The organism is Sporosarcina sp. P26b (genome assembly GCF_002743245.1).
Taxonomy (GTDB): Bacteria; Bacillota; Bacilli; order Bacillales_A; family Planococcaceae; genus Sporosarcina; species Sporosarcina ureae_C.
The window spans coordinates 1-57671 of record NZ_PDYW01000009.1 but is presented as its reverse complement, the minus strand read 5'-3'; the positions used below and the strand labels follow the sequence as shown (position 1 = coordinate 57671).

General features: G+C 37.6%; 43 protein-coding genes and 1 pseudogene (1 of these 44 running past the window's edge). 42 read left to right on the top strand and 2 right to left on the bottom strand.

All coding sequences use genetic code 11. From position 1 onward, the window contains the following. The 20 genes from CSV69_RS17035 to CSV69_RS10180 form a co-directional block, all read left to right on the top strand. On the top strand, nucleotides 1–329 hold the 3' end of the coding sequence (locus CSV69_RS17035; protein ID WP_099693363.1) for an HlyD family secretion protein. Its footprint begins 1567 nt before the window's first position; only the last 329 of its 1896 coding nucleotides appear in the window; the start codon falls outside the window, past its left edge; the stop codon is at nucleotides 327–329. An 829-nt stretch (nucleotides 330–1158) separates the two neighbouring features. After that, nucleotides 1159–2085, top strand: a complete 927-nt coding sequence (locus CSV69_RS10270) for a nuclease-related domain-containing protein (RefSeq protein ID WP_158232651.1) — start codon at nucleotides 1159–1161, stop codon at nucleotides 2083–2085. A gap of 453 nt (nucleotides 2086–2538) precedes the next feature. Further along, nucleotides 2539–3804 (top strand): CAP and S-layer homology domain-containing protein, encoded by a 1266-nt coding sequence (locus tag CSV69_RS10265; protein ID WP_099693361.1) that lies wholly within the window; start codon nucleotides 2539–2541, stop codon nucleotides 3802–3804. An 89-nt stretch (nucleotides 3805–3893) separates the two neighbouring features. After that, nucleotides 3894–5069: a S41 family peptidase gene (locus CSV69_RS10260; RefSeq protein WP_085428183.1), complete on the top strand. Its 1176-nt coding sequence runs from the start codon at nucleotides 3894–3896 to the stop codon at nucleotides 5067–5069. Between the two features lie 616 nt (nucleotides 5070–5685). After that, nucleotides 5686–6978, top strand: coding sequence for a nucleotide sugar dehydrogenase (locus CSV69_RS10255; protein ID WP_099693360.1), 1293 nt, complete (start codon nucleotides 5686–5688; stop codon nucleotides 6976–6978). After that, nucleotides 6975–7685: a WecB/TagA/CpsF family glycosyltransferase gene (locus CSV69_RS10250; RefSeq protein ID WP_099693359.1), complete on the top strand. Its 711-nt coding sequence runs from the start codon at nucleotides 6975–6977 to the stop codon at nucleotides 7683–7685. Before CSV69_RS10255 ends, CSV69_RS10250 begins: the two co-directional genes overlap by 4 nt. A 580-nt stretch (nucleotides 7686–8265) precedes the next feature. Continuing rightward, nucleotides 8266–11568 (top strand): S-layer homology domain-containing protein, encoded by a 3303-nt coding sequence (locus CSV69_RS10245; protein ID WP_099693358.1) that lies wholly within the window; start codon nucleotides 8266–8268, stop codon nucleotides 11566–11568. Nucleotides 11569–11664: 96 nt separating this feature from the next. Next, nucleotides 11665–13974, top strand: a complete 2310-nt coding sequence (locus CSV69_RS10240) for a hypothetical protein (RefSeq protein WP_099693357.1) — start codon at nucleotides 11665–11667, stop codon at nucleotides 13972–13974. A 635-nt stretch (nucleotides 13975–14609) separates the two neighbouring features. Beyond that, nucleotides 14610–15080, top strand: a complete 471-nt coding sequence (locus CSV69_RS10235; protein ID WP_369823952.1) for a JAB domain-containing protein — start codon at nucleotides 14610–14612, stop codon at nucleotides 15078–15080. Further along, nucleotides 15080–15400 (top strand): hypothetical protein, encoded by a 321-nt coding sequence (locus CSV69_RS10230; protein WP_099693355.1) that lies wholly within the window; start codon nucleotides 15080–15082, stop codon nucleotides 15398–15400. Before CSV69_RS10235 ends, CSV69_RS10230 begins: the two co-directional genes overlap by 1 nt. A gap of 311 nt (nucleotides 15401–15711) precedes the next feature. Next, entirely contained in the window at nucleotides 15712–16587 is an 876-nt protein-coding gene (locus CSV69_RS10225) for a tyrosine-type recombinase/integrase (protein WP_099693354.1), read from the top strand. 35 nt (nucleotides 16588–16622) lie between these two features. Continuing rightward, on the top strand, nucleotides 16623–16925 hold the full coding sequence (locus CSV69_RS10220) for a DUF960 family protein (RefSeq protein ID WP_158232650.1): 303 nt from the start codon (nucleotides 16623–16625) through the stop codon (nucleotides 16923–16925). Nucleotides 16926–17431: 506 nt separating this feature from the next. Beyond that, nucleotides 17432–17860, top strand: a complete 429-nt coding sequence (locus CSV69_RS10215) for a ribbon-helix-helix domain-containing protein (protein ID WP_099693352.1) — start codon at nucleotides 17432–17434, stop codon at nucleotides 17858–17860. Nucleotides 17861–17955: 95 nt separating this feature from the next. Further along, nucleotides 17956–19203 carry a hypothetical protein gene (locus CSV69_RS10210; RefSeq protein ID WP_099693351.1) on the top strand — a complete coding sequence of 416 codons (1248 nt, stop codon included), beginning with the start codon at nucleotides 17956–17958 and terminating at the stop codon, nucleotides 19201–19203. A 156-nt stretch (nucleotides 19204–19359) separates the two neighbouring features. Continuing rightward, nucleotides 19360–19689 (top strand): hypothetical protein, encoded by a 330-nt coding sequence (locus CSV69_RS10205; protein WP_099693350.1) that lies wholly within the window; start codon nucleotides 19360–19362, stop codon nucleotides 19687–19689. 92 nt (nucleotides 19690–19781) lie between these two features. Then, entirely contained in the window at nucleotides 19782–21620 is a 1839-nt protein-coding gene (locus tag CSV69_RS10200) for a DUF927 domain-containing protein (protein ID WP_099693349.1), read from the top strand. Between the two features lie 92 nt (nucleotides 21621–21712). After that, complete coding sequence (locus CSV69_RS10195; RefSeq protein ID WP_158232649.1) at nucleotides 21713–22588, top strand: tyrosine-type recombinase/integrase; 876 nt, start codon at nucleotides 21713–21715, stop codon at nucleotides 22586–22588. Nucleotides 22589–22620: 32 nt separating this feature from the next. Then, on the top strand, nucleotides 22621–23196 hold the full coding sequence (locus tag CSV69_RS10190) for a hypothetical protein (RefSeq protein ID WP_099693347.1): 576 nt from the start codon (nucleotides 22621–22623) through the stop codon (nucleotides 23194–23196). Between the two features lie 1216 nt (nucleotides 23197–24412). Then, entirely contained in the window at nucleotides 24413–26392 is a 1980-nt protein-coding gene (locus tag CSV69_RS10185; RefSeq protein WP_099693346.1) for a hypothetical protein, read from the top strand. 370 nt (nucleotides 26393–26762) lie between these two features. Next, nucleotides 26763–30023: a hypothetical protein gene (locus CSV69_RS10180; RefSeq protein WP_099693345.1), complete on the top strand. Its 3261-nt coding sequence runs from the start codon at nucleotides 26763–26765 to the stop codon at nucleotides 30021–30023. Nucleotides 30024–30322: 299 nt separating this feature from the next. On the opposite strand, the gene CSV69_RS10175 is transcribed toward CSV69_RS10180, so the two are convergent. Further along, a complete protein-coding gene (locus tag CSV69_RS10175) occupies nucleotides 30323–32095 on the bottom strand; it encodes a hypothetical protein (RefSeq protein ID WP_099693344.1) in 1773 nt (590 codons plus the stop codon). 466 nt (nucleotides 32096–32561) lie between these two features. On the opposite strand from CSV69_RS10175, the gene CSV69_RS10170 reads away from it, so the two are divergent. The 4 genes from CSV69_RS10170 (at nucleotide 32562) to CSV69_RS10155 (ending at nucleotide 36448) form a co-directional block, all read left to right on the top strand. Continuing rightward, a complete protein-coding gene (locus CSV69_RS10170) occupies nucleotides 32562–32930 on the top strand; it encodes a hypothetical protein (RefSeq protein WP_099693343.1) in 369 nt (122 codons plus the stop codon). A gap of 317 nt (nucleotides 32931–33247) precedes the next feature. Further along, complete coding sequence (locus tag CSV69_RS10165) at nucleotides 33248–34117, top strand: hypothetical protein (RefSeq protein WP_233192363.1); 870 nt, start codon at nucleotides 33248–33250, stop codon at nucleotides 34115–34117. Between the two features lie 132 nt (nucleotides 34118–34249). Further along, nucleotides 34250–35440: an S-layer homology domain-containing protein gene (locus CSV69_RS10160; RefSeq protein ID WP_158232648.1), complete on the top strand. Its 1191-nt coding sequence runs from the start codon at nucleotides 34250–34252 to the stop codon at nucleotides 35438–35440. A 153-nt stretch (nucleotides 35441–35593) separates the two neighbouring features. Next, a complete protein-coding gene (locus CSV69_RS10155; protein WP_099693340.1) occupies nucleotides 35594–36448 on the top strand; it encodes a hypothetical protein in 855 nt (284 codons plus the stop codon). Between the two features lie 32 nt (nucleotides 36449–36480). Here CSV69_RS10155 and CSV69_RS10150 read toward each other — a convergent pair whose 3' ends face one another. Further along, the gene (locus CSV69_RS10150; RefSeq protein ID WP_099693339.1) at nucleotides 36481–36966 is read right to left on the bottom strand and encodes a VanZ family protein; all 486 of its coding nucleotides are present in this window, start codon (nucleotides 36964–36966) and stop codon (nucleotides 36481–36483) included. A 120-nt stretch (nucleotides 36967–37086) separates the two neighbouring features. Between CSV69_RS10150 and CSV69_RS10145 the strand changes: the two genes are divergently transcribed. The 18 genes and pseudogenes from CSV69_RS10145 (at nucleotide 37087) to CSV69_RS10060 (ending at nucleotide 57115) form a co-directional block, all read left to right on the top strand. Next, entirely contained in the window at nucleotides 37087–37833 is a 747-nt protein-coding gene (locus CSV69_RS10145; protein ID WP_099693338.1) for a YveK family protein, read from the top strand. Next, nucleotides 37826–38530 (top strand): CpsD/CapB family tyrosine-protein kinase, encoded by a 705-nt coding sequence (locus tag CSV69_RS10140; protein WP_099693376.1) that lies wholly within the window; start codon nucleotides 37826–37828, stop codon nucleotides 38528–38530. Before CSV69_RS10145 ends, CSV69_RS10140 begins: the two co-directional genes overlap by 8 nt. A 57-nt stretch (nucleotides 38531–38587) precedes the next feature. Continuing rightward, nucleotides 38588–39355: a tyrosine-protein phosphatase gene (locus CSV69_RS10135; RefSeq protein ID WP_099693337.1), complete on the top strand. Its 768-nt coding sequence runs from the start codon at nucleotides 38588–38590 to the stop codon at nucleotides 39353–39355. Between the two features lie 81 nt (nucleotides 39356–39436). Beyond that, nucleotides 39437–41269 carry a polysaccharide biosynthesis protein gene (locus CSV69_RS10130; protein WP_099693336.1) on the top strand — a complete coding sequence of 611 codons (1833 nt, stop codon included), beginning with the start codon at nucleotides 39437–39439 and terminating at the stop codon, nucleotides 41267–41269. A 27-nt stretch (nucleotides 41270–41296) separates the two neighbouring features. After that, nucleotides 41297–42640, top strand: a complete 1344-nt coding sequence (locus CSV69_RS10125) for a glucose-6-phosphate isomerase (RefSeq protein WP_099693335.1) — start codon at nucleotides 41297–41299, stop codon at nucleotides 42638–42640. Nucleotides 42641–42676: 36 nt separating this feature from the next. Further along, on the top strand, nucleotides 42677–44410 hold the full coding sequence (locus CSV69_RS10120; RefSeq protein ID WP_099693334.1) for a phospho-sugar mutase: 1734 nt from the start codon (nucleotides 42677–42679) through the stop codon (nucleotides 44408–44410). An 11-nt stretch (nucleotides 44411–44421) separates the two neighbouring features. Beyond that, nucleotides 44422–45297 carry a UTP--glucose-1-phosphate uridylyltransferase GalU gene (galU, locus tag CSV69_RS10115; protein WP_099693333.1) on the top strand — a complete coding sequence of 292 codons (876 nt, stop codon included), beginning with the start codon at nucleotides 44422–44424 and terminating at the stop codon, nucleotides 45295–45297. Nucleotides 45298–45613: 316 nt separating this feature from the next. Further along, on the top strand, nucleotides 45614–46255 hold the full coding sequence (locus tag CSV69_RS10110; protein ID WP_099693332.1) for a sugar transferase: 642 nt from the start codon (nucleotides 45614–45616) through the stop codon (nucleotides 46253–46255). Nucleotides 46256–46258: 3 nt separating this feature from the next. After that, the gene (locus CSV69_RS10105; RefSeq protein WP_099693331.1) at nucleotides 46259–47143 is read left to right on the top strand and encodes an SDR family oxidoreductase; all 885 of its coding nucleotides are present in this window, start codon (nucleotides 46259–46261) and stop codon (nucleotides 47141–47143) included. Nucleotides 47144–47156: 13 nt separating this feature from the next. Then, nucleotides 47157–48251: a glycosyltransferase family 4 protein gene (locus tag CSV69_RS10100; RefSeq protein ID WP_099693330.1), complete on the top strand. Its 1095-nt coding sequence runs from the start codon at nucleotides 47157–47159 to the stop codon at nucleotides 48249–48251. An 18-nt stretch (nucleotides 48252–48269) separates the two neighbouring features. Continuing rightward, nucleotides 48270–49163 carry an ATP-grasp fold amidoligase family protein gene (locus CSV69_RS10095; RefSeq protein ID WP_099693329.1) on the top strand — a complete coding sequence of 298 codons (894 nt, stop codon included), beginning with the start codon at nucleotides 48270–48272 and terminating at the stop codon, nucleotides 49161–49163. Nucleotides 49164–49175: 12 nt separating this feature from the next. Further along, the gene (locus CSV69_RS10090) at nucleotides 49176–50360 is read left to right on the top strand and encodes a glycosyltransferase family 4 protein (protein ID WP_099693328.1); all 1185 of its coding nucleotides are present in this window, start codon (nucleotides 49176–49178) and stop codon (nucleotides 50358–50360) included. A gap of 8 nt (nucleotides 50361–50368) precedes the next feature. Continuing rightward, entirely contained in the window at nucleotides 50369–51685 is a 1317-nt protein-coding gene (locus CSV69_RS10085; RefSeq protein ID WP_099693327.1) for an O-antigen polymerase, read from the top strand. 62 nt (nucleotides 51686–51747) lie between these two features. After that, on the top strand, nucleotides 51748–52239 hold the full coding sequence (locus tag CSV69_RS10080) for an acyltransferase (RefSeq protein WP_158232647.1): 492 nt from the start codon (nucleotides 51748–51750) through the stop codon (nucleotides 52237–52239). Between the two features lie 52 nt (nucleotides 52240–52291). Next, nucleotides 52292–53512 carry an oligosaccharide flippase family protein gene (locus CSV69_RS10075; protein WP_099693325.1) on the top strand — a complete coding sequence of 407 codons (1221 nt, stop codon included), beginning with the start codon at nucleotides 52292–52294 and terminating at the stop codon, nucleotides 53510–53512. A gap of 42 nt (nucleotides 53513–53554) precedes the next feature. After that, nucleotides 53555–54850: pseudogene (locus CSV69_RS10070) on the top strand (nucleotide sugar dehydrogenase). Then, nucleotides 54831–55862 carry a GDP-mannose 4,6-dehydratase gene (locus CSV69_RS10065; protein ID WP_099693324.1) on the top strand — a complete coding sequence of 344 codons (1032 nt, stop codon included), beginning with the start codon at nucleotides 54831–54833 and terminating at the stop codon, nucleotides 55860–55862. Before CSV69_RS10070 ends, CSV69_RS10065 begins: the two are co-directional and overlap by 20 nt. Before the next feature lie 86 nt (nucleotides 55863–55948). Beyond that, nucleotides 55949–57115, top strand: coding sequence for a nucleotide sugar dehydrogenase (locus CSV69_RS10060; RefSeq protein WP_099693323.1), 1167 nt, complete (start codon nucleotides 55949–55951; stop codon nucleotides 57113–57115). The last annotated feature ends 556 nt before the right edge of the window (nucleotides 57116–57671 follow it).

Sequence of the window (57671 nt, the reverse complement as noted above, 5' to 3'; positions counted from 1 at the left end):
CGTTCATTCAAACGAATGAAGCCAATCAAGCAGTTAGTATTAAAACGAACTGGTTGACAGATAAATACCAAAATGCAGCGAAGGCATGGACGCTAGATAGTAATGGACGAGCAGTTCAGAACGTAGTCGAAGCACCATTTACTTCTCTTGATCGCTCTGTTCTGACAATGGGCATCGAACCTGGAATGGTTGCACTGCATAGCGATGATTTGGATAGTAGTCTTGAAAATCAATCAGTCTTCCATCCACTTCCGCTTTATTTACCGGAATGGCAGCAGTGGAAAACGACTCCTTGGCAAAACTATGTACGTTATTTAATTAAACGATGAAAAAACTGCCCTTAGTTGGGCAGTTTTTTTGTTTTTTGTGGGGGAGTTGGGTGGGGGCGTCGGGCGTCGCGCGTCGCGCTCATAGAAGTGCGTTGAGTGCTCTATGCAGACTGTTATTCGCTCTATGCCGAGTTTTAAGTGCTCTATCCAGCCGCGTGAGCGCTCTATCTGGGTGGCTGAGTGATCTATTCGGCCGTTTGACCGCTCATAGCGTAACTGTTCGCTGGCGGGGTGAAGTGAAAGTGGGTCGCGCTCATAGAAGTGCGTTGAGTGCTCTATGTCGGCCTTTATTCGCTCTATGCAGTGGTTTAAGTGATCTATCCAGCCGCGTGAACGCTCTATCTGGGTGGCTGAGTGATCTATTCAGCCGTTTGACCGCTCATAGCGTAACTGTTCGCTGGCGGAGTGAAGTGAAAGTGGGTCGCGCTCATAGAAGTGCGTTGAGTGCTCTATGCAAGCCGTTATCTGCTCTATGTCGGGATTAAAGTGATCTATCTGGCCACGCGAGCGCTCTATTCAGGTGGCTGAGTGATCTATTCGGCCGTTTGACCGCTCATAGCATCACAGAAAACATACGACTAAAGTAATGTTTTTAACAAAAATTCTCCCAAACACCAAGAAATAGACAACGGAAACTCATTTTCCCTCGTCAAATCGCCCCAAAAACCCAATTTCCCTCCCAAAAAGCCACCCGAAATTCAATTTCATCCATAACCTTCCAACTCCATGCATCTCTTGCTACAATAAATACATAAACCAAAGGAGGTGAAACCACATAATCTACAAAGCACGTACCATCCCAAAGTTAATCATCGGTCAACAGGCTCTATTGAAACGCCTGCCGGTTGATCACGAGAAGTACGAGAAAATTCGCAACGATTTCTACAACGGTAAAGCAGGCTTTGGCGGCGAAAGGGAATTCGACTACCAGCTACGCGATTTTATCCCGCCGTATCCACATGCAATTCTCCACGACGTATTCCTGAAACACGAACATGCTTACTTCCAAATCGATTCTATCCTCATTACGCCGAGTGCTATCGTGTTGTTTGAAATCAAGAACATGGCCGGCAAGCTGCATATTAAACAAAATCCTACCCAGTTTATTCGTGAATCAGTTGGCGGTGAACGCACCGTTTTGCGAAGTCCGATTGAAGAAATGGAGCGCAAGAAACACTATCTCACTAGCTGGCTGCAAGCGCGTAACCTCGAAATTCCGCTCATTGACTACATCGTCTTCGCCTACCAAAATGAACTCACCATAGAAAACACATCATCCCACCGTCTGGTATTCTCCTATGAAATTCCGAATCGTCTTCGAAATATGGAAATGAAAGAGGAATTATTGACCGCGGACCAGATCAAGAGATTGGCAAATGAACTCATGAAAGCACATCGCCAGTACGATCCGTTCCCGCTGATTGAAAAGTATGGGCTTTCTATTAAAGACCTGGCAACCGGCGTCGCGTGCACAAATTGCCAGCAACTAACGATGTTGTGGCGGACCAGAAGTTGGCAATGTCGTGCGTGCGGCCATCGTGATCGCCATGCTCATCATGCGACGCTAGCGGAGTGGTACTGTATTAGCGGCGGCCAACTCACCAATAGGCAATTCCGCCATTTTGCAAATATCTCCTCAAGACACATAGCCAAGCGGATGCTTGCGAACTCCTATACAGAAATGTCTGGAATCAAGCGGCACGCCACATATCAGCTCTCCCCACAACTTCTTAAAATCCGTGAATTGTCTCTTTAAATACCTAAAAACCAGCGCGTATATTACCCAACCGCTGGTTTTTCATGATAATTGGATTATATGAATGCTCAATGAAACCGCCTAACCGATCATACTTATAGTGTGGCCGCTCTATCAGAGTCTGTGAGTGATCATAGAAGTTACGCGACCGCTCTATGGGGCGCGTAATCCGATCATAGAAGCCAAGTAACCACTCATAGCCGGAGATGGAGCGTAGGACGGGGCGTGGTAAGGTGACTTGCTCAATGTTCGTGTCTGAGTGCTCTATTAGCGTCTCTGGCCGCTCTATCGCACGGCCTAAGTGCTCATAGAACTACTACCACCGCTCATAGGCCATTACGCTACTAACACCATAAACCTATAAAGAATCATAAAACTCTAGCAAATTCTACAAAATTCCTACCAAAACACCAGTGAAATACCGTATACTTTTAACAAAAGGGGGACGTTTATATGAATCTATTAAGTAACAAAAAGTTATTCTTAAGTACTATAGCTATGACAGTTGCTGTATCTGCGACAGGAGTGGCTACGCCGACACCGGTGGAGGCGGCTAAACCCGTTAAATTCAAAGATGTGCCAGAGAAACATTATGCTTACGATGCCGTCACCTATATGGCTGCCAATGAAATTATCAAAGGGTATGCCGACAATACATATCGCCTGAACAAACCTGTCACGCGTGCCCAGGCGGCCAAAATGATCGCGGTTTCTATTGGGGCGAAGCCGAGCCATGCGTATAAGATTGACTTTAAGGATGTCACCGAAGACAACGGGTCATATGACCATATCCGTGCATTGACACAACGAGGACTATTTAAGAACGCGGAAAAGTTCAATCCGAATAAACCGTTGACTCGCGGACAAATGGCGAAGCTGCTAGTTCTTGGCTATCATATCGTCACTGACGACAATGACTTCATTATCTTTGATGATGTCAAAAAGAGCAGTGGCGCATATGAATATATTATTACGATTGCCGAGCTCAATATTACGACGACGCGACCGGGTGGGAAATTTAATCCGAATGAGCCGGTCACGCGTGGCCAAATGGCAGCATTCCTCTATAGAACGATGCAATTCGACGAAAACCGTAAAAATGGTCTGATTACGTATGACAATCAAAAGAAAGGCTATGTCGATCAGAACAAAAATCTGATCAAGCCGAATCCTGATAATCAAAAGCCAGCACCAGAGAAACCAAAACCAGTGCCACCAAAGCCTAAGCCGGAACCGCCTAAACCTGTTCCGCCAAAACCGACACCAGTACCACCAGCACCAAAACCAGAGCCGCCGAAGCCTAAACCAGAACCACCTAAGCCGGCACCTGAACAACCATCACTTGCGGCGCAGTCGATTATAGCGGTCAACATGAAACGGACGAATGCTGATGTTAAAGCGTTGTTGGCAGATCCTGCGCTCAACCGAATAGCTAGCGCAAGGGCAGAGGATTTGGTGAAGCTTGGGGAATTGTCACATATTACGCCGACATATGGTACGGCAGAAGAGATGCTTAAGAAGTTTGATTATAATTGGTTGGCGTTTGGAGAAAACCTTGGCGAGGGGTATACTGATGCGCTTGTAATCACCAATGACTGGTACAACTCCCCGTCGCATAAAGAAAACTTAATGAGCCCGATATTTACGCATATTGGCGCAGGCACGGCTCAAGATAAAAGTGGTAAAATCTATTGGGTCACACTATATTCGAAAAAATAATATAGTTAGCCGCTTAACTGCCGGGGTTTGGGGTATAGTGAAAAGATACATACTTTTACCAAGCCTGACCGAATAAAGGAGGAAGCGCAATGAAACAAACTCTATTTGCACTAGTAGCTGTTTTTGCTTGGCTCTATGTAACACCAGCTACAGAAGCCGCGACTCTCGACGAAGTAAAGGAAATTGTCGAATTGTACTATTACGGCGAACAGCCAACTAATCTTCATAAAGCAAGAAACGTCACAGAAGTCGTTCGACAGCTTGACGAATACTCGGTCTATATGACGCCTGCTGAATATACTGATTATCTCAATCAATACGCAAGCGCCAAAGCACCTGCGCAAGTCGCGGCTGTGGCGGCACCGTACAATCTAGATAACGTCCAGTCGCATATGATGTATGGCAACGTCGGTTATCTAAAGATCAAAACGTTCTCTGCGCATCTGCTCGACGACGTCAACAACCACTGGAGTCAATTAAAAAGCCAAGGCGCTGAGAAACTCGTTCTGGATTTGCGCTTTAACGGTGGCGGTTATGTCGAAAGTGCAGAACAATTACTCGGCTTCTTCCCGAAAGTGAAAGAAGCATACCAATTGCAAACGCGCGAGGGCACACAGGTAGGGAAAGTTATTCCTGCAAAGAATAAATTCCCTGCAGACACATACGTACTCGTTAACCGCTACTCGGCATCAGCATCTGAAATCGTTGCAGTTAGCCTGAAAGATCAAAGCGCTGCGAACGTAGTAGGGGAGACGACAAAAGGCAAAGGTAGCGTCCAATCGTTATTTGAATTAGAAAACGGTGGAGCACTGAAGTTAACAACAGGTCACTACACAGGACCTAAAGGAACACCTGTACAACATAAAGGTGTGAATCCGAACATCAGCATGAAGCCAGGAACAGAACAATCAGGCATGCATAAACGCCTCGTCACTTCTGATCTGATTTCGCAAGGCTACAAGTTCGTCAAAGGGCCAACTGGTGTACCGCAGTCGAAGGTGTTTAATGTAGAGTTTACACAGAAGATGAACTTCGGTCCGGCGAAAGATTTCAACAAGATGGAACTTGTGAAGTTCGGAAGCGTCTCTATACAAACGACTAAAAAAGCTAGCAATGATAAAACGATGACGATCCAGCCGGCGAAACCAATGGCGCTTGGAGCGGAGTATATGCTCATCGTCCACCCGGGTATCAAAGGGGTTAACGGGTTGAATGTTGTGAATGGAACGTATACGCCTTATACCGTTCAGGTGCGAGCTAAATAAATTGGTGATGAGGAAGAGAAGTTGGTATACTGGATAGATGGAGTGAGGGGGAAGGCAACGTGGATCGACGCTGCAGGCGGACGCTTTCCCATGGGCTCGGCTTGAGCCGCTTCCTACGCTTCGCTCCGTCCAGGGTCTCAAGGCTTTCGCTGATCCATCGGGAGTCCCCGCCTTCCGCTTACGATCCACTGGGTATTCTTTTGGATTTTGAGCGGAAGTGCCAAAGCTAAAAGTACTCATTATTACTAAATGTATCTATTAAGGCAAAGGATGAAGAGATTCATCCTTTCTCTTTGAATTCAAATGTGTTGGGTCTTGTGTTCTTGAACTTAAATTTCCAACACAAAGAGAATGTGGTTACTTACTTGTTACCACACTATAGGTAAGACCGGAACGAAAGGCGGCGACTCCCGCGGGATAAGCATGAGTCTTGAGACCCCTGGACAGATGCCTTAATTTCTGTAAAGTACACAGAAATACGGCAAAGCAAACACTTCGCTGTTCGCTTGGCTCAAGCCATGCCCGCAGGAAAGCGTCCGCCTGTAGTGCAGGTCTCAACCCTTCTCCAAAGTATCTAACCACAACCTAAATTAAGAAAGCGAAGGTATCATACACTATGGAAAAGAAATTATGCGTAGTAGGCCTAGGCTATATCGGCCTTCCAACTGCCGTTATGTTCGCGAACAGCGGCTTGCAAGTACACGGCGTCGACCGTAACGAACGCGTCGTCAACCTGATCAACAACAAACAACTACATATAGAAGAAAACGGCCTGCAAGAGCGTCTGGAACAAGCCGTAGACGCAGGACACTTCAAAGCATCTACTACACCAATAGAAGCAGATGTCTACATCATCGCGGTGCCGTCACCAATCAATCCCGATAACACGGCGAACTTGGAATTCATCCGTGCGGCAACTGCATCGATTGTACCTTTCGTCAAAAAAGGCGCATTAGTTATCTTGGAATCAACAGTCCCACCAAAGACTGTCGAAAACATTATGCTGCCTGAATTACGTAAAACAGATCTCATCATCGGAGAAGAACTATTCGTCTCCCACTCACCTGAGCGCGTAATACCAGGTAAGATCTTCGAAGAACTAGTAAACAACGACCGCATCGTCGGTGGCATCAATGCGAAATCAGCAGAAATGACAAAAGATCTTTACGAAGCATTCGTCAAAGGGACCATCCACCTGACAGACGCAACGACAGCTGAACTTGTGAAAGTAATGGAAAACACATACCGCGACGTCAATATCGCATTTGCGAATGAACTTGCTAAAATCGCAGAAGGTATCGACGTAGATATTTGGGAAGCGATTAAGTTCGCGAACTTCCACCCACGTGTCAATATCCATACACCAGGTCCAGGGGTTGGCGGTCACTGTATAGCAGTCGATCCATGGTTCTTAGTCGAACTGGCACCGGAAAAAGCGGATATTATCAAAAAAGCACGTAATACAAACGACGGCATGCCGATGTACACAGCACAGCGAGCACAGCGTTTACTAAAAGAATACAATGTCGAAAGCGGTAAAGTGGCGGTTCTAGGCTTAGCGTTCAAAGGCAACGTCGACGACATGCGCGAAAGTCCGTCAACGAAAGTAATCGATTCACTGCAAGAGCTAGGCTTAGATGTCGTATCATTCGATCCGCACATCAAAGAATTACAGCATTCGACGCAAGTTGCGACGCTTGAAGAAGCGATCGGTTCGGCTGATCTCCTTCTATTAACTACAGACCATGACCAATTCAAGCAACTCGATCCAGCTATTTTGCAGACAAAACAACCAAGACCGATTATGTTGGATACGAAAAATGCACTCGATGCAGATAAATGGGAAAAAGCAGAATATCGCTTCTTCAAACTCGGAGATGGCAAAAAAGAGGGGCAGCTATACAAATGAAAGAAGAAATACTAGGCGTCTCGGTCAATACGGAAAATTACGACGAACTGATTCCGAAAGTCTTCGAGAATATCGATGAAGGAAAGAAATCACTTATAGTCGCAATCAATCCTGAAAAGCTAATGAAAGCAAAAGAAGACCCTGAGCTTAAAGCATTGCTTAACCGAGCGGAATTCCAAATTCCTGATGGTATTGGTGTAATACTTGCTTCTAAGTTAAAAAAAGGTCAGATTCGTTCACGTGTTACAGGAATCGACATGATGGACCGGGTCGTACAAGAAGCCGCCGTCAGAGGAAAACGCATTTTCCTCTACGGTGCAAAACCTGGAGTGGCGGAAGAAGCTGCAGCTAGATTACAAGTAATGCATCCGAATATCAAAATCGCTGGTGTTCAACACGGTTATGAAAAAGATGTACAAGTTGTACTCGATACAATCAACCAAGCGCAGCCTGATATCCTATTCGTCGCGATGGGCTCACCTAAACAAGAGCAATGGATCGAAGAACATCGCAACCAGTTGCATCCAATCTTGTTCCAAGGAGTTGGCGGATCGTTCGACGTATTGGCAGGCAACATCAAAAGAGCACCCGCCGCGTTCCAAAAAGCTGGAGCAGAGTGGTTGTATAGACTATTACTAGAACCTAGCAGAATCAAAAGACAAATGAATCTACCGAAATTTCTAGTAGAAGTTTATCGGAAGAAGTAATTATGAAGTGGGTTGGGGATTAGCGTTCCCCAACTTGAGCTTCAATTCCAAACCACTACCTAACTCCTACATTCTACTTCTCTACTATTCCTAAGCGAAATCTACTGACATCTTCTAAAACAACCAACTAACAAAAGTAAATCAAGAAATTTTATACTATTAAGTTACTATCTTGTAATCTAGTTAACTTAATGATAGAATACGAAGTTGTAAGGATAATTTTCTCTTTAGCATATAGCACAATACGTGCAAAGCGTTACGGTTGGTTGACCGCAAACAAAAAGGCTTGAACAGTTCCCATCTGTTCAAGCCTTTTTGTTTGGCAAAAATATCTTGCATGCCCAAGATACTCTATTTTTGAAATGCTATGGAAATAACTTGTATTTTATAAAACTTTCGATACAATAGTAGATGGGACAAAAATAAATTGTCGCACCGTGCTATTAGACTAGTATATATTCCAAGATTCAATTGACTTTTAGCACATTCTTATCTATACTTTAATGTGTAATGCCTACTACTTTCATACATAGGTAGTAACTGGCAAAAACAAGAGATATTACGAGGAGGAAATTATTTAATGGCTAACCAACCAACGAAATACCGCAAGTTTGTAGTAGGGGCTGCTTCAGCTGCACTAGTAGCATCAGCAGTAGCACCAGTAGCATTCGCGGCAGAATTCACAGATGTAAAAGACAACAACTCACACAAAGCAGCGATCGACGCTCTTTCTGATGCAAAGGTAATCTCAGGATACCCAGACGGCACATTCCAACCTAACAAAACACTTACACGTTCTGACGTTGTAAAGTTGATGGGTAAATGGTTGATCGCAGAAGGGTATGACGTACCTACTGATTACAAAACAAAGCCACGCTTTGCTGACTTGAAGACTACATCTAACGATGAGCTTCTAAAAATGTCTGCACTAGTATTCGACAACGGTGTATTCGTCGGTACTCCAGATGGTAAATTAGACCCGAACGGTGACATCACTCGTGAAAACATGGCAATCGTTCTTGTACGTGCATTCGACCGCGTACATGATATCGATCTTGCTTCTTACGTGAAAGACCAAGATTTCAAGAAAGACGTTACAGACCTAGGCAAAGCGAAAGCTGAAGCTCGTCCTGCAATCGACGTTCTAGACTTCTTCGACATCACAAACCCAGCTGCACCAGAATTCAACCCTAAAAACACAACAACTCGTGGACAGTTCGCTTCATTCCTTTACAAGACTACTCTAGTAGACTTTGATAAAGTCGGTGGCGGAGTTGTAGTACCTGGAGTTGCAACTGTTAAAGGCATTAATGCTACTACAGTTGAAGTAACATTCAAAGATGAAGTGAAAAACATCGACTCTTTGAAATTCTCTATCGATGGTTTGACTGTTTCTAACGCAGCAGTTAAGCAAACTGATAACAAAACTGTTGTATTGACAACTGCTACTCAAAAGGGTGGAGAAAAGTACACAGTTCAGTTGGATGGCAAAGCAATTGGTTCATTCACTGGTATCGAAGCTACAGTTCCAACTTCTATCAAAATCACTAACCAATCAGTACAAGGTAAAACTGGACAACAGGTTATCCTTTCTGCTGACACTGGCGTGAAAAAAGCTGGAATCCCTGTTACTTTCAACGTGAAAGCTAACACAACTGGCACTACTAACAAAGACCAAGTCTTCGAAGTAATGACTAACGAAAACGGAATTGCAACATTCTCTTACACTCAATACTCTGCGGGCCAAGATCAAGTAACAGCTTACCCAACAGGTGCTCCAACAGTACGCAGCATCGGTTATGTATTCTGGGGCGTTGACACAATCCTTGCAGTTGAAGACGTAACTGCTGGATCTACAATCAGCAATGGCGCTAACAAAACTTACAAAGTAGTTTCTAAAGATGCTACAACTGGTAAGCCAGTAGCTAACCAAACATTGAATGTATCTTTCAAAGAGAATATTGAAGTAACACCTGATCAATTGAAAGACGCTACAGTTAACGGAGTAGATGTTGCTCAATTATCAAACGGTACAGTTACAAGAGCTGCACAAATCACTACTGATTCAAAAGGTGAAGCTACATTCACAGTTTCTGGTAAAAATACATCAGTAACTCCTGTAGTATTTGCTGCTTACAATACTGCAACTACTAAAGACTACACTTACGATGCATCTGATCTTCAAGCTACTGCTTCAAAAGTAACATTCTCAGCTAACCAAGCAGAATATACTCTTGAACTAGTTCGTGAAAACGGCGAAGTTGCAGCAACTGGTGCAGCTAACGGCCGCAAATACACGTTGACTGTTAAAAACAAAGACGGCAACATTGCAGTTAACGAAATCGTTAACGTTGCATTCAATGAAGACCTTGACCGTGTGATCTCTACTACTACTGAAGCTAAATTCGTAGAAGTAAACAGCGATGGCACTCAACAGTACTTCACTGGAAGCAAAGCTAAGCAAGTATCTGTTAAAACAGACAGCAAAGGTCAAGCAACATTCGTTATCGGTTCTGATAAGGTGAATGACTATGCAACACCACTTGCTTGGATCGATGTAAACACTCCAAACGCAGTAGAAGGTAACTTCGATCAAGGCGAGCCAAACGTAGTTGGACAAATTTCTTACTTCCAAGCAGCTTACCTAGATGGCGCTGCACTAAAAGTTTACAACGCTGCTGGTAAAGAAACAAAAACATTCAAAGGTAGCGAGACTGCAACGTTTAAAGCAGAGCTAGTTAACCAATCAAATAAAGAAGTTGCAAACACTTCTATCAAAAAAGCATCTTACACTGTATTCAATACAGGCGCTAACGATGTAATTGTTGAAGGCCAAATCGTTTCTCCTAACCGTAGCTATACTGTTACTAAGGAAAAAACATTGGTTGGAAACGCTTGGACTGGTAACACAGACCTTAAAGTAACACCAACTATGGATAAAAACACTTCAGTACGCGTAGTTGCTACTGGAACTGCTATCGATACAGATGGTAAAGACTATGCATTCACTGCGAAAGAAGCTACTGCTTCATTCACGGCTACAAGTGCAGTTTCTGATCTATACACTGGTGAAGTAGTATCTTTCAACTCTGATAAGAAAGAACTTACTTTCAGCGGAAAAGATGCAGTTAAATATGCTGGTGAAAAAGATGTAACTTACGAATATAAAGGTCTTGGTAACACACCAATCGCAACTGCTGATGACTTCATCAAAGAGTTGAAAAAAGGTAAAGTTACTATCACTCGTGAAGTAAAAGGAAGCACAACTTCTTTCTATATCATCGAACAAGATACTACTAAAACTGGTCCAGCTGATACAGCTACAACATCTGCTGCTGACAAAGCTGCTGCTGATGCTGTAACTACTAAAGTTGTTGCACTTCCAGCTGTTGCAGATCTGAAAATCGCTGACAAAGCTAACGTAGAAGCTGCACGTGCTGCATACGCTGCGTTGACTATAGCTCAAAAAGGTCTAGTAACTCCTGCTACAGTAAACGCTCTAGAAGCTGCTGAAGCACAGATTGCAAAACTTGAAGCTGCACTTCCACAAGGGTTCAAATTCACTAAGACTGAATTAACTGGTAACTCAATCGCTACTGGTCTTGGTCTAGGAACATTCAACATTGAAGGAACAGTTGCAACTGAAGATATTGGTAAAGTATCTAAAGTAGTACTAAACTTCACTGATGGTAAAGACAATCCTGCTACACCAAATGTTGACGAGTCGAAAATCTCTGAAACTGTTGATGTAGATGCTACTGGTAAATTTGCTTACAACGATCTTCTTGAAGTCGGCGTATACAAAAAAGTTTCTGCTACTTACACTGTTGATGCAGTAGAACGCACAATTGCTCCTACGACAATCACTCGCGTAAATAACTAATAAGTAACTAAAATTTATAATACGGACTACAAACCTATTGTCTTACAATAGGTTTGTAGTTTAAAGATTAGTAATACAAAATTTGGAGGTATATTAATGAAAAAAGCAACTAAAGTTTCTCTAGTCGCAGCATTGGCAGTATCTGCTCTAACACCAGCAATGGCAATCGGTGCAGAAACAAACCATGCAGCTCCAGGATTTTATAACGTGGACACTGGTACTGTAGTATCAGCTGATGCTTTCGTTTTGCTATCTAACACTGAGAAGGTAAATTTACTTAAAAACTCTAATGTTTATTATGCAGATGGACAAGGTAAAGTAGTTCAAGCAACAAAAATTATTGACTCTAAAACTGATGCTGCACTAGTTGCTGCACTATTCCCTGAAACTGAACTTGAAGCTGATAAGAATGTTAGTTTAACTCCGGAAGGTACTGTTGTGCCTGGACAAACTGCGGAATTGAAAGTTGAATCAGTAAAGGCGATTAACGCTAAGACTGTTGAGGTTAAGTTCACACAACCAGTTAAAGAAGCAACTGTTATTACATCTAAGAAGTTAAATGATACTAATGTTAAATTAAAATCATTAGAAACTCCAGCACAAGGATTCACAGGTGCTAATGCAGCAGCTGAATTAAGTGAAGATGGAAAAACTTTAACAATTACTGCAGATGCTTCAGAAATTTTCGAAGGACGTTACCAAGTTCTAGTAGAAAATGTTGAAACAACTAAATCAGAAAAACTACCAAAGTTTGATGAAATTGTTAATCTTGGTAAAGATACAACTGCACCATCATTAGCTTCAGTAGAGAAAGTTAATGCCTCAACTACTAAAGTAACATATTCTGAAGCAATTAAAAACCTCGGTACTGGAACTACTCCAGGTGCTGGTTTGAGTTACTCATTCAAATTAGCAGATGGCACAGTTGTACCTTCTGCTGACGTAACTGTTACAGTAGTAGATGATAAGACGGTTAATGTTGTAGCTTCAGCTACTAAATATGCAGGTAAAACTATTACGGCAACAGTATTAGGTGCAATGGACTATTCGAATAACCTAATTAATCCAAATCCTTCTACATTCAACTTCCAGATTGGTGCTAAAGATGGTGTTGCACCGACAGTAACTTCAACAAAAGCTATTAGCCCAACTCAAATTGAAGTTAACTTCTCTGAAGAAGTACAAGGATTCAATACAGCAAATGCAGCTGACTTCACTTTATCAGGTGCATCTGGGACAATTGCTGCAGTAACAGCTACTAAAATTGAGCAAGACAATACAGATAAAAAGAAATATATCGTTACACTAAGTGGTTCTGCACTTGAATCAGGTGTAACATCTGCAGCAGCAGACGTTAAAATCGTTAAAACAAATATTACTGACCTTTCTGGTGAGGAATTGGCTGCTGACTACGCTTCTATTGTGACGATTAAAAAAGATACAGTTGCACCTAAGCATGTAGCAACTAAAGTCGTCCAAGAAGGTACAGACCAATGGTTAGTAGTAGAATTCGATGAAAAATTAGATGCAACTGCTACATCTGCAGTGGTTCCTGTTGCATTATCTGCAACATCTTTCAAAGACTTTGTTACTGTATCTGGCAAGTCAGTTACATTTGGTTCATCATTAGCTTTAACTACTGATGAAAAGGGTGTAAAAGTTAAGTTGGCAGATATTCAATTCGACTCTGGTGCATTGTTAGACGGAACTAAATATACATTTGATGTGAATGCAAAAGATGCAGCAGGTAATGTTTCTGATGCAATTAAAGTTGAGTTCACAAGCAATGACAAAGCTGATTCTACAAAACCAAAAGTAGATACAACTTCTGCTTTGACTGGTAAAGAAACAGTAGCTGTTACTTTTGACCGTGAGCTTGATGGTGCGTCAGCAATTAATGTTGCGAACTATAATATCGCTGGTGTAACAATTGAAAAAGCTGTTTTATCTCCACTTTCAGGAGGTAAGCAAATTGTGACATTAACACTTGGTAAGAACGAGCAATCTGGAGCACGTGCAATTACTGTTTCAGGCGTTAAATCAAAATCAGGTGTGGCAATGGATACGTTTAATAGTTCTGTAACTTTGACAGAAAACGTTAAACCAACAGTTACTGCTGCAAAAGTTACTACAACTAAGACAATTGAACTAACATTCTCTGAAAACGTTGTATTGACAGGTGTAGCTAACTTTGATGTATTCATTGGAGATTCAACTACAGCGGAAACAGGTGTTTCTTCAGTTGCTGAAACAACAACTACTAACAAGACTGTTATTACTCTAACTACTGCATTGACAGATGCAGACCTTGCTAAAACTATTACAGTTAAACCTGCATCTGGTGCAGATGTTAAAGATGCATCTGGTAACGTTTTAGATTTCAAGTCAATCGTTGTTACTAAGTAATTTTGACTATAGAAACATTTTCATTATACAATTCAGTCAAACTGAACTGTGGATGAATAAGAAAGCCATCTAATCGAGTAATCGTTTAGATGGCTTTTCTTTTACTTGTACAACCGAGTGGATATATTTCATTCCAAAAGTGAGTAAATCCTGTTTTGACTTGGTACAAACAGAAAAAGATCCTCTTAATTGAGGATCTTTTCTTTAATTTATTATTAACATCCGGTGACAGTCACTCACACGAATCAGACACTACTCTGACAACTGAGTAACACACCAAAGAATACAGCCCTTCAATCGAGAAATCGGTCGAAGGGCTTTTCTGTGCTGGCACTTGCCGTTATTGCAATGAATATTACTGTAAAAAAGAGATCTTTTCAAGTATCGGGTGCCAGTCACTCATACAACTCGGAAACTATTCTGACAACTGAGTAACACACCAAAGAATACAGCCCTTCGATCGAGAAAAATCGGTTGAAGGGTTGTTTCTGTAGCTACTCCCTTTTCAAGCATATATTATAATCTTGAATACAATCATCAAGCCCTAATTCCCATTGCGGAGTTAGGGCTTATTTTAATTGGAGGGATTTAGGATGAAGATGTATGAATCGAATGTTGAGCAGTTAGAATTGTTGATGGTGAAGGAAGATGAAAAGAAGCGTGTACCTGCGAAACGGGTGGACATTGTGTCGTTGCGATTGGTGAAGGAAGCAAGTCTGTTGTACAAGGATCGAGCAATTCGAAGCCCAGAAGATGGCTACAACTTGTTCAAGCAGTTCCTTGGTGAATTAGACAGGGAGTATTTTGTCGTCATGTGTTTGGATGTGAAGAACCAACCGACAGCGATGAATGTTTGTCACATTGGTAGTTTGAATGCCAGCTTAGTTCATCCAAGGGAGATAATGAAGTCCGCAATACTGTCTAATGCGGCTTCGATAATTGTACTTCACAATCATCCCAGCGGGCAGCCTGAACCAAGTCCAGAAGACATTGATGTAACTAAAAGATTAGTGGAAGCAGGGAGTATTATGGGCATCGAATTGTTGGACCATATCGTGATCGGCAGTGATAGCTTTGTATCTTTAAAGGACAAGGGATATTTCTAATGGATGAGCTAACGAGAGAAGTGGAATGGTTCATTGACACGTTGCAACAAAAGTGTGAAGTGGAAGTAACTGTTGATCTAATCGCCACAGAGGCAGTTGAACTAGGACTAGATGAAGTGGAGGATTTCTATGTACCCGACGGACTCCTAGACAATCAGCCTACTTCTCTACTCTATGAAATTATGGTAACAAATGATGAAGAGGAAAACGAATGGGTTGGAGGAATCGCTTTCTATCCAAATTCCCCAGAGTGGTGGTTACAGGTGATCACGAAAAATGGGCATCTTGTTTATCGAAATGTACTTCCCCTTCCCCAATGAAACTCCCGACAATACTAAATCAATTCGATTGAAAACTGACGACAGTTCTTTGTCTAGTGTGTTGATGTAGACGTAAACATTGCCGTAGATAGACTTGTATTCATTTTCGTAGACATCCACTCATGACATTATCTAAATACTGTCGTGAGTGGATGAATGAAAGGGAAAGAGGTGACTTACTCATGTGCTGGAAAATTAGAACGACAATTCTTGTGACGCCTAAACTGACAGATAGAATACTAAACGATCATAGGGCTATGGATGCGGAACTAGGCATTCATGGTCCTTTTTAATTTGAGGAGGAATTAGGCATGAACTACTTAGAAAGCTTTAGCCAATGGTTGTTTGAAGATGGAAAGAGTCTTAAAACCATCGAATCCTACCACAATGATGTGAAACAATTTCAGAAGTACTTACTTGAAGAGGCAGTGGATGAAGAAACACCGTTAAGTCGCTATTCCTTTGTCCGTTACAAGCAGCATTTGCTAGATAGAAATTACAAGGTGTCTACGATTAATAAAAAGGTCAACAACTTGAAAGTATACAATGACTATCTCCAAATGAAAGGAATTGTGGATGGCAACTACATTCAAGTGAGAAAAGATCGTGTGTCAATTGCAAGTGGAAGTGAACAAGTCGTGGAAGCGTTAACCGATGCAGAAGTAGAGCGTGTTCTGGCTTATGTAGAAGACATTGAAAAGGTAAGCATAAGAAATCGTTTAATCGTTCATTTATTACTGTATACCGCTGTCAGGGTATCCGAAGTAGTATCTATTAAGCTGCCGGACATTGATTTCATCCATCATACGCTACTGGTTCGGGGCAAAGGTGGCAAGGTACGAGAGATTGGCATTAGGAATGATTTAATGGCGTTAATTAAAGAATATCAAGATGGTGAAAGACAGGCATCTAAATTTAATGAGAGTCCCTATCTTCTATTGTCGCAACGAAGTAAAAAAATGCACAGAGACGCAGTCCGAGACTTCCTAGAACATCTTTCCAAAGACGTAGATTTAAAGTTGCATCCGCATCTTTTTCGACGAACTTGCGCCACCCTACTTTTAAGAAGAGGCGTGCCAATCGTTACCGTCAGTAAAATACTCGGACACCATTCCGTAGACATGACATCCAAGATGTACATTCAAACTTCCCGTAAAGATAAACAAGATGCCCTGGATCTTTTATAAAGTAGGTTCAGTGAATCAAGAAAGGAATGAGCATTATGTTTTCAGTAGACAAACCAATTTACGTAACCAGAGCCATAGCTGAAGAATTACCAGGAGAACATCAGCTATTCATTTACCAATACTTTTGGAATCAACAGGAGGTGATGACAGATTATCTTCAAGTTTTCAACTTTTATATAGAAGATGGTCATCAATTCGTCATTCAGTCACAAGAACAACCTGAAAGAGAAACGATCATGAAAGTACCATTACAGAAGCAGGAGCCGATTGAACGAACGGTTTGGATGATGGACCAAGGAGAAGATGGGACGATTATCTTGTTTCCAAATGATTACTAAAAAGAAACAACTTCCACAAGGAAATTCTCGCTGTGCCGCTTTTTGTCGGAGGTGAAAGCAAATACCAAGGCAGGAGAAGAAACAGGCTGTACGGCTAAAATCTAGCTTCCTAGGGTCGAAAGTTTCTGGACAACCTAACAAATTTGAAAGGAGGTGAAAAATCATGTGGGAAAAAGTAGTGCTTGTTACTGTCATTGCGGCTGCATCAGCAATCGTTGAAGAAGTTCTGTCAGACAACTAAAGAAGTAAAAGGAAGCCTGTTTTCATTAGGGCTTTCTTTTTTTTGCCTACGAATGGAGTCGTGTTGAATTTACATAGAAAAAGAATCCAGAATGATTTAAGAACTGGTACAATAGGATTATTAATGCACTGATTATTCATGAAAAGAAGTTGTGGGTATACGTTTTAGTAGACATCCTGGTAAACCTAAAAGTCTTCGTAAACAAATATATAGATGAAGATGTTGCCATTTACATCTACAACATTTAAACGAGGAGACGATACGAATGCCAGATAATAATCCAACAATACCAACCATTACAACGAAAAAAGTTACGCAGCCAAATGAACTGAACCAAAGATTGAGAGAGAAAAGTGGAGAAATGGCTGAACGTTCTAGAATGGCAGCGCTTGAGAAAAAGACTGCCACGGATGAAGCTAATCCACCTCAAGTAGTTCAGCAAGAACAGCCTAAGCGCAAAGTTGTAAGACCAAAGAAAGTTCGTCCGGATAGTAAAGTGGTTAGCGAAGGGAATAGTAAACTTGAGAAGAAACTAGGCATTGGTAAACGTAACCGATTTGAAGATGCCAATACACGTGTGACAACTTACATTGACAATGACCAACTGGAGCAACTTCGTAAAATTAAAAAAGAGTACAATGTACCAATGACTGAAGTAATTCATAAAGCACTCGCCGCTTATTTGACGACATAAATTATCCCCCATACTTTCAAATGAGAGTATGGGGTTACAGGCGCTATTTATTAATGAACTAATTAAAGTTATTTACAGTAGGAGGATGGTTAGAATTGGGGAAACACAGAAAGTGGGTAAAGAATAAAGTACAGAATGAGATTCATAGATTTCCATTGTTAAAAGAATATCAAGATTCCATAGAAAACTACATTATTTTTCACCTAGTGGCTTTAGGGGTTCGATATAAAGAAAACGGACAGGCAAGTTTGTCCGAATATATTAGAAAGGAACCGAGAATTGCAGATCCAGAATATTTAAAGGTTAGAAGGCTTTTTTATTCCCTTAATGACAAAACTAAAAAAATGCAAGAAGAACGGAAGAATTTGACTCCAAACTCTGAAAAATGGGAGGTCCAGATACATAATTTTTGGCATGAATTACTACTTTTTATTGGTAATGAAATTGAAGGTGAACAGCTGGAGAAGCAGACAAGGCTAAAAAAGATTATAGGTCAAATATCAAGAAAAAACTACAAAGCTATCAAGTATAATGATTTTACTTTTTATGATGAGTTCCTAAGGGAAAAAATCGAGAATGAATTTGAAACCCATAAGGATGAGTTAGAAGTAGGATTGCATTTATACATGGCACAAAAAGCCGTTAATTTTCACTTTACAAAGCACTTTTGTAAAGTATTGGATGAGTACAATAAAGAAGCAAAGACACCAAAAATTGAACATGCACGGACACTTGATATTTTATTGAAAATCCCTAGCCTTCGAATTATGAAGGAGTACTTGGAGATGGACAGTTTTAATCCAAATGATTATGAAGAAGCTTTTCATTTTCTATGTCAATTCATGATGTTAACGCGAGTTATTATGGATGCATCCTATGATTATTTACGGCTAATGTATGACACCCAAAGGGATTACTATGTAGATAAGATGGAGGAGAAAGGATATTACGTTAACTCTCCTGAGTTAAAGAATAATTATAATAGAAAAAATCTTAAACAACAGAGTGAAATAGCTGATTTCTTTAGTTTCGTTAGGGCTATAGTAAAGGAAGATGATGAAGATGCTTTTTTTCATGAGGTGACTGAATTTAATTATCTGAATGATTTTACACCAAAAGGTAATGAGCCCGATTTTACAGTTAATACATTTAATAAATTGAAGCTTCTAAGAACGCAAAATTTGGAAGAGGTACAATCATTTGATGGAAAAGAAGGTATATTGAAAGAAGAAAAGCTTAACTATATAAATTCAACCCCAAATCTTAATGAGAGCATAGCGGAATTACAACTTATAAATGAGCTCGGGATATTGGGAGTTGAAATACCACGATATCACAAGTAATACTTAACCTTTTAGGGGGTTAAGTATTTTTTTTTGAAAAACAGGGCAAAAAAACGCAAATGGAAAATAAGCGAGTTGTGCTTAAATGTAGTTAGTAACAAACCTTGATTATATTTTTAAAAAAAGAAAATCACAAAGGAAAAGGATGAATGCCAAATGAAAAAGAGTGAAGCTTACGAAAATGCTGTATATATGTTAGAAGATTTCGCAGCGGATTATCAAGTTGAGATTCATCGACTAATTGTGGAATCAAATTATAATGAGTCAGAACTGAACACTTTATCTGAATTTTGCAAGGACAAGTTTACACACGTGTGCGGAGTCCGAGAAGTAAGAGTAAAGTCTTATGCTATACACATTATTTTATCATCACCTTGGATAATTTCAGAAACACAAGATATCGTTAATTTCATGAGTTACTTTGAAGGTGAATTACAAGAACTACATGGAGTGGCTGAATATGAATATAATTTTTATACGCTTTGATTTGGTGTTTCAAGTGTACAAAACATGAATGACGACTGGAAAATTGTAACGGTGTTGTTGCAGCCATCACTGTTGCTTAAGGAGAGAATTGTATGATGAGAATGAAGGAAATTCAGAACTACGAATTAATCAATCGTGAAGATGCAAAGACGTTACCTAGTATAAATAAAACGTTCAAATTAGGTAAGTACCGTATAGAAGGAACTAGGCTATTTTACGAAGACATAGACCCAGAAACAGGTAAGGATGTAAAGCATACAATCAGTCAGCTAGTGTGGATTGATTGTGTCATACACAGTCTTGAGACAGGTTCGACTACGTTTGAAGTTATTTTTTATGCACGTGAACAGTACCACCGAGTAGTTGTAAGTCGTGCCATCTTTATTGAAAAAAATATTTTGCAACTAACTGAAAAAGGTGCGGATATTAAAATGACTAACTACAAAAACATAGTGGGCTTCCTTGAAAAACAGAGTAAAGAAATTAAAAAAACCTTTTACAAGCACTCATCATTAGGCTGGAAACAGTCTGGTGATTCACTGGTATACTACCATGATCAGAGCATAGCAGCCAATGGGAGTCCAGAAGAGTTTTCTTCCACATATAATGGAGGTTTGGCAATTCAACCTACTGGGAGCTTTGAAGCCTGGCAGAAAGTAATCATTGAACAGGTTCTCGGGAAAACGCCGCTAGAATTCGCGCTAGTTTACGGATTTAGCGCTGTAATTAACGCTTTGCTTGCGAAATACCGTCCAATGGATGTACTCCTGGTACACATTTACGGAGATAGCTCCACAGGAAAGACCACTGCTTCCCGACTTGCAGTAAGTGGCTTTGGAAAACCAGATGCTGATGGTTTACTTAAAAATTGGAACGCGACCTTTAACGCTTTAATGAAAATCATTGCTTCTAATCATGGGGTTCCCATGGTACTGGATGAATCGAGTACGAAGACCAATGCCGACTTCACATCCATCATTTATCAATTAGCAGAGGGACGGGACAAAAATCGATTGAATGCTGAGATAGAAGTACGAGAACAACAAAAATGGTCTGGAGCTTACTTGTCTACAGGCGAACATCGTCTCACCGAAAAGTCTAACCAAAACTCAGGACTTCAGGTACGTGTCCCAGAGTTTGGAAACATTGAGTGGACCGACTCAGCCACCCATGCTGAAATAATCAAGAACGAACTCGGGAACAACTACGGACATGCAGGTCAAAAGTTTGTTCAGCACGTCATCGACAACTTTGAAGAAAATCTTTGGTTAGAAGCATTTGATGAAGTAAAAGCGAATCTAGTAGACGCAATGGAGAATAAAGACGGTTTCTCAGAACGATTAGCCGATAAGTATGCTGTGATTGTATTTACAGCACATATTATGAATGAATGTTTTGATTTCGAAGTTTCGATAGATAAATTACAAGAATTCATCCTTGAGGTGGACCAAGAGAACATGACAACCCGTTCATTAGAAACGAGGGCACTCGATTACATTCAGCAAAAAGTCATTACCGACCAAGCTAGTTTCAACAAAGATGGCTCAAATTTTACTGGTGTGAAATGTTGTGGCTCCATTAAGAAGAAGGAGGATTACCTGGAGGTTGCCATAATAAGAAATGTTTTTGACGATTGGCTAGAAGAAGGTAAATTCTCCAGTAAACAAGTGGTTCTAAAAGGTCTGAAAAAGGAAGGCATTCTCGATCATGAAACTGGTAAAAATACACGCGAACGTAAGCTTCCAGACAAAAACGAAAATCAAAGCATAGCAAGCAAGAAAACCGTGTACGTTTTGAAAATGCCTTTGGATTTACTAGATGCTGTAAATACAGATTCACCTGAGATAGAAAAAAAGAAAAGAACACCATTGAAAACACCAAATTCACGACCTGATATTCAAAAAATGATAAAAATGAATCTTGAAAAATAAAGCACTCCATTCGTTGGTTCAGTTGCAGCTGGATCAACGAATCCTACAAATATATATTATAACTTTGAACCTAAATGAAGGAGGAAAAAGAAATGATGTTATTAAATAGTTTAGACAAACTTGAACAAAATTTGGTGCAAGAAGGAAAAAGTGAAGCGACTATTGATAGCTACCTAAAGAGTTGCAAACGATTTGCTAATTGGATTCAGAAAATTAACAATGGTCCCGTATTTATTGAACAAGTGAAGGAAGCGGACATTCAAAAGTACTTACACGAACTTGCAACAGAAGCAAATTATAAACCCGCCAGTATCAATGTAGCATTAAATGGGTTACGCAACTTGTTTCAGTATGGTATGCGAAGCGGATTAATTGAAAATAATCCAACACAATATATAAAGTCCATTAAAAATAACCAGAAAAGGCGGGACTATTTAACGGCAGAAGAAATTGAAGAACTTCTTGCTGCGCTCGATCATAAATTAGATAATTTAGTTGTTCGTACATTAGCATACACAGGGTTGCGAATTAGTGAATGCCTTGCTTTAACGCCAGAAGACATTGATTTTAAAGCAGAAAGAATCCACGTACGAAATGGTAAAGGAAGCAAACCACGTACAGTACCATTAGCGAAAAATTTGAAGCCACATCTACTGAAATATAAAAATGGCTCAAGAAAATTTGTAAAGGATAGTGAGTTTTTCTTTGCTACAACAAAGACAGGAGCTATTTCCGCAGTGTACATTAACCGTTTGCTAAAAGAAACCGTGGAAAAACTGAAATGGACGAAACATGTAACTTGCCATGTGTTAAGACATAGCTTTGCCTCTGAATTAGTAAAGAATGATACAGCCCTGCCAACTGTAGCTGCTTTGCTAGGACATGCCGATTTTCGCACTGTTACATCTGTTTATGTCCACATTGCTGATGAAGTATTGCAATCTGCAGTAGATAGTCTCGATCTTTAATTGGTACATCATGTAAGGAGGGGGTAAATAAAATGAAAAAAGAAATTAATGTAGTCTCGCCTGAAGAAGACGAACGTGTCCATATGGTTTTAACTGAATTAACAAAAGGGACTAGTCGTGATGAATTAGCCATCTGTCAGCGATTTGGTTTTACCGACATGAGCGAATTAGGACAGTACATGAAAAGTAAGGGATATAAATGGAATACAAAGTTAAATAACTACGAAAAAGATGCACAAATGATCACATCTATAGAGGAAACAGATGGAGCGATGGAACATTCATCTCCTTCAGTAGAGAATCATCATGTGCAAGAGCCTTCACTTGAACTTTACTTGCCGCTTCTTGAAATGCTAAAGCATAATGAAAAACGTCTCACAGAGTTGTTGATACCATACGGCAAGGGTAACAGCATCCCACGGTACACCATTGAAGGGATTGCAAAAACGAAAACTGTACAGATGATCCATACCCTTTCCAACATGGTGACAGAGTTTGCTGAGGAGAAGAACATAAGCCAACGGGACTTGTTTGAGGTTGCACTCATTGACTTTTTCAGGAAATACGGATACGAAAAAGAAGTTGCACAAACGTTGAAAATCCATTAAAGAAGTGGTCTTGTTGCCACTTCTTTTTTATCAGCCCAAAACAACTCGATTTTTGAAAACCCCTTTTCCGATACACTTTAATTACTGGAAACTCTAGACCGTCAACACCGGAAAACCATGGGGCTCAAGGGGTTGTGAGGAAAACCCCGAAACCCCTCCATTTTTTTGAAGAGATTGCTCTTGTGAATTGTAGAATGGTACAGGAAGATAAACCAATCAGTGGATACAGCTGTAGAGTTCCTAGTAGGAATATATACTGTTACCAGTACTAATGTTTCTACAAGTGAATAGTTAAGAGGAACTGTTAGACTTCCTATCTTCTTTATACTTATTAAAATCTTAGATTTTGAATGCATGCTATCTGATTAGTGATTGCTAGTAGTACATACAATTGAAGTGAATAATGATTGTATGTGACATGATTTCTGTGATTCATTAATGATGTTTTCTATCCACAATGTATCCCCCGCCACTACTCAGTTATTATATATGTGTCTACCCTTTACTAATTGGTTTTCATCATTTTACTTGGCTCTTCGATTTATTCTGACGTGAAGATTAGATGGTACTATCCTTCAAAAAAGTTTGCCTATTGTCATTATTCAATAGAAGAGTGTAAATATAATTCATACTTCATTTTTTCAAGAGGAATGTTTTTTTGAGCTCTAGGTACAAATTATGATAGATGATGGTTCTAGCAATTATATTCGTTTGGTTTTACTAAATTGATTCAGTGGACTATTCCTAACGAGCTAGGTATTTATTATTCAATCTGGTATCTGAATTATATTGATGAATTCATACTTAGAAGATTATGGAGACAAAAAGATTACAAACGTGTTTAGATATACACACATAAGTTCAATCAACATCAGCAGGGATCGCAGTTCCAGGTTTGTTAACATGATGTACTTGTACACTTCAGACGATTTATAGGTGTGTCTCTCTACAGAAAAATGTAGGGGTTTTGGGGTTTTTGTCACAATCTCTTGGTGGACATGGGATGGGGACATTCGAAATCTCGGTTTTCGGCTGGTTTTTCAGAAAAAGAGTTGGGGGTTTTTTCCTAGGGATCGCTAAAAGATGTTGCCGCTTCTGTTGGACTTCTTTTTTTGTCTTCGTAGTGTTTCCCTGTCTACTGCAACATTACCTCTTGGGTATCTATCGAACAACCATTGTCCTAGGATTGACCTTGTCCCACCCCTTGAGGGACATAGTGTTTCGACTATCCTTTTCCTTACAGATTCTTGGTTGGCTTTGTGCGATTAACGCCACTCAAGTAGAAGTTAAATTTAGCCAAAAAGTTGATGCAACTGAAGCAAATAAACAAGGTAACTACACTCTTACATCTTTAGATGGACAAGGAGTTACAAATGTTAGTACCGCTGTTTTACAAGATGATGAAAAAACTGTAGTATTGACAGCTGACAAAGCTTTAGAAAAACGTTATCAGCTTACGCTTGGTACTGATAAAATCGAATCTGCTGCAAACTCAGCTATAAAAGTTAACTATAATGAAACAGTTACCTTCGCAAAAGATACTACAGCACCAAAGGTCATTGGAACTGAACGAGTATCAGCCAACCAGGTAAAAGTCAAGTTCTCTGAACCAGTATACTTTGCAGCTGGTGCTCTTTCTGCTCAATATGCAGATTCATCAGCTATTGCTATTGCAGATATCCAAGTTGGCGGAGCGAATATTAATGTGGCTACTGTTGCTAAAGCAGCTGCAAGAGATGAAATTACTTTAGAACTTCAAGCTGGAATTACAGCTGATAAAGATATCGTAGTGACACTTAACGGTGTGAAAGATACTGCTGACAACCTTATCAGCCCACAGCCTTCTAAAGTTACAGTAGTTAAGAAAGCAACGGATACAGTTGCTCCTAAATTGGCTTCTGTTACACAAACAGGTGCAAAAACTTTCAACATCAAATTCGACAAACCTACGACTATAGCTGCATTTACAGCAGACAAAACTGAAGTTGAAGTTACAGGCGCAGCGGTCACAGGATTTGATAAAGTTGCTGGAACTAACGATGAATACAAGGTAACTGTTGATACTAACTTAAATGGTTTACAGACAGTTACAGTGAAGTCGGGAAAAGCAACAAACGCTGATGGCACAGCTACTGCAGCTAACCTAACGAAGCTTGTAACATTTGTTGCGGACGAAGCGGCTCCAAAAGCAACGTCTAAAATTGTAACAGACAGCAATAACAACCAAGTTATCGAATTAACATTTGACAAAGATGTCGAATTGATTGGCGATAAAAATGTTACTGTCAAAGGAACTCAAGTAAAAGATTACGTTACAATTCCAGTAAATGTTAACGTTGTAGCTAAATATGCTAACAACACGAACAAAAAAGTAGTGCAAATTCCTTTGTCTAATGCAGCTCTTAATGTAGAAGGTGCTTTATATAACCTAACTATCGAAAATAAGACAGCTAATACTAACGGTATTGGTAGCCAAGCAGACGTAGATATGGCAAAAGCTGAAGTTACATTTACACGCAATAAAGATGGTGTGGCTCCTAACACAGAAGTGCTTAAGGTTGCAGACATCGTATTTGCACAAGGCGCAAGCAATGATGCGGTTACAGTAACATTCAGTAACTTATCGGCAACAAGAGCACTTGACGCTGCTTCTGCATCTAACGTAGCGAACTACTCTATCGATGGAGCAGTTATTGAATCTGCTACAGTAGCAGCTGAAGCTGGTGGTAGCCAAGTCGTTACATTGAAACTTAAGAAGAACTCTAACACATTTACTGGTGTGCGTAACGCTACAGTAAAGAACGTTAAGCTTATTGGTTCTTCAAAAGTTATGAACCCGGTAACACAAGTGACACCTTCACTTGATGAAAACGTTCGCCCAACAGTTGAGAAAGCTGAGATTACAGCTAATAACGAAATCACACTTACATTCTCCGAAGCAGTTACGAGTGTTAACAAGGATGCATTCCTAGTGAAAGCTGGAACTGCTACAGTTGCTCAAAATGCAGCAGGTGCAGTTGTTGACGGCAGCAATGCTAAGAAAGTTACAATTACTTTAGGTGCAGCACTTACTCCTGAACAATTGGCTCAAACAATTACTGTTGAACCAACTAAGACTTCTGCAAACTTTGTTGTAAAAGATTTGGTAGGTAATGAGCTTGAGAGCTTTGCTCCTGTAACAGTTGCCAAACCATAATTAACATAATAATTATCAAGAGCCCTCTAATCGAAAAATCGGTTAGAGGGCTTTTCTTTGGTTCTATAATATTGGTTCTATAATAAATGTTGGGGTACTCAAACATTTGAACAAAAAAATGCACGTGATCACCAATTTTTTTTATACTTGAATTATCCAGAAACAAGTCAAAAAGAATGGTGATACGTGCATATGAATTTTTTTAATAAATATTTCAGACCTATACAGACGTATAGATCTTGGCAAAGAATTCTATATTAATAAATTGTTATTATGATATTTCATTGCAAATGAATATATGGTACTATTACTAAAGATCCAATTTCACTGTTTGAATGGTTCATCCTACAATAAATAAGGAGTGAAGATTTTGAAAAATAAAATGAAAATATCAATGATTGCTGCGTTATCACTATCAGCTATAACACCTGTTATGAGTTTAGCTGCTGAAGAAGTAAAAGTACCTTCTGGATTTTATGATACAAAAGAGGGGGGATTTATTGAAGTAAATTCATTTATACACATGAGTTTATCCAAAAAACTAAATATCTTACAAAACTCAGCGTTTTATTACCTGGATGGTACTGGAAATGCACTTCAAGTTACTAATATTATAGAATCAGAAACGGATGATATTTTGTTGCAAGCTGTAAAAACAGTTGAAGAAGTACAAGAAGAACTCGATGTAGTATTTGTTCCTAATGGTGTTGAGATTAAACCGCCAGTAACGTCTCCTCCCACTCCACCAGTAATCGTTCCGCCTACACCGCCCGTCGTTGACGATAGTTTAGAAGAGTTGACTACAAATGTTGATTCTTTAAGTATGGGTATTGAAAAGTCAGTTGATTTCCGCGTGTTGTATACGGGAAAAGAAGCCTCAGAATTAACTTTATTAAAAAAGATTGGAAATACATTCGTTCCCTATAATAATGATGGTCATATTAATTTAAGAGATAATGGGAACCAAGAAAATGCAGACTTACTACATGGCGACGGAATTTACAGTGCGCGTGTGTTATTAAATGGAAATCAAGAAGGTATCCAAACGTTTGCTGTTGGAATCGAAGTGGATGGAAAATGGAAAGTAGTTAGTAAGCCAATTGAAATCATGGTAGTAATTCCATTTACAGAAAAGCAAGCACAGCAGATTACTGAGAAAACGACTAATCTTCAGGAAGAAATCGAGAAATTAAAAGACGAAGGTAAAACAATTGAGAATGTGAAAGCTGATGTAGTAAATACTTTAAATGAATCGGCAGATGTTTCAAAAGCAGGAGTATCTGAAGCAGGTGTCTGGTTTGCGTTGAAATCTGGAGCACTTGGTGCAGTAACTGTAACTGATTCTGCTCCGGTCACAGTAATCTCTCACAGGGCATTGGAGATGAATGTAACTGATATTGAGAAGAATATGTTAGCGAATACAGATGCATCTTCAACAGTTGGTAATCAACGAGTCATTATTTTAACTGGGCACGGTTCTAGTGGAAGTGACGGAGCAACGTTAGCAAGCATGCTGCAGGGTAGTAGTATTCCGTTTACAGTAAATCATTATAAGAATGCGACAGTAGAAGAATTTAAAAGTATGTTCAATTACGGCACGATTGTATTTGATACAGCAGGTGCAGCACTATTTAAAGGAGACTTTACAACAGAACTCCCATATTTAAGTGATCTATTTAAAAATATTGAAGAGCAAGTCGTGATATTGACTGGTGAACCAGTAACTATGGAGCAGACACTGAAATATAATGCAGATATTAAAACGGGTCGCCTAGTTACGGTAGATGGTTATTATGCAATTACACCTGCGTTTGTAAAGTATTATGGTGGGAAAGAAAAATTACCGCAATCTCTTGTATACGCGAATAGTGCGTATAGTCACTCGAACGCAACGTTAGCCAATCAATTTATCAAGAAAGGCGCACAATCATATATTGGTTCTAAGGAGTCTATTGAAACTGGAAATATGTTGAATAGCTTTGGCTCTCTATTAAAAGGAAAGACTTTACTAGAAAGTTTGGGGCAGTCAGTAAAGATTACAGGAAATAAATCGCTAAGCTATGCTAAAACTGCTTCGCTTGTTAATGGAAATCTAGAGGGAAAAGACGGTTGGATTAGTGGTGGACATTTTGATTCTATCACACATTTAGGCGTGAACTTAAATGAGAGATACGAGACTATTAAGCCGACGGAAGGTCAGCGAATGGGCATTATATCTTCTGGCGTCGATGAGACCGCCTTAGATGGTCGACAGAGTTGGGTATATCAAACATTTTACGTACCAGAAGAAATGAATTCACTTAAGTTTGATTATAATGTAGTTTCTAATGAACCCATGGTCTACATAGGTTCACAATATGACGATACCTTTAAAGCGACAATCGTTGAAGGAACTGTTAAAGAACCGAAAGAAGGCGAATTTGATAGTGAATTAGAAGGTAATTACAATGGGATTTATAACGCACCTTGGTTATCATCAACAGTGGATGTTGATGAAAAAGTCATTAGCTATGAGTCCATAAACTCATCGGATTGGGGACAAGATTATGACGATGATCGTCAACGCGTAGATATAGTATTACCTAGTGGTGATAGTACAACATATATGACGGGTTGGAAGACTTTAACTTATGATGTATCTGAATATAAAGGAAAAACGATTACCCTTAAACTTCAAACGTGGGATTTAGGTGACAAGTCTTTCCCAACGGCTGTATTGTTTGATAAAGTACATTTGACGAATTCAATCAAGTCAGGGGCGATGATTAGGGGAGTAAATGAGGTATTCATTCCCGAATATGGTGTTCGTGAATATCAATTCAATACACTTTATTATGATCAATTTAATGATCCTGTAACTAGTGATATTTCAATGCGATTAAATGATAGAGGATATCGACAGCCTGTTATGGAGCAGATTGGTAAGTTTTCTTTGAAGGAATCAATAGAAGGAATAGAAATAAATGCTAATTCTGGTCTTTTGAAGGTTTCTAATCAGATGGTTCCAACAGAAATCACTGTTATTGCTGAAGTGGATAAGGAAAAAGTAGAGCATAAAGTACAAATCACAAAATCTGTAAAGAAAACTGGAAGTGCAGAGGAACTGTTGGGGAAAATTGAAGATCATTATATACTTCCTTATGGGACAACGAATAGCTTAGAAACAATGACAGCTGAACTGCAATCTATAATCAATGATAGTAGCGCGGAGCTTGTAGTTAAAGAGGTCGGTGACGATGCAGACCAGTATATAATTGTTATTACAAAAGATGGGCATTCTGCACAAAAGACTATTAAAATAACGATTGCTACTGAAATTACAATGTTTGATTTGGAGCAATCGAGTGAAGATATTATTGTGACATTCAATAAAGGTATTACTACACTAAAGGATGTTCCTTTGACTTTTGAAGGAGGCCATGCGACTATCACAGGTACTACAGATAATAGTAATCAATTGGTAGTGAAGTTTGACAAAGAATTACCTAATAATGAATTAGAATCATTTGCATTAAAATTATTAATAAATCATCAAGAAGTTGATGTCTCGTTTAATAAGAAGGACGGCTCTTGGTCTATGAGTGGTATTGGATTATTAGAGAACCATGATAACCAAAATGATAGTAATTAAAAAATCAATATAAAAATTTGCATTATTATATTATACAGTTTAGTGGTCGGTGTGAAGAGGGTATGGCGCTGTATACATCCCACTTAATTTTTGCTAATAGATATGTTATGAAATTAATCAATATCTAGCTTTGCAATATGTCTAAAGTTCATATATTTGCGTAGTGATATACTGGAATATATCTTTTACATTAATAACCAATGAAGTTTTTGTAGATTTTACTTCATTGGTTTATTATTTATTTAGTTATTTTGAGAAGTAGCAGATGAGTATCACTAAGCTCATCAGCACTCTTAATCTTATTCCCCAACCACCTCACCTAACTTAATCTCAAGTGTACCCTTAGCTGTTCTATTATCCACAGTATCTTTCATAGTGAATTCGAACAACTCGACTTTGCCAACAATGTCGCGATCTGAAATCGGCATGTAGTTGTAAGTTCCATTTTTATTGATTTGTAATTCGCCGTATTTCCCTTGAATTAAAGTACCGTTAATGCCTATGTTTTCGCTTGTTCCTGCACTTTTCTCTCGGATATTTGTAACAATTAGATTGTCATCTTGTCCTAGATTTTGTCCGAGCAGTACATTGCCGGAAACTCGTGAGTCTTCAGTGGCCACTTGGTTAAAGTCTTTTTTAACCAAATTTATTAATTTGAAAGGGATTACTTGTACTAGAGAAAGACCTTCTTTGACAGAAAGGATGATTTCGTAAGATCCCTCTTCTAAAGTTTTCATATCAATTTTGGTGGGAACTGTAATACCTAATGCTCCGCCGCTAGATCCTTCATATGTGTCGACGTTGATATAATCGCCTGCCTCATTTTGCTTCATAACGAAAACTTGGAATGCATGTCCACCGAGAATTGTGTGAATAGCAACAGAAGAGGTGGCGTCTAAGGTTGTACCTTTTTCCACATCTATATGAAATCGATTGTTTGGACTAACTTGGCTAATTTGAGATGCGGAAAGTAATCCAAGTTCAAGCACTCCGATATCAAGTCCCAAAACGCCGCCTGAATTTTTTTGTTTGTCTTCTAAATCAGTGACTACTGGATCTAGAAATAGTGGAGCATTTTTCTTTGTTTGCTCTGTAGGAGTGAACGTTAGCTCCTCGGCTTTTACTAGCTGATCTATAACGGTCTGCAAATCTTGTGTTTCCCGTGCAATAACTTGTTGTGCTTCAGTTGTTATATCTTTACCATCATATTGTTGACGAACAATCTTAGCTTTTTGAATTGCAAGTTCTAGAGACTTGATTGATTCGAATGTATACTGATGAGCAGCATTAGAAACTAGGTTCTGCGCTTCTTTAATTAAGTCATCTAAACTGGATAAATCAATAGTTGGGCCAAAGAGTCCATTTAAGATATTTTGTAATTCATCTTTAATCGCTCCATCTTCTAATTCACTGACAAGCTGTTTGGCCCTCTCAATATCCTCTTTTTTCTTTGTTTGCTGTGCAAGTTTGACTGCATCTTGTGCAGCTTTCACTGAAGGATCCGCAGTATTTTCTCCATTGATAGCATCTTCTAACTTTTTCAGAGCATTATTTAAATCATCAATGCTCGCATTTACATCTTTTAATAATGCTTCCGCTTCTTTAATAGCCGCTTCTACAGCTTTTTTCTGTTCAGCAGTCAGTTGATCAAGTTGTGCATTTGTCTTATCGATGGCATCTTGTAAAGAATTAGAAACATCCTCTTTGGAAAGGAATACTACTCTACCGTCTGCAGTTAATCTTACGTTAAATTCATTTTCAACATTCATCTGCTTTACTATCTTACTAATCATAATCTCATCCGTTTCGGCTTCCAAAAGATGAACTGCTTGAATGGCTCCGCCTTGGCCATCAGCAAAGTAAAAGAATTGATCGGTTAAGACTTGAACTTTTTCAGACGTTGACAAGTAAACGAAGGAGTCTGACGACAAAACCTTTCCAGTTTTCACATTATAAAATCCTACTTGCGCATCCTCGTATTTTACCGTGTCTTCCACAGCAGCGCTTACTGCGGGTGTAAGGGCAGATAAAGCGAATATAGATGCAGTGGTAATCAGAGCTTTCTTCTTCATGAGACATTCCTCCTGTTTTTTGTTGTTTTAATAGTCAAATTATTTGTGTTAAAGACATAGTAAACTATAACTCTATGAAATTCTACCTTATTTAACAATATGTAAAATTAGAGATATAGTGCCTACTAGGGTAGATAGGATTAATAGACTTTTGGACTTATATTAAAGTATAATAAATTTGTTGTTTTGCTATACGTACAACGTAGTGCTATGTAGTGGAGAATTTCAAATTAAAATCAAGTATAGACAGTAGAAAAGGACCGGTTTTATTCGGATCTGAAATTTATTTATTACAAATCATTCATAACTGTACCGATCCTACCAAAAGAACAAGAAAAAGAATGTGAAGCAAAGATATTTATGAAAGTATTCAAAAGAATGACAATTAATTCTAGCAAACTATTGTAACGGTCTTCGTGTTACAGGTATAATAGATTACAATATGTATACATAGGAGGATATTTCATTGAAAAAGATTATTTTTTTACTTGTTTTCACATTTGTTATGGCACTTCCACTTGCAACTACTACGCAAGCGGCTACTACACCAGCACCTGATGGATTTTACTTGTTGGAAGAGGGGGAACCTTACGTTCCAGTAAATAAATTCTTATACAGTAACTTACAACAAAAAGTAGCTTTGTTAACTGGGAACTATTATTTGATTTTAGAAGGATCTGCAATTAAATCATCAGATATTTTGTTGTCGACAGATAAAGAAGTGATGAGTAAGCTGACAACTCAAGCCGAATTAGAGGATAAGTTTAATGTGAAGATCGACGCACAGGGGAAGGTTCAAGAGCCATCGACATTTTCAGTTCTATCTATTGATTAAATGATGTATGCGTTATTCTGCTAACAGTTGAATAGAAAGTTCCTAACCGAATGAAGTTGGAACAAAATCAAAGAATCTTATATTACTGAAAAAAGCAAAATACAACCTCATAAAATCCAAGTGCTTCTTAAACTTGGCTTTATGAGGTTTCTCTATTAAAAGATGACATAGTCTGTATATTTTAGAAATATAGTCCGTTTATCTTTATAAATGGTGAAAGTATAGTACTTATTATGTATAATGAGGGTAATAGATTGTTAGATTAATAAATGGGAGATTAACGTCTCTTATTTCTATGCTGACTATTTAATTAGAATATGGGAGGTAACAAGATGAAGAAAAGCATGAAGATTTCCATGATGGCAGCACTTTCAATATCTGCCTTAACACCTGTTGCGAGTATAGCAGCAGAGCAAGATCAATTACCAGCTGGTTTTTATGATGTTAAAACTGGAGAAGTAATATCGGCTGATAGTTTACTTTTTGCAAGTAATGAAGAAAAGTTAGCTATTTTAACAAACCCGAACTTCTACTATGTTAATGAAGAAGGTAATGTAATAAAAGCTACTTCAATCTTAACAGCAAAAACTGATGCAGAAGTAAACGATGCAATTCAAACAGTTGAAGAAGTAGAAAAAGAACTTGATGTTGAATTTACTGCTGGTGGGGTAATTATTAATCCGGATCCTGAAGAACCGACTCCTCCGGGTGGTGGTGGAACACCGGTGCTGACAGGTAATCAAGTATTTGATAATACTGTCACATCTATTTTGGACGAAATTAGATCAGAGACTAATAATCCTGTAAACGAATGGCTAAACATCGACTTTAATAAAACATCTAAACAGTTCACTGTAGGAATCACCGATCCAAATAAGACGTTATCCGATCTTAACAGTATTGAGCAGAGAATATTTAACAAGCTTGAAGGCAATTTAAAAGTAAACTACGTCGAAGTAACTTATAAAGGTTCTACTATAAAGAGAACGCCAAATGCTGGTGAATCATACATTACGTATGCTAGTTTAGCGGACTTAAAGGAAAAGGCGTTCGCCGCTGCTGGCGTTACAGAACAAACTAATCTACAGTCGTTTAATGGAAAAAAATTCACGATTGTAATTGGCGGAGTTATTGGTGATAAAACTATAAATAATACTGAATATACATTGGATTTCAATATTCAATAATCTTAAATTGTGTAGTGTAACTGGCTCTCCATCAAAAGATGAAGAGCCATTTTCATTATTATATCTAAACTAAAATAAATTATGCTAAACTTAATTTTGGATAAGGCTATTAAACTAGACGGGGGTTTTAAAATGAAATCAAAATCATCACACAAACTATTTAAAGCAACATTAGCCACAACGGTAGCAGCTGGTGCATTCGTAGTAGCTGTTCCTTTAGCTACAAACGCGGCAGTAAGTTTTACAGATGTTAAGCCAGGTGTTCACTATTACGAGCCAGTACTTGAATTGGCGACTCGCGACGTTGTAAAGGGCTATGACGACGGTACATATCGTCCGAATCAGTCTGTAACTCGTGCGCAGTCAGCTAAGATTCTTGCTCATGTGCTGGACTTGGATACACAAAATGTTAAAGATCCTGGATTTGCTGATGTTAAGAAAGGAACACCGTATTACGGTCCAATCGCAGCACTTGCACAAGCGGGCTATATTAAAGGATATGAAGAAAAAGGTGTGAAAACGTTTAAACCTAATAATAATTTGACACGTTCTCAAATGGCTAAAATCCTTACGCTAGGTTTTGGATTGAAAGAGGAAGAATTGGTCGCTAATCGGTTTGCTGATGTGAACCCAAGTGATGCTTATGCTGGTTATGTGGCAGCTTTATTGAATAAAGAGATTACTACAGGAACTACAAATACGACATTTGAGCCGAATGGTTTGGTGACGCGCGGTCAAATGTCAACGTTTGTAGTTCGTACAGAAATGGCTTTAAATAAAACGAAGCCAGAGACTCCTGAGGTGCCTGAAGATAAACCTGTTATTCCTAACGTTCCTGGTGATAAGCCAGAGACACCGGAAGTTCCCGATCAGCCAACAAATCCAACACCACCTGTTGAGCAAACTGGTGATCAACTATTACATGTGAGTATTGTAGATATGTTAGCCAAAGGAAGTGCTTCAACTGATGCAATTGGCATCACATTGTCAGGAAACACTTTTAAGGTGAACATTAAGAAACCTACAAGTACAATAAACGACTTTTCTGTCGCAGCAAAGCCTATATATGATGCATTCAAAGTCAACACTAAAATAGATACTGTAAAAATTTCAGTTATTTTTGATGGGCAAACAATTACCCTTACCGAGAACAATGTAGATCACAGTCAAGACTTTGAAACAATCTTGAATAAAGCGCTATCGAAGTTGGGTATGTCTGGAGATACAACTATTGGAATCTTGAGAGATAAAACGATTAAAGTGAATGTGATTGGCTCAATTGACTCCAAGCGATTTAATAGTACGTACGATTTTAAATTCTAACATTATACTATATTATAAGTAATTTACCTTCTCTGAATGAAGAGGAGGCTTTTTATGTACATCACAAGGTACATTATGATTTTTTATAATCAGTATCTATGTTTTTCTTATTCTGTTAAAATTAGATAAGGACGATATAAAAAGGAGAAATCTATGAAAAAGAAACTAAAAATATTTTTACTTGCAATAGTAGCACTAATCGTTGTAGGTGGCGGCTATCTCTTATACGTTTTCCAGTTCAAAGAGTATGAAGTGGCCGATAAAGAAGTCGAAGAAATCCTGGACAACCCATATGACATTATATTGCCGAATGGAACGAAACTCGTACTCGATGAAGAAGAGTCAAGCGATAGTGAAACGAAAGAACAAGCCCAAACTAGCGATGGTAAAAAGTCTGAAAATCAGCAAACGGCCGGTGTATCATCGTCAAATGAATCAAATAATAAAACAGCGTTATCAGATACTACTAACGGCAACGCAACAGCAACTGATAAAGCTAAAGATGGAGTAAGTCAGCCTTCTGCAAAAGGGGCAGCGACAGCACCTACTGATCAATCTGATTCATCTAAACCAACAGGCGACAAACAGACTACAAAAAATCCAACCGCTGCGAAACCTGCAACGGGTAACACAGGTACAGGTAAGCCGGGCAAAAAGGATTCCGTTGCATCGATCAAACAGAAATATGAACCAACTGTCAACAATCTACAAGGACAAGTTGATGGCAAGATCAATTCATTGATTAGTCGTGCCAAAAATGAATATACTACGAAAAAAGCAAATGGCGAGAGTATTAACTATGCGTACTTCTATAATAAGTACATGTCAGCAGCAGAAGGTTTAGAAGCGCAGACAGATGCAGTGTTCAATGGTGTAGTAAGCTCGCTTGAAAAAGATTTGCAAGCGAATGGTTATGATAAATCGTATTCGCAAAGCATTCGCGATGAATATGCGTCCCAAAAGAAAGCGCGTCGTGATAGTATTTTAAGCAAAGCAATGGGGAGATAAATAGAAAGAACGACTATTCTAAAGGAGACTCTTTAGAATAGTCGTTCTTTTTTACGTGATCTAATCAAAGACACTGACTGTGCAAGTAACAAGAAAAATAATGCGCCAGACATATCCAAGATGACATCCCGAATAGTAGCTGTCCTACCGCCAGTGAAGTATTGATGTGTTTCGTCAGCACCGGCAATAAGTAATGTGATGGAAAACGCCGTTATAAATCTTGGGAAACGCGAAGGCAATGATAAAAAGATTACCGCTGCAAGTAAACCGAACAGAACGAAATGTGCACTCTTGCGCAATAAGAATTCGATAAAGAGATAGTATCCTCGTTCTTCAACTGAAATAGTAGAATCCCAGTAAGGAATTGACAATTTTGAAAGTTCGTCTTCAAACGGTTTGCTTGGGAGTAAGTTTTCCAGTGTAGGAATTAGTGACTGTTGTTCGTATGTTTGACTAGATGAAATAAATAAACTGCCTGTAATACCGATAACAATTAAAAGTGCGAAGAATTTTCTCATGTGTCGATTGTACCATAAATTAAAATCGAATAACTCTATTTAATTGGAAAATCGATATTTTTCGATATGTATCTATGCTATAATAAAAGCAAGTTTGGCGAAAAGGAGAAATTTTAAAATATGGAAGAAACGATTAGTTTACAGGAGTTATTTACTACGTTAAAGAAACGACTAGGTTTAATCATAGGAACTACAATAGCTGCGGCAGTAATAGCTGTAATTATCAGCTATTTCTTTTTGACACCAATCTATCAATCTTCTACACAGATTTTGGTGACTCAACAATATGTAGAACAACAGCAATTTACCTCTCAAGATATTCAAACGAACTTACAGCTTATCAATACATATAATGCCATCATCAAAACTCCGGTTATCTTAGATCAAGTTATTAAAAACTTAGACTTGGACATAACACCAGCTGCACTTAACGCGCAACTTACGGTAAATAGTGAGCAAAACTCACAAGTTGTTAATTTAACCGTGCAAGATCCAGAACCTCACAAAGCGGTGGATATTGCGAATACAACAGCAGAAGTATTCCAAAAAGAAATCGTAAACTTAATGAATGTGGATAATGTCAATATACTATCGCCAGCAATCTACGTCGAAGATCCGAAACCAGTGAAGCCGAATAAGCAACTAAACATTGCGATTGCCGCAGTAATCGGTCTCATGGTTGGCGTAGGAATTGCATTTTTACTTGAATACTTGGACACGACGGTCAAAACGGAACAGGATATTGAAGAGTTGCTAGGTTTGCCTGTATTGGGTCTAGTTAGCCCGATTTCCGATAAAGACGATCCCGTAGCGAATGATGCGCAACAGAAAGGATCAAAAGCTCATGTCAAAAAAGCCCATGTTTAAAAAGAAAAAGCAACCGAAACAATCTGTTGCACGTAAATTAGTTACAGAAACCACTCCGAAATCCGTGGTGTCAGAGCAATTTCGTACCATTCGGACGAATATAAATTTCTCTATGCCGGATCACGATCTAAAGACCCTCTTATTCACTTCCGCAACACCAGGTGAAGGGAAGTCTACTGCATCTGCAAATACAGCGGTAGTATTCGCACAAGAAGGAAAGAAAGTCCTGTTGATTGATGCGGATATGCGGAAACCGACAACGCACTATACATTTTCCAGAATGAATGCGACTGGGCTATCCAATCTATTGACCCGTCAATGGGAGATAGACGATATTATCCAGCAGACGGACATAGAAGGATTGGATCTGATTACTAGTGGACCCATACCACCGAATCCTGCAGAATTATTAGGCTCTAAGACTATGGATACATTAATAGAAAAACTCAAAGAGAAGTATGACCTGTTAATATTTGATGCGCCACCTGTACTATCCGTAACGGACGCACAAATCCTATCGAATAAAGCAGAAGGTACTATTCTCGTACTGAATGCAGGAACAACAGAAAAAGAAAGTGTGCTAAAGGCAAAAGAAGCACTGATCTCTTCACAAGCAAATATTCTAGGAACAATCTTAAATAACTTCATACTACAAAAAGACCATTACTATTATCAGTATTATGGAAATGATGAGTGAAAGGGCCCTGTGCCTTTTCACTTTTCTTACATTAAGTAATGTGCTAGGAGGACATACATGATTGATATACATAGCCATCTATTGTTCGGTGTCGATGATGGACCGGAAACAATGGAAGGAACGATGCGCATGGTAGAAGAGGCTGCGTCAGAAGGAATTACCCATCTAGTCGTTACACCGCATGCCTATAGCCCACAGTACCACGTACCTGTGAAAGAAGTAGAAAGCCAGGTTCGAATGATTGGGGACATTATCAAGGCCGCAGAAATCGACCTCACCCTATCCACGGGTCAAGAAGTGCGAATCCACGAACATATCATCCAGAATTTGTTGAATAAAGAAGTATTAACACTAGCAAACTCTCGATACTTACTATTGGAGTTGCCTACACAACATGTACCAGCCTATACAGTGAAAATTATACAGTCACTGCTTGAAGAAGGTATCGTGCCGATCATTGCACACCCTGAACGCAATAAGGGTATAGCTGAGAAGCCTGAGCGATTGGAGCGGCTAGTACGCCACGGTGCGTTGGCACAAGTGACGGCAGGTAGTCTTGCAGGTCACTTCGGCAAAAACGTACAGAAGCTTTCACTACAGCTAATAGAAGCGAACTTAATCCATACATATGGATCGGATGCACATAATACTGATAACCGTCCATTCTTATTCAATAAAGGCTTAGAAGTGTTGGGGAAGAAGATGGATATGGAGACGGTGGATATGTTGCTGCTAAATAATCAACAAATCATTCACAATAAATTACTAACTATCTATGAGCCGGAGATTCCAGTTACTAGAAAATGGTGGCAATTAATTGGATAGGTTGTTAGTATGGTATGAGCTAATAATCTAAAATAACTAGTTTATATGTAATAGAAACGTAACTTGAAAGGAGTGGCTCCTTTGACTGTTCGTAAACGAATGAGCATGCTGATTGTAGCTGATTCTATTATCGTCTTATTATCGATTTATATTGGGTATTTCATGCTTCATCCATTCACTTCGATTATCTTTAATAAAATGCTGCTAATTAGCGCCATTACGATACAAATTGCGCATCACTTCTTTGCCTGGTATTACGGACTGTATCGAAAAGCATGGTCCTATGCATCTATTGGAGAATTGAAGTCTATTGTTAAAGCTGTTACATTTACGATTTTCATCGTAGCAGCTGTACAATTCACCCTTACACAAGATGTCTACGTACGCGCATTGGCCATCACATGGATGCTGCACGTTCTACTCATAGGTGGATCCCGTCTATCTTGGCGTCTAGTCCGTGATGTAGTAGTGAAAGATAAAAGCATCGTGATGAATCGCACAATGATTCTAGGTGCCGGACAAGCAGGCACGATGATCGCAAGACAAATCCTAAGCAATCCAGAATACGGCATGAAACCTGTCGTTTTTGTAGATGACGACAAAATGAAGCAGGGTCTCGAAATTTATGGTATACGTGTCTATAAAGGCACAGAAAATATCCAGCAACTTGTGGACATGCACCATATAGATAAAATCGTCATCGCCATTCCCTCTATGGGGAAACAGCAAATGAGAGAGCTAATGAAGCGTTGTGTCGATACAGGTGTCAAAACGCAAACCATTCCACGCATCGAAGACTTGATGACAGGAAGAGTGTCCGTTAAAGATATGCAAGATGTGAAGATTGAAGATCTACTCGGGCGTGACGAAGTACAACTCGATATGCATGCTATCGTAAAAAAGTTGACGGGTAAAACGATTCTCATCACAGGTGCTGGCGGTTCAATAGGTTCTGAAATTTGTAGACAAGTCATAGAGTTCCGACCGAAGAGAGTGATACTACTCGGTCATGGTGAAAACTCGATCTATACTATAGACATGGAACTGCGTCAAAAGGTTTCATCTAACACAGAAATATATCCAGTGATCGCAGATGTGCAAGACCGTACACGTATATTTGACCTTATAGGTGAACTTAAACCGGATGTCATCTATCACGCGGCCGCACATAAACACGTACCGCTTATGGAAAGCAATCCAATGGAAGCCGTGAAAAATAATATCTTCGGTACAAAAAACGTGGCAGAAGCGGCTAGATTCTTTGGCGTCTCCCACTTCGTTCTCGTATCGACTGACAAAGCAGTGAACCCACCGAACATAATGGGTGCGACAAAGCGCTTCGCTGAAATGATTGTGCAAAATTTAGCGAAAGACAGTGATACCAAATTCGCAGCCGTACGATTCGGCAACGTCTTAGGTTCACGAGGCAGTGTAGTACCGTTATTCAAGCAACAAATTGCTAAAGGCGGACCGATCACGATTACCGATCCAGAAATGACAAGATACTTCATGACGATTCCCGAAGCGTCACGCTTAGTTATTCAAGCAGGTACACTTGCGCAAGGTGGGGAAGTGTTTGTTCTCGATATGGGTGAACCGGTAAAGATTGTTGATTTAGCGAAGAATCTGATCAAGCTTTCTGGTTATGAAGAAGATGAAATTGAAATTAAGTACTCTGGTATTCGTCCAGGGGAGAAGCTATTTGAAGAGTTGTTGAATGAAAATGAACGACAGAGTGAGCATGTATTCCCGAAGATTTATATTGGGAAGGCTACGCCGATATCGGAGACGGAGCAGCTGTATGTACTGGATAAGTTGCCTGGTATGAATAATGAAGAGTTGAAAGAGACACTTGTTGGGTTGGCGAATCGGAAGTTTGTGGAGGCGCCGGTGAGGGAGGCAGAAGCATTATGAAAATCTTACAGGATGGGAGGTTAGGTCTTGACGCATATCAAATTCGATTTTTCAAAAGCGAGTCAGTATTTTGGTAATTACAAAGTATCTTTTCTAGAGCAGACGGTAGAATCAATCCACGAGCAAATGCATAGCGGGGATAGCGAGCATAAAGACTATCTAGGATGGCTCGATTTACCCGAGAACTATGATCGTAAAGAGTTCGAGCGTATTGTACGTACAGCTGAAAAGATTAAAGAGACTAGTGAGATATTGGTAGTAATCGGTATCGGCGGTTCGTATCTTGGTGCACGTGCTGCGATTGAAATGTTGCAGCATAGTTTCTACAATATGATGTCGAATGAAAAAAGAAATGCACCACAAATCTTGTTTGTCGGACATAATTTGAGCTCTACCTATATCTCTCATGTACTAGACATGCTAAACGACAAAGACTTTTCAATTAATATCATCTCGAAATCGGGGACGACAACTGAACCTGCCATCGCATTCCGTATTTTCCGTAAGCTACTTGAAGAGCGATATGGTAAAGAGCAAGCTCGAGGGCGTGTTTACGTTACTACCGATAATCAAACAGGTGCGTTAAAAGAAATGGCAGATAAGGAAGGATACGAAACCTTCTCTATTCCAGATGATATCGGGGGACGCTATTCAGTACTAACAGCAGTTGGTCTATTACCGATTGCAGCAAGCGGTATCGATATAAAAGACATCATGGCGGGTGCGCTACAGGCACAGCGTGAGCTCACTGAACCACAACTCGACTTAAACGCAGCGTATCAATATGCTGTCATACGCAATATCCTCTTCCAAAAAGGTATGGCAATCGAGATGTTCGTTACGTACGAACCTGGACTCCATTTTCTTGCGGAATGGTGGAAGCAGCTATTCGGTGAAAGTGAAGGGAAGGATCGTCGTGGGATATTCCCAGCATCCGCGAACTTCTCAACAGACTTGCATTCCTTCGGTCAGTATATACAAGAAGGACAACGCAATCTATTTGAAACAATCATCACAGTTGAAAAGCCAAAGTATGATATTTTAATCGAAAGCGATGAAGACAATATCGACGGATTGAATTACTTGGCAGGGAAGACAGTAGATGAAGTCAACAAGAAAGCTTTCGAAGGAGCACTAGACGCACATATTGAAGGCGAGGTTCCGGGATTAGTATTTGAAATCCCTGCAATCGATGCCTATACATTTGGCTATCTTGTCTATTTCTTTGAAAAATCCTGTGCAATGAGCTCTTATCTATTCGGAGTGAATCCATTCGACCAACCAGGTGTCGAATTATATAAAACCAATATGTTCAAGTTATTGGACAAGCCAGGATATGAGCAAGACCATAAAGTACGTGTAGATTCATAAAACACTAATTAACTTAAGTGAAGGGACCTGAAAAACATGCAATGGAAAATAAAAGCACAAGAGTGGCTGGCACAGCTTACAGATGAAGATCCTATGAAGCTGGAACTTACAGAGTTGCTACAGAATGAGCAACAGGCAGAGGATTGCTTCTATAAAGATTTAGAGTTTGGTACAGGCGGTATGCGTGGTGTAATGGGTCCTGGAACGAATCGGTTAAACATTTACACGGTGCGTAAAGTGGCTCTTGGACTTGCTCAGTACGTTGCGAAACAAGGAAAGTCCGCTATGAAGCGTGGAGTAGTGATTTCTTATGATTCACGTCACCTATCTGAAGAATTTGCGCTTGAAATGGCAAAGGTAATTGGCGGGCAAGGAGTAACAGCGTATCTGTTTGACGCACTTCGACCTACACCACTGCTATCATTTGCAGTTCGTCACTTGCAGGCATTTGCAGGCGTGATGATTACGGCAAGTCATAATCCACCGGAGTATAATGGCTTGAAAGTATATGGTGAAGATGGCGCACAATTACCACCTGAAGCAGCAGATGTCATTATTGAATATATAGAGAAGTCAGGTTCCGATCTGATACAAGATACAGTAAATACAAAACAGTTACAATCACAAGGGCTACTCGTATACATTGGTGATGCAGTGAATCAAGCTTACATAAAAGAATTACAAACAATTCGAATCAATAAAGAAGTAAACGACGTTTCGATTGTATTCACAGCCCTTCATGGAACAGCGAGTAAACCTATGCAACAAGCATTCGAATCGTTTGGCTTTGACAATGTGCAATATGTAAAAGAACAAGAACAGCCTGATCCAAACTTTTCTACTGTAAAAAGTCCCAATCCTGAGGAAGCAGGAGCCTTTGAGCTAGCTATTCAATATGGTGAAGAAGATGGAGCGGATCTACTACTAGCTACTGACCCAGATGCAGATCGACTTGGGGTGGCAGTACGTGATGAACAGCAACAATTCAAACTGTTGACGGGTAACCAAATTGGTACAGTCATTCTGAATTACTTACTTGAAGAAAAACTGAAGGCTGGAGAGCTACCACGTAATAGTACGGTCATGAAAACTATCGTATCTACCGATATAGTGAGTGCTATGACTTCCAAGTATCATATAGAAACAGTGAATGTATTAACTGGATTTAAATTTATCGCGGAGAAAATTCATGACTACGAAAAGTCAAAAGAGCGTTCATTCCTCTTTGGTTTTGAGGAAAGCTACGGCTATCTAATTGGCGATTTCGTACGTGATAAAGATGCTATTCAAACAGCCGTTTTTATGGCGGAGATAGCTGCTGTATATAAAGCTAGAGGGAAAACCATTTATCAAGTGTTACAGGAAATCTATGAAGAGTATGGTTACTATAAGGAACAAACTGTTTCTATCACGTTAGAAGGGAAAAATGGTGCAGGGCAAATCACTAATATTATGGATTCGTTCCGTAACACTGTCCCAACTAACATAAGTAATATCAACATCCAGCGAATAGAAGACTATCAAAGCTCTGAAGCAATAGATTGCAGTACGGGAATGAAAACAAAGATTGATTTACCAACATCCAATGTACTGAAATATACACTAGAAAACGATTCTTGGCTCGTGATTCGTCCTTCAGGTACTGAACCGAAATGTAAATTCTATTTTGCGACAAAAGGTCAGAGTGAACAAGAAGCGACAGAGAACTTACAGATGATTAGTGATTCAGTCTTGAACATGGTGAATACAGAAATACTACAAAAAGTATAAGGGTGAGCAAAATGAAAAAAGTACGGAAAGCGATTATTCCAGCGGCTGGTTTAGGTACACGTTTCTTACCGGCAACGAAAGCGATGCCGAAAGAGATGTTGCCGATTGTGGATAAGCCAACTATTCAATATATTGTCGAAGAGGCAATTGCTTCAGGAATTGAAGATATTATTATTGTTACGGGTAAGGGTAAACGTGCGATTGAAGATCACTTTGATATGAATTATGAGTTAGAAGATAGTTTGGAACAAAAGGGTAAGCTTGAGCTTTTGGAAAAGGTACAGCAATCTTCTAATGTAGAAATTCATTATATTCGACAGAAAGAACCAATGGGACTTGGACATGCGGTTTGGTGTGCACGAAAGTTTATTGGAGATGAACCATTTGCTGTGTTGTTGGGTGATGATATTGTGCAGAGTGATGTGCCAGGGTTGAAGCAGCTGATGGATCAGTATGATGAAACACATGCCTCTGTTATTGGTGTTCAGACCGTTCCCGATGAAGACACAGATCGATATGGTATTGTAGAGCCTGCTGGAAAGACTGGGCGCAGGTACGCAGTTGAGAACTTTGTAGAGAAGCCAAAGCAAGGTACTGCACCTTCTAATTTAGCTATTATGGGTAGATATGTATTGACTCCCGAAATTTTTTCCATATTGGAGAAGCAAGATCGTGGCGCAGGTGGGGAGATTCAGTTGACTGACGCTATTCAAGAGTTGAATAAGATTCAGCGTGTGTTTGCTTATGATTTTGAGGGTAAGCGGTATGATGTTGGGGAGAAGTTAGGGTTTATTACTACGACTATTGAGTTTGCTTTGCAGAATGAAGAGATTAAAGATGAGTTATTAGAGTATTTAATAGATAAAGTTGAAGAGTTGAAAGATTAAAGTTAAGTTAAGTTTAAATGTTACTCAAGTAGTTAAAAGTCTATTCTGTAATTGGGAAGATATTTATTATTTACCAGTAACTAATATAATAGAAGAAGTAAATACAAACTTCTTCTATTATATCCCATTAGAGTGTATTAACACCCCTAAAAAGAAGTAGGGTATTTGTGCAAGGGTGTTATATATAACTTTATTAGTATAAAAGTAATCATCATAACTCAAAAGTCTTAGTGACTTAGCAGTTGATTGAAGCGAGATAATTACTTGACTTCAAACAAGTTCTAGTTTACTGAGAGTCATAGGAGATGTTACAGCGATGTATATTTGGTTTAAAAGATTCATTGATATTGTTCTTTCTTTAATAGGATTACTAATCCTGTCACCTATATTTTTAATTCTAATTTTAGCAATAAAACTAGATTCAAAAGGTCCTGTATTATTTAAACAAAAACGTATCGGGATTAATAATACTTATTTTAATATCTTAAAGTTTCGCACTATGAGCATTGATACACCAAAGGACACGCCAACTCATTTGTTAGGAAACCCAGAAAGATATATTACAAAGATGGGTAAGTTTCTTAGAAAAACTTCACTAGATGAACTTCCACAAATATGGAACATTTTTGTTGGACAGATGAGTATTATTGGCCCCAGACCAGCTCTATGGAATCAATATGATTTGATAGAAGAACGTGATAAGTATGGTGCTAATAATATATTGCCTGGGTTGACAGGGTGGGCACAAATAAATGGTAGGGATGAGCTTTCTATTGAAAGAAAAGCAAGTTTGGATGGTCAATACGTCGATAATATCAGTTTAAGAATGGATATAAAGTGCTTTATAGGGACTGTAATTAGTGTTGTGAAAAGCGAGGGCGTAGCAGAGGGCGGTATAGTACAGAAGAATATAGAGTCATCCACTAAAACGAAGCATAAAAAGAATCGGAGGAGCTAGACTATGTTATTAGTTACTGGTATTACTGGGCATACTGGAAAATACTTTTTGCAACAACTAATTGATAATAATTATAAAGGTACAATACGATGTATTATTAGAGAAACATCAGACAGTTCTTGTTTAGATAAAAGCGGATTGGATATAGAAAAAGTTGTTGGAGATATTACTAATGAATTGTTTTTGAATGAATGTATGAAAGATGTTAGTACAATAGTTCATATCGTAAACATTAGATATACATTAAAGATAGTAGAAATTGCTATTAAAAATAATGTATCTAGAGCAATTTTTGTACATACAACAGGAGTATACTCAAAGTTTAAGTCAGCATCTGAAGAATATAAAATGATAGAAAGTAAGTTGGAAGAAATACTAACAAATTCAACAATAAAAGTAACAGTTTTAAAACCTACGATGATTTATGGGGATTTATGTGATCATAATATGAGTCGATTTATAAAAATGATCGACAAATTTAGGGTGTTTCCAGTGATAGATCATGGCAAAGGTTTAATACAACCTGTAAATGCGCGTGACTTAGGTAAAGCATATTATCAAGTACTGGTCCTCCCTTGTGAAAATGCTAAATCGGAATATATCTTATCAGGAGAAAAGCCCATAGAAATGAAAAAAGTTTTAAAAACTATTAGTAACAATTTAGGAAAGAAAACTACATTCATAAGCGTACCGCTAAACGTAGGGGTTTTTTTAGCAAGATTCTTAAAAGTAGCTACAATTGGTAAAGTGAAATATGTGGAGCAAGTGCAACGTATGAGTGAAGATAGATGTTTTACATATGAAGAAGCAAAAAAAGATTTCGGCTTTAAACCTGAACCATTCGAAATTGGAATAGGTAGAGAGATAAAGCAATATTTGGATAGATAGAGAGTGATGAAATTTGAAAAAAAAAGTATTAATATTGTCAAATCATTTTATAACTATATATAATTTCCGGAAAGAGCTGATCAATAAGCTCATAGACGATGGCCATGAAGTGTTTATTTCTATTCCAGCATCGGAAGAGAATTCTTATTTTCATGAATTAGGATGCATTATTATTGAAACAGCTATAGACAGAAGAGGAATGAATCCAATTAGTGATTTAAGTTTGATTTTGAAATATATGAAAATAATTAAAAGAATAAAACCAGATATAATATTCTCTTACACAATAAAACCAAATATATATGGCTGTATCGCTTCCAACATTACTCGAGTGAAACAAGTAAGTAACGTTACTGGCACAGGTGGAACATTTTTAAACAAAAATATTGTTAGTGAAATTGTTAAAGTATTGTATAGAATTTCAATAAAAAGGTCATACAAAGTCTTTTTTCAAAATACAGGAGATAAAGACTTTTTTGTTGAAAATCAATTAATTGCAGATAACTATGCTCTACTACCTGGGTCAGGTGTTAATCTAAAACAATATGCCGTAAGTGATTTGTTAAATGATAGAGAAACTAACTTTATCTTCATTGGTAGGGTAATGAAGATAAAAGGAATAGATCAATATCTTGAAACAGCTAAGAGTATAAAAAGAAAGTACCCAAATACCAATTTTTATATTGCGGGTTTTATAGAAGATGAAGACTTCACAGAGATTATTGAAGAATACCATACAAAGAAAATAATAAACTATATTGGTTTTCAAAAGGATATTAAAACTTGGATAGAAAAATGTCAATGTACAATCTTGCCGTCTTTAGGTGGCGAAGGAGTACCCAATGTATTATTGGAAACCGCAGCTATGGGAAGAGTATGCATTGCATCTAATATTAGCGGTTCAAAAGAGGTTATAGAAGATCGAAAAACGGGATATTTATATGAATCTGGAAATACAAAAGAATTAATTAGTGTTGTTGAAGAATTTTTGAATTTAAATTATGATCATAAAAAAGAAATGGCGTTGGCAGGTAGAACAAGGGTAGAAAAACATTTCAATAGAGACATTGTTATTAATAGGTACTTGTCCGAAATGGAAAAATTATGAAAATAGAGGGATTATATATTGAACTATGAAAAACTTATACCTAGTCGGAATACGAGGTTGAAAATCTTAGGGTTGACAGATTTTGTACCAGATAAAGTAATGATTAAAATACAATACTGGTTGAAGACGGGCAGATTATTGAATTTAAATGATCCTAAGCGATATAATGAAAAATTACAATGGTATAAACTGTATTATCATGATCCACTGATGACAGAGTGCGCAGATAAATTTAGGGTAAGAGAATACGTATCATCTAAAGGTCTGGATGATATTCTAGTACCTCTTTATGGTGTATATAACGATAGCCAAGAAATTGAATTCAATACTTTACCTAATAAATTTGTATTTAAAACTAATAACGGTAGTCATACTAATATTCTTTGTAAGGATAAGTCAAAGCTGAACTTTCAAGATACTAAGTTAGTATTAAATTCTTGGTTAAATCAAAGAACCCCTAGGGCTGGAAGGGAATGGGCTTACTATGATATAGAACCTAAAATTATTTGTGAAAAGTATTTGGAAACAAGCAATGACGAGTTAATAGATTATAAATTTTATTGTTTTAATGGCAAACCATCTTATATAAAAGTCGCTAAGGAACATAAAGTGGAAGGGCTTCAAAATGGGATATTTAATATGGCCTTTGAACAACTACCCTATTGTAGAAAAGAAGTGGGGATCATTAATGAAAAAATTGAGATACCAAAGAACTTTGACTTAATGTGTAAAGTTGTTACCAAGCTTTCAGAGGATTTCCCACACGTAAGAGTAGATTTATATAATATAGACGGGGAGATATTCTTTGGAGAACTAACTTTTTATGATACATCTGGATATCAAATTTTCGAACCAGATGAGTTTGATTTTATTTTAGGTGAGCTATTCACTTTAGAGAAAATGATTTTTTAAGGAGTCTTACTAATGCAAGTATTATTTTGTCATGATGGTCCTATCAGGGTAGATGAAGAACAGAACTATTATGGGATTGCGCATAACAATGAAATGTTTAGACGTTACTTTGGTATTGCTGACAGGATTGCAACTGTAATAAGATTAAAAAAGATATCAGAAAACGAATCAAAAGAACGTTTGTCGCAAATCACTATAACACCTTTTAAAGTTTATGAATTGCCTAATATCAGTAGTGTAAAAGGAGTTTTGTTCAACAAAAGTAAAGCAAGAAAGGTTATAAAAAATGCAGTTTTGGAATCTGATTATATAGTAGCAAGATTACCTAGTATGTCGGGTTTTATAGCAATTGATTATGCAAAAAAAAATAATAAACCATATTTGACTGAAGTTGTTGCTTGTCCTTGGGATTCTTTTTGGAACCATAGTATAAGAGGAAAATTTATGGCACCTTTTATGTATTTTGCAACAAAAAAAAGAGTGAAAAATTCAAAGTTCACTGTATATGTTACTAATGAATTCTTACAAAGAAGATACCCGACAAAAGGAAGAAATATAAATTGTTCAAATGTAGCCTTAAAAGATTTCGACGATACCGTTTTAGAGAAAAGAATTAGGGAAATAGAAAAGAAAAAGACCGAAGATAATTTTATAATCGGTACTACAGCAGCAGTTGACGTTAGGTATAAAGGGCAACAATATATTATAAAAGCTATAGCAAAGTTGAAAGAGGAGGGGTATATAAATTTTCAATATCAAATTGTTGGTGCTGGAGATCAAACGTATTTAAAGTCAATAGCAAAAAAGTATAACGTTGTTGAACAAATTAAATTTATGGGACCCATGACTCATAGTCGAGTATTTGATTGGTTAAAAACAATTGATTTATATTCTCAGCCAAGTAGACAAGAGGGGCTACCTAGAGCATTAATAGAGGCCATGAGTTGTGGACTACCCGCATTTGGTGCCAATACTGCTGGAATTCCAGAATTACTAGAGGATAAGTATATATTCAGTAATACATCCAGTAATACAAAAGAGATTGTGAACATATTAACCAGTTACACAAAGCAAGATATGCAAATACAGGCTGAAAACAATTACAATGAAGCAAAAAGGTATACTAGTTCAATACTTGAAGATAGAAGAAAAAAGTTCTTCGAAGAATTTACAGATGCATATATTATCAGGGAATAGAGGGTAACATGAAAAAAACTATAGTTTACAGATACTTAGCATTATTATTTTTCATAATTACTTCTGGAATTACCTTGATAATATCCACTTCATTAGTAAACTTGATAATATCATTTTTAATATTAACTTTCGGGGCATTTATAATTGTGAAATTCAATATTTCGCATCCGTATGTTTGGTATACTGCATTTTTCACCATGTATACGCTAGGCTATCCACTGTTGGTTCTAATGAACGAGAATAATTCTAATTATAATTATGGTATTTCAAAAGAATTGTTTTATTTACATTGGTTAGCATTAGTTTCATTTCTTTTAGTTGTTACACCCAAGGTAGTAGATATTAAAAAGATTAGAAATAAGTTATCAGATAATACTTTTGCTTTTAGTGAATATGTCTATTGGCTATTTACGATACTATCTTTTATTTTTTTAATACTTATAAAAACACAAGGCTACACTTCAAAAATACAATTAGCCGAATCAGATTCATTAATTGTGATCCTAGGAATGAGAATGTTGCTTGTTTATATTCTAGTTGTAGCAGTTCAACTTACTAAAGATATAATTGGCAATAAGAAATCAATATATGTTCACTTTTTCACCACCTTTGTTATCACGTTTGTTGTTATGTATTTTACCGCAGAAAGAGATGTTTTATTAAGATATATTTTGGTAGTATTTTTTATATATTATGCGTTGCTATATAAAAACACACACAGGTTTAAATTGATAATAACTATTCTTACATTATTTATATCTATACCATTAAGTAGAAGTATAAAGTTTTTAGGTATGCGTGGGGAAACATCAACCTTTGAAAGTAATATACTTGTAGAGTTTATAAACTCTGAATTCCATACTCAAGCTAGGAATGTTCAATTATTATTGAATCAAAAAAATGTTGAAGGAATATTTGAAGGTAAATCTTTTATTCTGGCAATAAATAAGTTAATGGGTTTAAGTGACTTTAGTGCGTTGAATTGGTTTCAAAATACTTTTTATGCAACAAATAGAACTGGGATGGGTTTTTCATTACTAGGTGAAGGTTATATTAACCTGGGGTATATTGGTGTAATAATGATGTTTATGTTAATTGGTTTGATAATTAGATTATCTTATTTAAGCAGCATAAAGAGTATGTATGGTTTTGTAATATACCTAATGCTTATACCAATTGCAATCTATACAATTAGGGCTGATTTACATAACTTCTTGTCTCAATTTTTAAAGCAGGTATTGATAATGGTCTTAATTTTTAGAGTAGTAGACACTTCATTATCCAAGAGGACTAAAAAGAAACGAATGGGGAAAAGTGAAATATGATCAAAGCTGTAATTAAAAGATTCATTGCTTTAATTAAATTATATATCATGAAGGTTATATTTATGAAGAATATCGAATTTCAATTGGAAGAATTAATTTCATTTAGCACTAAAATTAGAATTAAAGGAAAAGGAAAAGTGATTTTGAAAAAGAAAGTCGGTACTAGAAGAAATGTAGAATTAGCTGTTGATACAATGGGAGTAATTTCAATAGGAAAAAGTTGTTTCTTTAATAATAATTGCATGGTCGTGGCTCATGAAAAGATTTTGATAGGCGATTATTGTTCTTTTGGTCCTAATGTATTAATTTATGATCATGATCATGACTTTAGAGCGTATAATGGCATAAAGAGTGGTCATTTTAAAACTTCAACTATTGAAATCGGAAACAATGTTTGGGTTGGAGCGAATTCTATTATATTAAGGGGATCTAAAATTGGCGATAATTGTGTTATTGCTGCAGGTAGTGTAATAAAAGGTGAATACAAAAGTAATTCTATAGTATTAAATGAAAGAGAAGAGAGAGTTGTAGAATATGATTATGAAGGTGAATAAGTGTTATGGTATCGTTTGAGAATTCAGTTGAATCCAATTGAGGTGATAAAACTTGAAAATTAGCACTATTAGAAACCTGTCTTGGATGGTCCTTGCTAATACTATCTCATCTTTAACGAAGTGGTTTATAATAATTTTAATAGCAAAACAACTAACTGTAAAGGACGTCGGTGAATATTCACTTGCGTTTGCAGTTTCTGCGCCAATAGTATTGCTTGTTCAAATGAAACTGAGATCGATATTTGTCACTGAATCGAAAATCAATTTTAATAACTTTCTTTATATACGAAAATTTTCCAGTATACTTGCCATATTAATATTGTCCTCTATAGCTATTTTATTCTATAAAGATTATTTTATTTTGATACTTATTGTAGGTTTATCTAAGTTATTAGATTTATATTCAGATATGTACTATGCTTATCCCCATAAAAAAAATGATTTAAGTTTAATTGGTAAGTTATTAATATCGAAAAGTATATTACTGTTTTTACTGTTTTTTATTGCTTTAAAAATTTCAAATAATTTATTATATTCTTATTTATTTATGATAATATTCCAAGTATTAATTTTGATATTTGTTGAGATAAATATCATTAAAAAGAAATTTAACATTTATCTTGAAACTATAGATAATAATTTAATTAGAGATATCTTGAAATCGGCAATTCCTTTAGGAATTGTAGCAATGATTTATTCATTTACTATTAATGTACCAAGGTACATATTAGAGTATTTCGAGTCATCTATAACGTTGGGATATTTTTCTGCAATAATGTACATAGTTACCGTAAGTAATCTATTTCAAGTAGCAATTTCGCAAGTTTTTTTGCCAAGACTTTCTAAATTATATAATAATAATTTATATTCCGAATTTAAACATCATCTTTGGAAAAAGTTAATGCTTGCTTCTTCAATTATAGGTTTGTGCCTTATAGTTGTAATATGGATTTTTGGTGAACAAATACTCGGTTTACTTTATGGACCAGAATACGGTAGTTATTCAGGGATTCTTAGATTAGCTGTAGTAGCAGTTGTTATTAATATGTTTAGTGGAAATATTGATACTGCTTTAATGGCCACCAGAAATATCAAAGCCCAACCTAAAATACTTATTATAAACTTTTTTTTGACATTAGTTATAAGTATGATTTTTATAAGACAATTTGGCATAACTGGTGCTGCATATTCATTAATAATAAGCAATTCAATATTGTTATTATTAAGGCTTGTTATTTATAGAAAAAAGTTGAAAGTTGATGAGGCATTGTGAAAACTATTAAACATTAAATGTGAATGAAACGAGGTTTGTAAAATTTTCAAGGTTTCAGTAGCTAGAATAAGATATGTTGGATGGATGTTAGGGGGTATCTTCGCTGTAGTCGGTCATCAAGTAACATGAGTTGATATTGATGAAGCCGTAGTCAATCCGATGAATTCAGAAATTCTACCTATTTATAAAGAAGACCTAGAAAGCTTAATGCAGAAGAATAGACTACACTACACTACAGATTACAAATCAGCTTACAGATGCGTATGTCATTTCCCTAGTGTACGAATTCCAGAGGAAGCAGATGGTTCAATAAATCATTCTTATGTTGCAACTGTAGCGAGACAAATTGCTAAATCAGTAGAAAATGGTTGCTTGGTTGTAGTAAAGTCTAAAGTACCAGTAGTAACAAATGATAAATTTGAACAATACATACAATACATCATAGTAAATGATGTAATAGTAGAAGGTGCATCTAATCCAGAATTCTTAGCCCAGATACGCTATGCGAATTGTCATAGGTAACGAATGTAAATGGGCTGAAGAATGTCTGATGGATTTCTACAAGGCATTCAATTTACCAATTGTTTCAGTTTACAGAAGATCTGCTTGAATGATTAAATATGCTTCTAATGACTTTCTAGCGCTTAAAATATATTATATGAATGATATTGCGAATCTGTGTAAGTTGGTTGGAGCTGATATTAAGGATGTTGCCAATGAGCACGTACTTTGAAGAACATCTTGGAAGTAAGTTTCTAAATGCAAGTATTGGATTTCGTGGATCATGTTTCACTAAAGATATGAAAATTTTAGAAATCCTGGTAAGTGAAAATCATAATGAACTTAAAACAGTTATAGCAGCTATTGAAATAAATGAAAAGCAGGAGATATTGTTATATTGAAAAGCAAGCAAACGGTTGACTACTTTTAATGGACTTAAAGTTACTGTGCTTGGTTTGACGATTAAACCTAATACTGATGATTTAAGAGAAGTTGCGTCACTTGAAAATATTTCATTGTACTGAATCAAAGAGCGAATATTTGTGTATATGACACTATAGGTACCCAGAATTTTTCCGAGCATTATCTTGAAGAATCTTTATGCAATGGTTCTTTTTGTTATATTTCGAGTTCGGAAAAAACATTACAGAATGCGAATCTATGTTACGCCTGATATATAAAGAGTTGATGAATGCACGATTAGTATATGTCGAACCTAATATTTATAACCTTGCTGATAAGGAATCAGCGGGTTTAGAGTATCACTTTGTTGGAAGAGCATCAACTAGTGCTGCAACTAGAAAGGAGCATACAAACGATGAACAATACAAATCTTAATCCTGAAAAAATCTATTTAATTACGGGGGCTGGAGGCTTTATTGGTTCCTATTTATCTAAGAGATTGTTAGATCATGGGTATAAGGTTGTAGGAATTGATAACTTAAACGATTACTACGATGTTGGACTTAAGGAAGCTAGATTAGAAAACTTAAGTACTCTTGAAGATTTCATATTTATTAGAGAGGATATTTCAAATAAAGATGAACTGATGGCCATTTTTGAAAAGTACAAGCCGGACGTTGTCGTGAACCTGGCTGCGCAAGCAGGAGTTCGATACTCTATTGAAAATCCTGATGCTTATATTCAAAGTAATATTGTAGGCTTCTATAATATATTAGAAGCATGTCGTCATTATCCAGTAGAACATCTTATTTATGCTTCATCTAGTTCTGTCTATGGTGAAAATAAGAAAGTACCATTTGAAGAAACTGATTCTGTAGATCATCCAGTGTCGTTATATGCTGCTACTAAGAAGTCTAATGAATTGATGGCTCATACATATAGTCATTTATATAAGATACCGTCTACTGGTCTACGTTTCTTTACAGTATACGGCCCAATGGGTAGACCTGATATGGCATACTTTGGCTTTGCTGATAAGTACTTTGCTAGAGAGTCTATTAAGATCTTTAATAATGGTGATTTTGAGAATGATTTGTATCGTGACTTTACTTACATTGATGATATTATCACGGGGATAGAGAAGTTGATTGTTACTCCCCCAGCAGGTGATGATCAAGTAGCTCATCGAGTGTTTAATATTGGTAACAACAGCCCTGAAAAGCTGATGACGTTTATTGGGGCACTTGAAGTGGCACTTAGTAATGCGATGGGAAAAGAAGTTACTTTTAAGAAAGAATTTGAACCGATCAAGCCTGGTGATGTACCAGCTACTTACGCTTCTACAGACCGTCTTCAAGAAGCGGTAGGGTTTAAGCCTGAGACTAGCATAGAAGAAGGTTTACAACAGTTTGCTGACTGGTATGTGGAGTATTATAATAAAAAGTGATATATGAGCGTTACTGAGAGACCACCTAGTTTTGGTGGTCTTTTAGATAAAGTAGGATTCCTAATTATGAAAGGTGAGTTTTAAAAATGAAAATAGCTGTAGCTGGTATAGGGTATGTTGGACTTTCCAATGCAATCCTACTATCTCAACACAATGAAGTAACAGTTGTCGACATCATCCCTGAAAAAGTAGAGTTGATTAACAATAAGAAATCACCAATTGTTGATAGAGAAATTGAAGAGTATCTGCAGACAAAAGAATTAAATTTAACTGCAACTACAGATAATTCCTTAGCGTATAAGGATGCAGAATATGTCGTTATCTCTACTCCGACGAATTATGATCCAGAGAAAAACTATTTTGATACACGTACAGTCGAAGCAGTAATTTCCAATGTATTGTCTATCAATCCAGATGCGATTATGGTGATCAAATCAACAGTGCCAATTGGCTATACAAAGGAAGTGAAAGAGAAATTTAATACGGAAAATATTATGTTCTCACCGGAATTCTTGCAAGAAGGAAGAGCGTTATACGATAACTTGCATCCTTCACGTATAATTGTTGGAGAAAAGTCCGAGAGAGCTAAAGTCTTTGCTGATTTATTAGCAAAGGGAGCGATTAAGGAAGATATTCCGGTATTGTATACGGATTCAACTGAAGCAGAAGCTATTAAATTATTTGCTAATACCTATTTAGCAATGCGCGTTTCGTTCTTTAATGAACTTGATTCTTTTGCAGAAGTAAAAGGATTGGATAGTAAACAAATTGTGGACGGTATCGGGTTAGATCCACGTATAGGGGATCACTATAATAATCCTTCATTTGGTTATGGGGGTTACTGTTTACCAAAAGATACAAAGCAATTGTTAGCTAATTATGAGAACGTTCCTAATAACATAATAACGGCTATTGTAGAGGCTAATAGTACGAGAAAAGAACATATTGCTGAAATGATTATTAAGAAGAATCCTAGCGTTGTAGGTATTTATAGACTGACGATGAAGATGGATTCTGATAACTTTAGACAGTCCGCGATTCAAGATGTTATGAATAGAATTAAGGCTGAAGGTATTGAGGTAGTTATATATGAGCCAGCACTTGATGAGAGTACTTTCAATGATTCTAGAGTCATCAATAGCTTTGAAGAGTTTAAGAAGACGTCGGATGTAATTGTTGCAAATCGACTGTCAGATGACTTGCTTGATGTAAAGGATAAAGTGTATACGAGAGATTTGTTTAGTAAGAACTAGTTAAAACAGCCATAGAAAAAGTTTCTAGGGCTGTTGTTGTGCCTAAAAGAAGGTACTAGGTCTCCAAACAATTCATTCAAAAAATCCAAAGTGTTCTAATCATGAAAATGATTAGAGCATTTTTTATGTTTATGGGTTGGGATGAGTCGGAATAATATTATCAAATATAAAGTAAGCGTCAAATAGTGAACACATTCTAATAGAAGATAATTCGTGAGATACTCCTCCCATAGAACATATTTGGGAGGTATTTATTTGAAAAGAAAAGAAAGAAAAGAAAAGAAAAGAAAAGAAAAAGAAGCATAAATAGCGCTACCTGTGAATCATACAATTCGGGCACTAGTCTGACAATTCGCGGACATACAAAATGTAAAGTCAACTGATCGTATAAACGATCGGGTAGCTTTTTTATCGTAAAAGAAGTAAGCGTCAAAAAATGAACACGTTGTTTCATATAAAAGAAAATGCCCCAAAGAATCGATTAAAGATTCTTCGGGGCATTTTCTATTTCTTTGACTGGATATAACAATTCTTTGGTAAGGTCTTCGACCAAGGC

Excerpts from the sequence above, each read along its gene's own strand:
- CSV69_RS10265 (WP_099693361.1), top strand. The coding sequence starts at position 2,539 with ATGAATCTATTAAGTAACAAAAAGTTATTCTTAAGTACTATAGCTATG.
- CSV69_RS10260 (WP_085428183.1), top strand. The coding sequence starts at position 3,894 with ATGAAACAAACTCTATTTGCACTAGTAGCTGTTTTTGCTTGGCTCTAT.
- CSV69_RS10255 (WP_099693360.1), top strand. The coding sequence starts at position 5,686 with ATGGAAAAGAAATTATGCGTAGTAGGCCTAGGCTATATCGGCCTTCCA.
- CSV69_RS10250 (WP_099693359.1), top strand. The coding sequence starts at position 6,975 with ATGAAAGAAGAAATACTAGGCGTCTCGGTCAATACGGAAAATTACGAC.
- CSV69_RS10245 (WP_099693358.1), top strand. The coding sequence starts at position 8,266 with ATGGCTAACCAACCAACGAAATACCGCAAGTTTGTAGTAGGGGCTGCT.
- CSV69_RS10240 (WP_099693357.1), top strand. The coding sequence starts at position 11,665 with ATGAAAAAAGCAACTAAAGTTTCTCTAGTCGCAGCATTGGCAGTATCT.
- CSV69_RS10235 (WP_369823952.1), top strand. The coding sequence starts at position 14,610 with ATGGTGAAGGAAGATGAAAAGAAGCGTGTACCTGCGAAACGGGTGGAC.
- CSV69_RS10230 (WP_099693355.1), top strand. The coding sequence starts at position 15,080 with ATGGATGAGCTAACGAGAGAAGTGGAATGGTTCATTGACACGTTGCAA.
- CSV69_RS10225 (WP_099693354.1), top strand. The coding sequence starts at position 15,712 with ATGAACTACTTAGAAAGCTTTAGCCAATGGTTGTTTGAAGATGGAAAG.
- CSV69_RS10220 (WP_158232650.1), top strand. The coding sequence starts at position 16,623 with ATGTTTTCAGTAGACAAACCAATTTACGTAACCAGAGCCATAGCTGAA.
- CSV69_RS10215 (WP_099693352.1), top strand. The coding sequence starts at position 17,432 with ATGCCAGATAATAATCCAACAATACCAACCATTACAACGAAAAAAGTT.
- CSV69_RS10205 (WP_099693350.1), top strand. The coding sequence starts at position 19,360 with ATGAAAAAGAGTGAAGCTTACGAAAATGCTGTATATATGTTAGAAGAT.
- CSV69_RS10200 (WP_099693349.1), top strand. The coding sequence starts at position 19,782 with ATGATGAGAATGAAGGAAATTCAGAACTACGAATTAATCAATCGTGAA.
- CSV69_RS10195 (WP_158232649.1), top strand. The coding sequence starts at position 21,713 with ATGATGTTATTAAATAGTTTAGACAAACTTGAACAAAATTTGGTGCAA.
- CSV69_RS10190 (WP_099693347.1), top strand. The coding sequence starts at position 22,621 with ATGAAAAAAGAAATTAATGTAGTCTCGCCTGAAGAAGACGAACGTGTC.
- CSV69_RS10175 (WP_099693344.1), bottom strand. The coding sequence starts at position 32,095 with ATGAAGAAGAAAGCTCTGATTACCACTGCATCTATATTCGCTTTATCT.
- CSV69_RS10165 (WP_233192363.1), top strand. The coding sequence starts at position 33,248 with ATGGGAGGTAACAAGATGAAGAAAAGCATGAAGATTTCCATGATGGCA.
- CSV69_RS10160 (WP_158232648.1), top strand. The coding sequence starts at position 34,250 with ATGAAATCAAAATCATCACACAAACTATTTAAAGCAACATTAGCCACA.
- CSV69_RS10155 (WP_099693340.1), top strand. The coding sequence starts at position 35,594 with ATGAAAAAGAAACTAAAAATATTTTTACTTGCAATAGTAGCACTAATC.
- CSV69_RS10150 (WP_099693339.1), bottom strand. The coding sequence starts at position 36,966 with ATGAGAAAATTCTTCGCACTTTTAATTGTTATCGGTATTACAGGCAGT.
- CSV69_RS10145 (WP_099693338.1), top strand. The coding sequence starts at position 37,087 with ATGGAAGAAACGATTAGTTTACAGGAGTTATTTACTACGTTAAAGAAA.
- CSV69_RS10140 (WP_099693376.1), top strand. The coding sequence starts at position 37,826 with ATGTTTAAAAAGAAAAAGCAACCGAAACAATCTGTTGCACGTAAATTA.
- CSV69_RS10135 (WP_099693337.1), top strand. The coding sequence starts at position 38,588 with ATGATTGATATACATAGCCATCTATTGTTCGGTGTCGATGATGGACCG.
- CSV69_RS10120 (WP_099693334.1), top strand. The coding sequence starts at position 42,677 with ATGCAATGGAAAATAAAAGCACAAGAGTGGCTGGCACAGCTTACAGAT.
- galU (WP_099693333.1), top strand. The coding sequence starts at position 44,422 with ATGAAAAAAGTACGGAAAGCGATTATTCCAGCGGCTGGTTTAGGTACA.
- CSV69_RS10110 (WP_099693332.1), top strand. The coding sequence starts at position 45,614 with ATGTATATTTGGTTTAAAAGATTCATTGATATTGTTCTTTCTTTAATA.
- CSV69_RS10105 (WP_099693331.1), top strand. The coding sequence starts at position 46,259 with ATGTTATTAGTTACTGGTATTACTGGGCATACTGGAAAATACTTTTTG.
- CSV69_RS10090 (WP_099693328.1), top strand. The coding sequence starts at position 49,176 with ATGCAAGTATTATTTTGTCATGATGGTCCTATCAGGGTAGATGAAGAA.
- CSV69_RS10085 (WP_099693327.1), top strand. The coding sequence starts at position 50,369 with ATGAAAAAAACTATAGTTTACAGATACTTAGCATTATTATTTTTCATA.
- CSV69_RS10080 (WP_158232647.1), top strand. The coding sequence starts at position 51,748 with ATGAAGAATATCGAATTTCAATTGGAAGAATTAATTTCATTTAGCACT.
- CSV69_RS10065 (WP_099693324.1), top strand. The coding sequence starts at position 54,831 with ATGAACAATACAAATCTTAATCCTGAAAAAATCTATTTAATTACGGGG.
- CSV69_RS10060 (WP_099693323.1), top strand. The coding sequence starts at position 55,949 with ATGAAAATAGCTGTAGCTGGTATAGGGTATGTTGGACTTTCCAATGCA.